At 64.3% G+C, this 56,908-nt stretch carries 50 protein-coding genes and 1 tRNA gene (1 of these 51 only partly in view); 26 read left to right on the top strand and 25 right to left on the bottom strand.

Features of this window, described 5'->3' with window-relative positions; genetic code table 11:
- A protein-coding gene (locus CTR55_RS16955) for a histidine triad nucleotide-binding protein (protein ID WP_081520754.1) crosses the window boundary here: on the top strand, positions 1–308 show its 3' portion. The gene continues 31 nt to the left of window position 1, outside the view; the window shows 308 of its 339 coding nt (coding positions 32–339); its start codon lies beyond the left edge, outside the window; the stop codon is at positions 306–308.
- 101 nt (positions 309–409) lie between these two features.
- Entirely contained in the window at positions 410–1,057 is a 648-nt protein-coding gene (gene coq7 / locus CTR55_RS16950; RefSeq protein ID WP_296287972.1) for a 2-polyprenyl-3-methyl-6-methoxy-1,4-benzoquinone monooxygenase, read from the top strand.
- Positions 1,058–1,115: 58 nt separating this feature from the next.
- On the opposite strand, the gene speD is transcribed toward coq7, so the two are convergent.
- Together speD and CTR55_RS16940 are read right to left on the bottom strand one after the other, a co-directional pair.
- Complete coding sequence (speD, locus tag CTR55_RS16945; RefSeq protein WP_296287971.1) at positions 1,116–1,910, bottom strand: adenosylmethionine decarboxylase; 795 nt, start codon at positions 1,908–1,910, stop codon at positions 1,116–1,118.
- Positions 1,911–2,136: 226 nt separating this feature from the next.
- Entirely contained in the window at positions 2,137–2,559 is a 423-nt protein-coding gene (locus tag CTR55_RS16940; RefSeq protein WP_015475289.1) for an OsmC family protein, read from the bottom strand.
- A 373-nt stretch (positions 2,560–2,932) separates the two neighbouring features.
- Here CTR55_RS16940 and crp point away from each other — a divergent pair, with 373 nt between their 5' ends.
- Positions 2,933–3,580 (top strand): cAMP-activated global transcriptional regulator CRP, encoded by a 648-nt coding sequence (gene crp, locus CTR55_RS16935; protein WP_017517340.1) that lies wholly within the window; start codon positions 2,933–2,935, stop codon positions 3,578–3,580.
- Positions 3,581–3,639: 59 nt separating this feature from the next.
- Here crp and trpC read toward each other — a convergent pair whose 3' ends face one another.
- The 13 genes from trpC to CTR55_RS16870 all read right to left on the bottom strand — a co-directional run bounded on the left by trpC (position 3,640) and on the right by CTR55_RS16870 (position 18,754).
- Positions 3,640–4,476 carry an indole-3-glycerol phosphate synthase TrpC gene (trpC, locus tag CTR55_RS16930; RefSeq protein ID WP_296287970.1) on the bottom strand — a complete coding sequence of 279 codons (837 nt, stop codon included), beginning with the start codon at positions 4,474–4,476 and terminating at the stop codon, positions 3,640–3,642.
- Positions 4,473–5,522 (bottom strand): anthranilate phosphoribosyltransferase, encoded by a 1,050-nt coding sequence (gene trpD / locus CTR55_RS16925; RefSeq protein ID WP_296287969.1) that lies wholly within the window; start codon positions 5,520–5,522, stop codon positions 4,473–4,475. The genes trpC and trpD overlap by 4 nt, the downstream gene beginning before the upstream one ends.
- On the bottom strand, positions 5,519–6,115 hold the full coding sequence (locus tag CTR55_RS16920) for an aminodeoxychorismate/anthranilate synthase component II (protein ID WP_296287968.1): 597 nt from the start codon (positions 6,113–6,115) through the stop codon (positions 5,519–5,521). Before CTR55_RS16920 ends, trpD begins: the two co-directional genes overlap by 4 nt.
- A gap of 468 nt (positions 6,116–6,583) precedes the next feature.
- Positions 6,584–8,077, bottom strand: a complete 1,494-nt coding sequence (trpE, locus tag CTR55_RS16915) for an anthranilate synthase component I (protein ID WP_296287967.1) — start codon at positions 8,075–8,077, stop codon at positions 6,584–6,586.
- Positions 8,078–8,149: 72 nt separating this feature from the next.
- The gene (locus CTR55_RS16910) at positions 8,150–8,968 is read right to left on the bottom strand and encodes a phosphoglycolate phosphatase (RefSeq protein WP_296287966.1); all 819 of its coding nucleotides are present in this window, start codon (positions 8,966–8,968) and stop codon (positions 8,150–8,152) included.
- Positions 8,968–9,642: a ribulose-phosphate 3-epimerase gene (gene rpe, locus CTR55_RS16905; protein WP_045212681.1), complete on the bottom strand. Its 675-nt coding sequence runs from the start codon at positions 9,640–9,642 to the stop codon at positions 8,968–8,970. Before rpe ends, CTR55_RS16910 begins: the two co-directional genes overlap by 1 nt.
- Before the next feature lie 188 nt (positions 9,643–9,830).
- On the bottom strand, positions 9,831–10,658 hold the full coding sequence (locus CTR55_RS16900; RefSeq protein WP_296287965.1) for an ABC transporter permease: 828 nt from the start codon (positions 10,656–10,658) through the stop codon (positions 9,831–9,833).
- Between the two features lie 16 nt (positions 10,659–10,674).
- A complete protein-coding gene (locus tag CTR55_RS16895; protein ID WP_296287964.1) occupies positions 10,675–11,922 on the bottom strand; it encodes an ABC transporter permease in 1,248 nt (415 codons plus the stop codon).
- Between the two features lie 129 nt (positions 11,923–12,051).
- Complete coding sequence (locus tag CTR55_RS16890) at positions 12,052–13,101, bottom strand: ABC transporter substrate-binding protein (protein ID WP_296287963.1); 1,050 nt, start codon at positions 13,099–13,101, stop codon at positions 12,052–12,054.
- A gap of 68 nt (positions 13,102–13,169) precedes the next feature.
- Positions 13,170–14,279 (bottom strand): ABC transporter ATP-binding protein, encoded by a 1,110-nt coding sequence (locus CTR55_RS16885; RefSeq protein ID WP_296287962.1) that lies wholly within the window; start codon positions 14,277–14,279, stop codon positions 13,170–13,172.
- A gap of 180 nt (positions 14,280–14,459) precedes the next feature.
- Positions 14,460–15,497: an ABC transporter substrate-binding protein gene (locus CTR55_RS16880; RefSeq protein ID WP_296287961.1), complete on the bottom strand. Its 1,038-nt coding sequence runs from the start codon at positions 15,495–15,497 to the stop codon at positions 14,460–14,462.
- Between the two features lie 164 nt (positions 15,498–15,661).
- Positions 15,662–16,297 (bottom strand): response regulator transcription factor, encoded by a 636-nt coding sequence (locus CTR55_RS16875; RefSeq protein ID WP_296287960.1) that lies wholly within the window; start codon positions 16,295–16,297, stop codon positions 15,662–15,664.
- A 45-nt stretch (positions 16,298–16,342) separates the two neighbouring features.
- Complete coding sequence (locus CTR55_RS16870) at positions 16,343–18,754, bottom strand: sensor histidine kinase (RefSeq protein WP_296287958.1); 2,412 nt, start codon at positions 18,752–18,754, stop codon at positions 16,343–16,345.
- A 154-nt stretch (positions 18,755–18,908) separates the two neighbouring features.
- On the opposite strand from CTR55_RS16870, the gene CTR55_RS16865 reads away from it, so the two are divergent.
- Positions 18,909–19,961 (top strand): alpha/beta hydrolase family protein, encoded by a 1,053-nt coding sequence (locus CTR55_RS16865; RefSeq protein WP_296287956.1) that lies wholly within the window; start codon positions 18,909–18,911, stop codon positions 19,959–19,961.
- 12 nt (positions 19,962–19,973) lie between these two features.
- Here the strand turns inward: CTR55_RS16865 and CTR55_RS16860 are convergent, their stop codons facing one another.
- From CTR55_RS16860 to CTR55_RS16850, 3 genes are read right to left on the bottom strand one after another with little or no spacing between them, the layout of a single operon-like run.
- Positions 19,974–20,738, bottom strand: a complete 765-nt coding sequence (locus CTR55_RS16860) for a DnaJ domain-containing protein (RefSeq protein ID WP_296287954.1) — start codon at positions 20,736–20,738, stop codon at positions 19,974–19,976.
- 1 nt (position 20,739) lies between these two features.
- On the bottom strand, positions 20,740–21,414 hold the full coding sequence (gene murU, locus CTR55_RS16855; protein ID WP_296287952.1) for an N-acetylmuramate alpha-1-phosphate uridylyltransferase MurU: 675 nt from the start codon (positions 21,412–21,414) through the stop codon (positions 20,740–20,742).
- Entirely contained in the window at positions 21,411–22,433 is a 1,023-nt protein-coding gene (locus CTR55_RS16850) for a phosphotransferase (protein ID WP_296287950.1), read from the bottom strand. Before CTR55_RS16850 ends, murU begins: the two co-directional genes overlap by 4 nt.
- Before the next feature lie 129 nt (positions 22,434–22,562).
- Here CTR55_RS16850 and CTR55_RS16845 point away from each other — a divergent pair, with 129 nt between their 5' ends.
- From CTR55_RS16845 to CTR55_RS16790, 12 genes are all read left to right on the top strand, one after another.
- The gene (locus CTR55_RS16845; RefSeq protein WP_296287948.1) at positions 22,563–25,331 is read left to right on the top strand and encodes an LPS-assembly protein LptD; all 2,769 of its coding nucleotides are present in this window, start codon (positions 22,563–22,565) and stop codon (positions 25,329–25,331) included.
- Positions 25,312–26,604, top strand: coding sequence for a peptidylprolyl isomerase (locus tag CTR55_RS16840; protein WP_296287947.1), 1,293 nt, complete (start codon positions 25,312–25,314; stop codon positions 26,602–26,604). The genes CTR55_RS16845 and CTR55_RS16840 overlap by 20 nt, the downstream gene beginning before the upstream one ends.
- Before the next feature lie 130 nt (positions 26,605–26,734).
- Positions 26,735–27,736, top strand: coding sequence for a 4-hydroxythreonine-4-phosphate dehydrogenase PdxA (gene pdxA, locus CTR55_RS16835; protein WP_296287946.1), 1,002 nt, complete (start codon positions 26,735–26,737; stop codon positions 27,734–27,736).
- A gap of 116 nt (positions 27,737–27,852) precedes the next feature.
- On the top strand, positions 27,853–28,680 hold the full coding sequence (gene rsmA, locus CTR55_RS16830; RefSeq protein ID WP_296287944.1) for a 16S rRNA (adenine(1518)-N(6)/adenine(1519)-N(6))-dimethyltransferase RsmA: 828 nt from the start codon (positions 27,853–27,855) through the stop codon (positions 28,678–28,680).
- Positions 28,677–29,057, top strand: a complete 381-nt coding sequence (apaG, locus tag CTR55_RS16825) for a Co2+/Mg2+ efflux protein ApaG (RefSeq protein WP_296287942.1) — start codon at positions 28,677–28,679, stop codon at positions 29,055–29,057. The genes rsmA and apaG overlap by 4 nt, the downstream gene beginning before the upstream one ends.
- Positions 29,057–29,881: a symmetrical bis(5'-nucleosyl)-tetraphosphatase gene (locus CTR55_RS16820; RefSeq protein ID WP_296287940.1), complete on the top strand. Its 825-nt coding sequence runs from the start codon at positions 29,057–29,059 to the stop codon at positions 29,879–29,881. The genes apaG and CTR55_RS16820 overlap by 1 nt, the downstream gene beginning before the upstream one ends.
- Before the next feature lie 43 nt (positions 29,882–29,924).
- The gene (gene glpE / locus CTR55_RS16815; RefSeq protein ID WP_296287938.1) at positions 29,925–30,254 is read left to right on the top strand and encodes a thiosulfate sulfurtransferase GlpE; all 330 of its coding nucleotides are present in this window, start codon (positions 29,925–29,927) and stop codon (positions 30,252–30,254) included.
- A gap of 287 nt (positions 30,255–30,541) precedes the next feature.
- Positions 30,542–32,464 carry a PrkA family serine protein kinase gene (locus CTR55_RS16810; protein ID WP_296287937.1) on the top strand — a complete coding sequence of 641 codons (1,923 nt, stop codon included), beginning with the start codon at positions 30,542–30,544 and terminating at the stop codon, positions 32,462–32,464.
- Positions 32,465–32,569: 105 nt separating this feature from the next.
- Positions 32,570–33,841, top strand: coding sequence for a YeaH/YhbH family protein (locus tag CTR55_RS16805; protein WP_296287934.1), 1,272 nt, complete (start codon positions 32,570–32,572; stop codon positions 33,839–33,841).
- Complete coding sequence (locus tag CTR55_RS16800; RefSeq protein ID WP_296287933.1) at positions 33,838–35,391, top strand: SpoVR family protein; 1,554 nt, start codon at positions 33,838–33,840, stop codon at positions 35,389–35,391. Before CTR55_RS16805 ends, CTR55_RS16800 begins: the two co-directional genes overlap by 4 nt.
- A gap of 58 nt (positions 35,392–35,449) precedes the next feature.
- The gene (locus CTR55_RS16795) at positions 35,450–35,959 is read left to right on the top strand and encodes a DUF4136 domain-containing protein (protein WP_296288003.1); all 510 of its coding nucleotides are present in this window, start codon (positions 35,450–35,452) and stop codon (positions 35,957–35,959) included.
- Between the two features lie 198 nt (positions 35,960–36,157).
- Positions 36,158–37,390, top strand: coding sequence for a multifunctional CCA addition/repair protein (locus CTR55_RS16790; protein ID WP_296287932.1), 1,233 nt, complete (start codon positions 36,158–36,160; stop codon positions 37,388–37,390).
- A 181-nt stretch (positions 37,391–37,571) separates the two neighbouring features.
- Here the strand turns inward: CTR55_RS16790 and folK are convergent, their stop codons facing one another.
- Together folK and folB are read right to left on the bottom strand one after the other, a co-directional pair.
- Entirely contained in the window at positions 37,572–38,111 is a 540-nt protein-coding gene (gene folK, locus CTR55_RS16785) for a 2-amino-4-hydroxy-6-hydroxymethyldihydropteridine diphosphokinase (RefSeq protein WP_296287930.1), read from the bottom strand.
- Positions 38,102–38,455 (bottom strand): dihydroneopterin aldolase, encoded by a 354-nt coding sequence (gene folB, locus CTR55_RS16780; RefSeq protein ID WP_015475255.1) that lies wholly within the window; start codon positions 38,453–38,455, stop codon positions 38,102–38,104. Before folB ends, folK begins: the two co-directional genes overlap by 10 nt.
- A gap of 80 nt (positions 38,456–38,535) precedes the next feature.
- Between folB and plsY the strand changes: the two genes are divergently transcribed.
- A complete protein-coding gene (plsY, locus tag CTR55_RS16775; protein ID WP_296287928.1) occupies positions 38,536–39,105 on the top strand; it encodes a glycerol-3-phosphate 1-O-acyltransferase PlsY in 570 nt (189 codons plus the stop codon).
- 94 nt (positions 39,106–39,199) lie between these two features.
- Here the strand turns inward: plsY and tsaD are convergent, their stop codons facing one another.
- Positions 39,200–40,225: a tRNA (adenosine(37)-N6)-threonylcarbamoyltransferase complex transferase subunit TsaD gene (gene tsaD, locus CTR55_RS16770; protein WP_296287926.1), complete on the bottom strand. Its 1,026-nt coding sequence runs from the start codon at positions 40,223–40,225 to the stop codon at positions 39,200–39,202.
- A 200-nt stretch (positions 40,226–40,425) separates the two neighbouring features.
- On the opposite strand from tsaD, the gene rpsU reads away from it, so the two are divergent.
- From rpsU to CTR55_RS16745, 5 genes are all read left to right on the top strand, one after another.
- Complete coding sequence (gene rpsU / locus CTR55_RS16765) at positions 40,426–40,641, top strand: 30S ribosomal protein S21 (RefSeq protein ID WP_003085057.1); 216 nt, start codon at positions 40,426–40,428, stop codon at positions 40,639–40,641.
- Between the two features lie 202 nt (positions 40,642–40,843).
- Positions 40,844–42,865 (top strand): DNA primase, encoded by a 2,022-nt coding sequence (gene dnaG, locus CTR55_RS16760; protein WP_296287829.1) that lies wholly within the window; start codon positions 40,844–40,846, stop codon positions 42,863–42,865.
- A 78-nt stretch (positions 42,866–42,943) separates the two neighbouring features.
- Positions 42,944–44,797, top strand: a complete 1,854-nt coding sequence (gene rpoD, locus CTR55_RS16755) for an RNA polymerase sigma factor RpoD (RefSeq protein WP_296287827.1) — start codon at positions 42,944–42,946, stop codon at positions 44,795–44,797.
- 104 nt (positions 44,798–44,901) lie between these two features.
- The gene (locus tag CTR55_RS16750; protein WP_296287825.1) at positions 44,902–48,636 is read left to right on the top strand and encodes an EAL domain-containing protein; all 3,735 of its coding nucleotides are present in this window, start codon (positions 44,902–44,904) and stop codon (positions 48,634–48,636) included.
- 16 nt (positions 48,637–48,652) lie between these two features.
- Positions 48,653–48,729 (top strand) — tRNA-Ile (locus tag CTR55_RS16745).
- Positions 48,730–48,788: 59 nt separating this feature from the next.
- On the opposite strand, the gene nadS is transcribed toward CTR55_RS16745, so the two are convergent.
- Both nadS and CTR55_RS16735 read right to left on the bottom strand, forming a co-directional pair.
- Positions 48,789–49,079, bottom strand: coding sequence for a NadS family protein (gene nadS, locus CTR55_RS16740; protein WP_138213020.1), 291 nt, complete (start codon positions 49,077–49,079; stop codon positions 48,789–48,791).
- Complete coding sequence (locus CTR55_RS16735; RefSeq protein WP_296287823.1) at positions 49,079–49,393, bottom strand: type II toxin-antitoxin system RelE/ParE family toxin; 315 nt, start codon at positions 49,391–49,393, stop codon at positions 49,079–49,081. The genes nadS and CTR55_RS16735 overlap by 1 nt, the downstream gene beginning before the upstream one ends.
- A gap of 471 nt (positions 49,394–49,864) precedes the next feature.
- Between CTR55_RS16735 and CTR55_RS16730 the strand changes: the two genes are divergently transcribed.
- The 4 genes from CTR55_RS16730 (at position 49,865) to CTR55_RS16715 (ending at position 55,030) form a co-directional block, all read left to right on the top strand.
- On the top strand, positions 49,865–50,350 hold the full coding sequence (locus tag CTR55_RS16730) for a Bro-N domain-containing protein (protein ID WP_296287822.1): 486 nt from the start codon (positions 49,865–49,867) through the stop codon (positions 50,348–50,350).
- A gap of 446 nt (positions 50,351–50,796) precedes the next feature.
- A complete protein-coding gene (locus tag CTR55_RS16725) occupies positions 50,797–51,120 on the top strand; it encodes a hypothetical protein (protein WP_296287820.1) in 324 nt (107 codons plus the stop codon).
- Positions 51,121–51,284: 164 nt separating this feature from the next.
- The gene (locus CTR55_RS16720) at positions 51,285–53,465 is read left to right on the top strand and encodes an EAL domain-containing protein (protein ID WP_296287818.1); all 2,181 of its coding nucleotides are present in this window, start codon (positions 51,285–51,287) and stop codon (positions 53,463–53,465) included.
- The gene (locus CTR55_RS16715) at positions 53,462–55,030 is read left to right on the top strand and encodes a PAS domain-containing methyl-accepting chemotaxis protein (protein WP_296287816.1); all 1,569 of its coding nucleotides are present in this window, start codon (positions 53,462–53,464) and stop codon (positions 55,028–55,030) included. Before CTR55_RS16720 ends, CTR55_RS16715 begins: the two co-directional genes overlap by 4 nt.
- Here CTR55_RS16715 and CTR55_RS16710 read toward each other — a convergent pair.
- The gene (locus CTR55_RS16710; RefSeq protein WP_003084988.1) at positions 55,027–55,185 is read right to left on the bottom strand and encodes a YqaE/Pmp3 family membrane protein; all 159 of its coding nucleotides are present in this window, start codon (positions 55,183–55,185) and stop codon (positions 55,027–55,029) included. The two genes, CTR55_RS16715 and CTR55_RS16710, sit on opposite strands and share 4 nt — an antisense overlap.
- A 360-nt stretch (positions 55,186–55,545) precedes the next feature.
- Complete coding sequence (locus tag CTR55_RS16705) at positions 55,546–56,895, bottom strand: glutamine synthetase family protein (RefSeq protein WP_296287814.1); 1,350 nt, start codon at positions 56,893–56,895, stop codon at positions 55,546–55,548.
- Between the last annotated feature and the right edge of the window lie 13 nt (positions 56,896–56,908).

Below are 56,908 nucleotides of genomic sequence, written 5' to 3'. Positions count from 1 at the left end.
GGGACATTCCCGCGCGCAAGCTCTATGAAGATGATCAGGTGATCGCCTTCCACGATATTGGCCCACAGGCGCCGGTGCATTTCCTGGTGATCCCGAAGAAGCACGTATCCACTCTCAACGACCTGACCGAAGCGGACAAGCCGCTGGCCGGGCACATCCTCTTCACCGCCCAGCGCCTGGCGAAGGAACAGGGCTGCGACGAGGGCTTCCGCGTGGTGATGAACTGCAACGACCTGGGCGGCCAGACCGTGCACCACATCCACATGCACGTACTGGGTCAGCGTCAGATGCACTGGCCGCCGGGCTGATCGCCGGACACTCAACAAGAGCGAGCTGCGCGCACCTCGGCAAGACCTGTCATCCGCCATCCGGTAAACTGCCGGGCGAATGTTCCTACCGGAGGTGCGCCATGTCCGCCGACCGTCACTACTCTCCCGCCGACCGCTTCCTGCTGCAGGCCGATGCCGCGCTGCGCACCCTGCTGCCCTTCAGTGGCCATCCAGGGCGCCCATCCCCCGCCATCGTCCAGCCCGACGCCGAGCTCAGCGAAACGGACGCCCGCCATGTGGCCGGGCTGATGCGCATCAACCACACCGGCGAGGTCTGCGCCCAGGCGCTGTACCAGGGCCAGGCACTGACCGCCAAGCTGCCCAAAGTGCGCAAGGCCATGGAAGAAGCTGCCGACGAGGAGGTCGATCACCTCGCCTGGTGCGAACAGCGCATCCGTCAGCTTGGCAGCCGCCCGAGCGTGCTCAACCCGATTTTCTACGGCCTGTCCTTCGGCGTCGGCGCGGCTGCCGGGCTGATCAGCGACCGCGTCAGCCTGGGCTTCGTCGCCGCTACCGAAGACCAGGTGTGCAAGCACCTGGACGAACACCTGGCGGAAATCCCCGCCGAGGACCAGAAGTCCCGCGCCATTCTCGAGCAGATGCGCGAAGACGAGGAGCACCATGCCACCAGCGCCATCGAGGCCGGCGGCCTGCGCTTCCCGACGCCGGTAAAGTTCGGCATGACCTTGCTGTCCAAGGTGATGACCAAGTCCACCTACCGGATCTGATCCGGCCAGCAACGAAAAAGGGCGCCCACTGGGCGCCCTTTTTTCATCGTGCGGCAGATCAGCGCGGCATATTGCGCGCGTAGAAGATCTCCAGCATCTCGTGCCGTACACGCTCTTCCACCTGCTGGCGCTGCTCGGCCGACAGATTGCGGGTCGCGTCACCGAACAGGTAATTGTCCAGGTCGAACTCCTTGAGCAGCATCTTGGTGTGGAACAGATTCTCCTGGTACACGTTCACGTCGGTCATCTGGTAGGCCTCGTACGTGTCGTCGGAGAGATAGTTCTGGATCGAGTTGATCTCGTGGTCGATAAAGTGCTTCTTACCTTCCACATCGCGGGTGAAACCGCGCACGCGGTAATCCACGGTGACGATGTCCGAATCGAACTGGTGGATGAGGTAGTTGAGCGCTTTCAGCGGCGAGATAACGCCGCAGGTCGACACATCGATGTCCACCCGGAAGGTCGCAATGCCTTCCACCGGATGGATCTCCGGATAGGTGTGCACGGTGATATGGCTCTTGTCGAGGTGCGCCAGAATGGTTTCCGGCAGCGGCCCCGGGGATTCCTCGATCTGGCTGTCGGTCGGGGTGACCGGCTGCTCGGAGATCAGGATGGTCACGCTGGCGCCTTGCGGATCGTAATCCTGACGGGCGATGTTCAGGATGTTTGCGCCAATGATGTCGACAACATCGGTGAGGATCTGCGTGAGACGTTCGGCATCGTACTCTTCGTCGATGTACTGCACGTAGGCCTGCTGGTCTTCAGGCGTCTCGGCATAGCAGATGTCATAGATGTTGAAGCTCAAGGTCTTCGTCAGGTTGTTGAACCCGTGGAGCTTGAGTTTGCTTTTCACCGTGGGAAAACTCTCATCAAATGCGGCTCTGCCGCGTGGTTGAGCATGCCCGTCAGGCGCGTACGGCGGCACCTGCGTAGGACGGTTTACACCTCTTCGCGATGGCGATTGTGGTTGCTTGGTTTCGGGCCGGATGGCCCTGAAAAAAGGTGGCGCATTATGCAGAGGTCAGGCGACCTCTGCCAGAGTTTGCGCACCCTTGATGATGAAAGGATGGAGGGGGCTATCAGCCCAGTTCCACGATCTCGTAGTCATGGGTGATCTCGACGCCAGCGCGGCCGAGCATGATCGAGGCGGAGCAGTACTTCTCAGCCGACAGTTCGACCGCACGTTTGACTTGAGCTTCCTTCAGGCCACGGCCCTTGACCACGAAGTGCACGTGGATCTTGGTGAACACCTTCGGATCTTCGTCGGCGCGTTCGGCTTCGAGGAAGGCTTCGCAGCTTTCAACCGGCTGGCGGCCTTTCTTCAGGATGCTGACCACGTCGAAGTTGGTGCAGCCGCCCAAGCCGAGCAGGAGCATCTCCATCGGCCGCACACCCAGGTTGCGGCCACCGGCGTCCGGCGGACCGTCCATTACCACGACGTGGCCGCTGCCGGATTCGCCGAGGAACATCGCCTCGCCCGCCCACTGAATTCGCGCTTTCATTGCAAGAAACTCCGCCGAAAAAAGGGGCGACAGCTTATCACAGCCCCCTAGCACGCCCAGTGGGAGCGGTGGCTGTTACCCAGGTCTCATTTCCACACGGTCAGTATGCATTTATCACTTAAGCTGGCGCCGGTTTACTGGCACACTCTCAGAAATTGCCTACACGAACGTTCCAGTGTTCCGATTGCTGGTAACACATCGTCTGTTAAGCTCTTGCTGATTTACGTACATGCAAGAATGCTCAGCCAGGCAATTACGCCGCCCTGGGGATCGAGGGGGATCGCGCCAGGGATGCACGGCACTACAGCTGAACATAAAAATCATTAGCGCCTGTTGTGCAAAGGCCACTTTTTATACTTTCCGGGACTCGGGCATGGTAGCTATTACCCTTACACCCAAAATCAAGAACCTCGACAAGTTGCTCGCGCACTGTCATCGCCGCCGCTTCACCGCCAAGAGCACCATCATCTACGCCGGTGACCGCTGCGAGAGCCTGTTCTTCATCATCAAGGGCTCGGTCACCGTCCTGATCGAGGACGACGATGGCCGCGAGATGATCATCGGGTACCTCAATACCGGCGACTTCTTCGGGGAGATGGGGCTCTTCGAAAAGGAAGGCAGCACCGGCCAGGAGCGTAGCGCCTGGATCCGCGCCAAGACTGAATGCGAAGTCGCCGAGATCAGCTACGCGAAGTTCCGCGAACTGAGCCAGCAGGACCCGGAGATTCTCCTCACCCTGGGCAGCCAGATGGCGGACCGCCTGCGCAAGACCACGCGCAAGGTCGGTGACCTGGCTTTCCTCGACGTCACCGGGCGCGTCGCGCGCACCCTGCTGGACCTGTGCCAGCAGCCGGATGCCATGACCCACCCGGACGGCATGCAGATCAAGATCACCCGCCAGGAAATCGGCCGCATCGTCGGCTGCTCCCGCGAGATGGTTGGCCGCGTGCTCAAGAGTCTGGAGGAACAGGGCCTGGTGCATGTGAAAGGCAAGACCATGGTGGTCTTCGGCACTCGCTGAAGAAACGCTGAAAGCAAAAAAGCCGGCAATCGCCGGCTTTTTTGTGTCCGCAGGAAACGTCAGTCCGGATCGGCGCCCAGCTTGACCTTGCTGCGTTCGGGGAAGAACAGACGCTTGAGCTCAGTACCCGGCTCTTCGGCGCGCATGAAGGCTTCGCCGACCAGGAAGCCAAACACGTCGCTGACTTCCATCAGCTCGACATCGGCGCGATTGAGGATACCGCTCTCAGTGATCACCATGCGCTCGCGCGGGATTTCCGGCAGCAAGTCCAGGGTAGTCTCCAGGCTCACTTCGAAAGTGTGCAGGTTGCGGTTGTTGATGCCGACCAACGGAGTGTCCAGAGTCTTCAGCGCACGCTCCAGCTCCGGCGCGTCGTGCACTTCCACCAGCACGTCGAGGCCGACGTCCTTGGCCACCGAGGCCAGCTCGGCCATGCGCACGTCATCCAGCGCCGAGACGATCAGCAGGATGCAGTCGGCGCCAATGGCACGGGCTTCCACCACCTGGTACGGATCGATGAGGAAGTCCTTGCGAATCACCGGCAGCTTGCAGGCAGCGCGGGCTTCCTTGAGGTAGGCATCGCTGCCCAGGAAGAAGTCGACATCGGTCAGCACCGAGAGGCAGGCAGCGCCGCCTTCTTCGTAGCTACGGGCGATATCGGCCGGGTCGAAGTTCTCGCGCAGGATGCCCTTGCTCGGCGAGGCCTTCTTCACCTCGGCGATCACTGCCGGCTCGCGGGATTTGGCGCGTTCCAGCATGGCATTGGCGAAACCGCGCGGCGCGTCTGCGCCACGGGCCAATTGCTCCACCTCGGCAAAGCTGACGCGGGCGCGGCGTTCGGCGACTTCTTCGGCCTTGCGGGCCAGGATCTTCTGCAGAACCGTCGGCACACTCACTGTGCGTTCTCCTCTCGGTAAACGGCGGTGAAGGCCGCCAACTCTTCCATTTTCTCCCGCGCCAGCCCTGTGTGCAGAGCGTCGTGGGCCAGTTGCATGCCTTCGTGCAGGCTGGTGGCCAGGTCCGCGGCGTAGAGTGCGGCGCCGGCATTGAGCACGATCAGCTCAGCGGCCTTCTGCCCGGCTTCGGTCTTGCGCCGGCCAAGGGCGTCGCGGATCAGCTCCAGCGATTCTTGCGGGCTGTCGACGGTCAGGCCGATCAGGCTTTGGCTCTTGATGCCAAAGTCCTCGGGCTGCACTTCGTATTCGGTGACCACGCCATCTTTCAGCTCGGCAACGTGGGTTGCCGCAGCGAGGCTGAACTCATCCAGGCCATCGCGGGAATGGACGACCAGGATATGCTCGCTACCCAGGCGCTTGAGCACCTCGGCCAGCGGGCGGCACAGCGCCTGGCTGAACACGCCGACCACCTGGTGCTTCACGCCAGCCGGGTTGGTCAGCGGGCCGAGCATGTTGAACAGGGTACGCAGGCCTAGCTCACGGCGCGGGCCGGCGGCGTGCTTCATGGCCTTGTGGTGGACCTGGGCGAACATGAAGCCGACGCCGACAGTCTCGATGCAACGCTTCACCTGGACCGGCTTGAGGTCCAGGTAGATACCGGCGGCTTCCAGCAGGTCGGCGCTGCCGCTCTTGCCGGAGACCGCGCGATTCCCATGTTTGGCGACCTTGCCACCCGCTGCGGCAACCACGAAGGCTGCCGCCGAGGACACGTTGAAGATGTTCGCACCGTCGCCACCGGTGCCGACCACGTCGACCACGTGCTTCAGGCTGTCCAGCTCGACCTGGTCAGCCAGCTCGCGCATCACCGCCACGGCGCCGACGATTTCGTCGATGGTCTCGCTCTTCATGCGCATGCCCATGAGGAAGGCGCCGATCTGCGCGTCGGTGCACTGCCCGGTCATGATCTCGCGCATGACGTCCTGCATTTCCTCGGTGGAGAGATCCAGCTGGTTGACCACGCGCCCGAGGGCTTCCTTGATATTCATGCGCGCACCCCGCCCGTCTGCTTGAGGAAGTTGGCCAGCATCTCGTGGCCCTGTTCGGAAAGGATCGACTCGGGGTGGAACTGCACGCCCTCGACGTTCAGCGTCTTGTGGCGCAGGCCCATGATCTCGTCGACCGAGCCGTCTTCCAGCGCCGTCCAGGCGGTGATTTCCAGGCACTCGGGCAGCGTCTCGCGCTTCACCACCAGGGAGTGGTAACGGGTCTGCGTCAGCGGATTGTTCAGGCCGGCGAACACGCCCTGGTCCTTGTGGAACACCGGGCTGACCTTGCCGTGCATGACCTGGCGCGCCCGCACCACGTCGCCGCCGAAGGCCTGACCGATGGACTGGTGACCCAGGCACACCCCCAGCAACGGCAGCTTGCCGGCGAAGCGCTCGATGACTTCCAGGGACACACCCGCCTCGTTCGGCGTGCACGGGCCGGGGGACAGGACGATACGTTCGGGATTGAGCGCGGCGATCTGGTCGACGCTCAGTTCGTCATTGCGAATGACGTGGATGTCGGCCTTCAACTCGGCAAAATACTGCACCAGGTTGTAGGTGAAGGAATCGTAGTTATCGATCATCAGCAGCATGTCTGCTCGAACCTCATGATTGCACTGCTTTCGGATCGCGCCATCGTCGACACCCGTTGCGGCCTCGCAGGCTGCGCGAATCTGGCGATTATGCCAGCGGATGGGAGAAATGGACGCGTAAGTAGAGACCGGCGCTATGCCGGGAAAGAAGGAATCAGGCGCGCCAGCGCCAACGGGCGAATGCCTTGAGGAGGGAAGTGATGATGCGGGTGCGGTGGATCACGATTGCGGTCTCGCCTAGCGATGGCCGAACAGTAGCCCAAGGCCGGGCGCCAGCGCAATACGCACGGCATGCCTGCCGACGATTCGGTGCCATAGACGGTCTCTGCGCGGGGTGAGGGGCTCTTGATTTTGTAGGAGCGGACTCCGTCCGCGATGAGCCACGCGCACGACCAGATCGCGGACGGAGTCCGCTCCTACGGAAAAGAAAAAGCCCCGCCGAAGCGGGGCTTTCATCGAGCCGGCGACTCAGTCGCGGCCATGCACCTTGGCGGTGTGCTCGGCCAGCGCCACCGCGCGGAACATCGCGCGGCGCTTGTTGATGGTTTCTTCCCACTCCGCTGCCGGTACCGAGTCGGCAACGATGCCGCCGCCGGCCTGGACGTGGAGTTCGCCGTTCTTGATCACCGCGGTGCGGATGGCGATGGCAGTGTCCATGTTGCCGTTCCACGCCAGGTAACCCACGGCGCCGCCGTAGACGCCGCGCTTGACCGGCTCCAGCTCGTCGATGATTTCCATCGCGCGAATCTTCGGCGCACCGGACAGGGTGCCTGCCGGCAGGATGGCGCGCAGGGCGTCCATCGCGCTGAGCTTCTCGTTCAGTTGGCCGTTCACGTTGGAGACGATGTGCATGACGTTGGAGTAGCGCTCGATCACCATGCGTTCGGTGACCTTCACACTGCCGGTCTGCGACACGCGCCCGACGTCGTTGCGGCCCAGGTCGATGAGCATCAGGTGCTCGGCGATTTCCTTGGCGTCGGAGAGCAGGTCTTCTTCCAGCGCACGGTCGGCCTCTTCGGTGGCACCACGCGGGCGGGTGCCGGCGATGGGACGCACGGTGACTTCACCATCCTCGACGCGCACCAGCACTTCCGGCGAGCTGCCGACGACGTGGAAGTCGCCGAAGTTGAAGAAGTACATGTAGGGCGTCGGGTTGAAGCAGCGCAGCGCGCGGTACAGGTCGATAGGCGCTGCGGTGAAGTCGATGGACATGCGCTGCGACGGCACGACCTGCATGCAGTCACCGGCCAGGATGTATTCCTTGATGGTGCCGACGGCGCGCTCGTAGTCCTCGCGGGTGAAACTGGCGCGGAACTGCGGTTCCGGGGCGTTCACGGCGCTGAAATCCAGGCCGCGGCGCGGGGTGATCGGCTGGCGCAAGCGCTCCAGCAGTTCTTCCAGCTGGGCCAGGCCGTTGTCGTAGGCGTCGGCCTGCGCCGGGTCGGCAAGCACGATCGCGTGCATCTTGCCGGCGAGGTTGTCGAACACGACGACCGCGTCGGAGACCATCAGCAGGATGTCGGGGTTGTTCAGCGGATCGGGGTTCGGGCACTGCGCCAGGCGCTGCTCGACGTAGCGCACGCAGTCATAGCCGAAGTAACCGACCAGGCCACCGTTGAAGCGCGGCAGGCCGGCGATGGTCGGCACGCGGTAGCGCTCCTTGAACTCCTCGACGAAGGCCAGCGGGTCGGCGCACTCGAAGCTCTCGGTCTCGACGCCGTCGACCTTGATGCTCGCCTGGTGGCCATACACCCGCAGCACGGTGCGGCTGGGCAGGCCGATGATGGAGTAGCGCCCCCACTTCTCACCGCCCTGGACGGATTCGAGCAGGTAGGTGTTGGGGCCGTCGGCCAGCTTCAGGTAAATCGACAGCGGAGTGTCGAAGTCGGCAAGGGTTTCACAGGTCAGCGGAATGCGGTTGTAGCCTTCGGCGGCCAGGCGCTGGAATTCTTCGCGGGTCATGATCAGCCTCGTGGAGTGAGGAGGAAACGGTCTTGGGTGCACACACGCGCCGGGCGTACCGGCCAAAGGATGTCAGGCGCGCCAGCGCCAGCGGGCCAGTGCCTTGATGACTTTCATCCAGAGTGTGTGGGGGGCCGTATCCACGGTGCTGTCTCGCTGAGCGGGGTTTGAGGCGGAGTCGGGCAACACTATCGCTTTGCCCGAATCGAAGCAAGGCAGTAGATGGCGCAGGTCGTCGAGCACCAGCGTCGGGGTTTCCTCGGCGATGGGCCGGCCGTGGTTGTAGCCATAGCTCAGGCCCACGCTACGCACGCCGGCGGCCTTGGCGGCGAGGATGTCGTTACGCGAGTCGCCGACGAACAAGGCCTCCTCGGCTGACACGCCAGCCATCTTCATCACGAACAGCAGCGCGGCCGGGTCGGGCTTCTGCTGCGGTAGGGTGTCGCCGCCGATGATCCAGCGGAAGAACTTGCCCAGTTTCATCTCATCCAGCAGCGGGGCGACGAAGCGCTCGGGCTTGTTGGTGATCAGCGCCAGCTCCACGCCGCGCTTCTTCAGCCACTTCAGGGTTTCGATCACGCCGGGGTAGACCACGGTCAGCGCGTGGTTGTCGGCGTAGGCGTCCATGAACAGTTCGAGGGCACGCTCGGTGTCCTCTTCGCTGACCTCATCATGCTCGATGTCATTGGCCAGGGCGCGGCGCACCAGCACCCGCGCGCCATTGCCGACCCAATGACGCACGGCGCCGAGGCCGACTGGCTGGCGCCCGAGCGCCAGCAGCATCTTGTCGACCGCAGCGGCAAGATCGGGAACCGAATCCACCAGGGTGCCGTCCAGGTCGAACATCACCAGACGCGGTAGCCCGGCGAACGGCAGTTGCGCAGCGCTCATCACTTGCGCGCCTGCGCCAGCTCAGCATGCATGGCGCGGATGACCTCGGCGTAGTCCGGTGCGTTGAAGATCGCGGAGCCGGCGACGAAGGTGTCGGCGCCCGCGGCAGCGATCTCGCGGATGTTCTTCACGTTCACCCCACCGTCGATTTCCAGGCGGATATCGCGACCGGAGGCGTCGATCAGCGCGCGCGCTTCGCGCAGCTTGTCGAGGGTGCCGGGGATGAATTTCTGCCCGCCGAAGCCGGGGTTCACGCTCATCAGCAGGACCATGTCGATCTTGTCCATCACGTACTTCAGCGCGTCCAGCGAGGTGGCCGGGTTGAATACCAGGCCGGCCTTGCAGCCACCGTCCTTGATCAGTTGCAGGGAGCGGTCGATGTGCTGGGTGGCTTCGGGGTGAAAGGTGATGTAGGTGGCGCCGGCCTCGATGAAGTCGCCGATGATGCGGTCCACCGGGGAAACCATCAGGTGCACGTCGATGGGCGCGGTGACGCCGTACTTGCGCAGGGCCGTGCAAACCATCGGGCCGATGGTCAGGTTCGGCACATAGTGGTTGTCCATCACATCGAAGTGAACGATGTCGGCGCCGGCGGCGAGCACCTTGTCCACATCCTCGCCCAGGCGGGCGAAGTCGGCGGAAAGGATCGACGGAGCGATGGCGTAGGGTTGCATGGCGCACCTCTGTGGGCGGAAATCACGGATGGCGCGCATTGTAGCCGCTCGCGCGGCGCGAAGGGGATTCGACCGATAGTCGATACGGAAAGTGCGGGATCAGGCTGGGGAGCGGGCAAAAAAATCGCGGATCGATCCCGCCCCTGTGGGTGAGCACAGGGACGCAACCGTCCGCGAAACACTGTGAATCAGGAAGTCGGTGCGGTACGCAGTTTCTCGCTGCGGCCGCGCAGCCACTCGAGGGTCAGCAGGAGCAGGACGGAGAAGCCGATCAGCAGGGTCGCCGCAGCAGCGATGGTCGGGCTGAGGTTCTCGCGGATGCCGCTGAACATCTGGCGCGGCAGGGTGGCCTGCTCGGGGCCGGCAAGGAACAGGGTCACCACCACTTCATCGAAGGAGGTGGCGAAGGCGAACAGCGCGCCGGAAATCACGCCGGGAGCGATCAGCGGCAGGGTGACCTTGAAGAAGGTCAGCACCGGCGGCGCGCCCAGGCTGGCGGCGGCGCGCACCAGGTTGTAGTTGAAGCCCTGCAAGGTTGCCGACACGGTAATGATGACGAAGGGCACACCCAGCACCGCGTGCACGATGATCAGCGAGATGTAGCTGTTGCCCAGACCCAGCGGCGCGAAGAACAGGTAGCTGGCGACACCGATGATCACCACCGGGACGACCATCGGCGAGATCACCAGGCTCATGACCAGCGCCTTGCCGCGGAAATCGCCGCGGGTCAGGCCGATCGACGCCAGGGTGCCGAAGACCATCGCCAGCACGGTGGCCGCCGGGGCGACGATGATGCTGTTGGTCAGCGCGCGCATCCACTCGGCCGAGTTGAAGAAGTCGGCGTACCAGCGCAGCGAGAAGCCCTGCAGCGGGTAGACCAGGAAGGTGCCGGAGTTGAACGACAGCGGCACGATGACCAGCACCGGCAGCACCAGGAACAGCAGGATCAGGCCACAGAGGATGCGCAGGGTGTAGAACCACACGCGCTCGACCGGGGACATGTACGGGCTCAGCATTTTCTTGTTCTCCTCATCAGCCCAGGCGCAGGCGGCTCGCGCCCACCAGCCAGCCATAGATCACGTAGAGCACCAGGGTGGCGAACAGCAGCAGGCCGCCCAGGGCCGTGGCCATGCCCCAGTTGATGGTGGTGTTGGTGTAGAAGGCGACGAAGTAGCTGACCATCTGGTCGTTCGGGCTGCCCAGCAGCGCCGGGGTGATGTAGTAGCCGATCGACAGGATGAACACCAGCAGGCAACCGGCGCCGACGCCGGCCACGGTCTGCGGGAAGTAGACCTTCCAGAAGCTGGAGAACGGATGGCAGCCCAGGGAGATGGCGGCCCGCATGTAGCTGGGGGAAATGCCCTTCATCACGCTGTAGATCGGCAGGATCATGAACGGCAGCATGATGTGGACCATGGAGATGTACACGCCGGTGCGGTTGAACACCAACTGCAGCGGTTCGTCGATCAGGCCCATCTTCAGCAGCGCGCCGTTGATCAGGCCGCCCGACTGCAACAGCACGATCCATGCGGCGACCCGCACCAGGATCGAAGTCCAGAACGGCAGCAGCACCATGATCATCAGCAGGTTGGACTTGCGCGTCGGCAGAATGGCCAGCAGGTAGGCCAGCGGGTAGGCCAGCGCCAGGCAGATCAGGGTGATCACTGCGCCCATCCAGAAGGTGCGGGCGAAGATGTCCAGATAGATCGACTGGTCGGGCGTCGCGCGGGCGATTTCGCCCAGGTCGTCGATGCGGTGATCGAGCGCGGCCAGCAGGTAATAAGGAGTGACGGAGCTGGCGTTGCGACGGATCGCCTGCCAGTAGGCCGGGTCGCCCCAACGCTCGTCGAGACCTTCCATGGCGTCCTTGTACGACGCCGGCTGCTCCTTGAACGGCAGCGCGCGGGCGGTCTTGGACAGCAGGCTGCGGTAGCCGGCCAGTTCCATGTTCAGGCGCTTGGAAAGATCGCCCAGGGTCTGGTTCTTGCGCGCGGCGACCAGGTCGTCGCTCAGCGCCTTGTACACCGCGTCGGAGGGCAGCGACTTGCCGTCCCAGTCAGCGATGGCGTTGACCGTCAGCGGCATCGCGCCAACGACCTCGGGGTTGTTCACGCTCTTGTAGAGCAATGCCGCGATGGGCACGAGGAAGGTCAGCAGGAGGAAGACCAGCAGGGGCAGGACCAGGGCCTGGGACTTCAGACGGTTCATCCGCTCCGCACGCGCCAGGCGCTGCTTGAGGGTGGGGCCGGCGACCTCGTTCATCGACACAGCGGTGGCCATAGCGAACTCCGGTAAAACGGGCCGCCCGGGAGCGGCCAAGGTGTGGTGTCAGGAGGAGCCGCCGCGAGGGGGCGGCGGCTCCGGTCCGGTGCGGCTCGGGCGGCCGCATCGGTCAGGCGCTATAGCTGCTTACTTGGCAGCCCAGGCGTTGAAGCGCTGCTCCAGCTGCTCGCCGTAGTCAGCCCAGAAGGTCACGTCCATACCGACCTGGCCCTGCATGTTTTCCGGGGTGGTCGGCATGTCCTTCAGCAACTCCTTGCTCAGCAGCGGTACGGCGTTCTTGTTGACCGGGCCGTAGGCGATGTTTTCGGAGTAGGTCTTCTGCTGCTCGGGCTGAACCGAGAAGGCGATGAACTTCAGGCTCTCGTCCTTCTTCTTGGCGCCCTTGGGGATGGCCCAGGCGTCGAAGTCGTAGATGCCACCGTTCCAGACGATCTTCAGGTTGCTCTCTTTCTGCACGGCGGCGATGCGGCCGTTGTAGGCGGAGCTCATGACCACGTCACCGGAGGCGAGGTACTGCGGCGGCTGCGCGCCAGCTTCCCACCACTGAATGCTCGGCTTGATCTGGTCGAGTTTCTTGAAGGCGCGGTCCTGGCCCTCTTTGGTCGCCAGCACCTTGTAGACATCCTTGGGCGCAACGCCGTCGGCCATCAGGGCGAATTCCAGGGTGTACTTGGCGCCTTTGCGCAGGCCGCGCTTGCCCGGGAACTGCTTGGTGTCCCAGAAATCGGCCCAGCTGGTCGGTGCGGTCTTCAGCTTGTCGGCGTTGTAGGCCAGCACGGTGGACCAGACGAAGAAGCCGACACCGCAGTTGCTCACGGCGCCCGGTACGTAGTCTTCGGCCTTGCCGAGGATGGCCGGGTCGATTTCCTCGAACAGGCCTTCGTCGCAACCACGGGCCAGTTCCGGCGACTCGACTTCCACCAGGTCCCAGGAGACGCTGTTGGTGTCGACCATGGCCTTCACCTTGGCCATCTCGCCGTTGTACTCGCCAGCGACGATCTTGTTGCCGGTGCTCTTCTCGTAGGGGCCGTAGAACGCCTTCACCTGGGCATTCTTGTTGGCGCCGCCGAAGGACACCACGGTCAGGTCGGTAGCGGCCATGGACTGGGCCGCGAAGGCCACGCCCAGGGTCAGCGCTGCGAGTTTGAGCCCCGATGCTTTCAAGGACTTCGTCATTATTGTTGTCTCCACAGTGTGCAGGTTTGTTTTTCTTGGATGCGTCCGGGAGTGGCCGGGCCGCGCTGTTACGCCGCGGACAGTGGGTCGAGCGCGCGGACGTGCTCGACTTCCCAGCCCAGCGGAACCACGTCGCCAACACTGAGCGCAGGATCGAGCTCGGCGATCGGCTGTTTGACGAAGAAATCGGTACGGCCGCAGACCTCCAGGCGAATGCGTACGTGGTCACCCAGGTAGATGAACTCGGCGACGCGGCCGGAGAAGCGGTTCACGCAGTTTTCACTGTGGCCATTGAGGCGCACGCGCTCGGGGCGGATCGACAGGCTGACGGTGTCACCGACGTTGCCGACGTTGACTGCCAGCGCCTCGACCTTCTCGCCACGGGCCAGGCCCACGGTGCAGCGGTCGCCATCGCGGGCCTGGAGCTGGCCGGCGATACGGTTGTTCTCGCCGATGAAGTTGGCGACGAAGGAGTTGCGCGGGTGCTCGTAGAGCTCGGCCGGCGGGGCAATCTGCTGGATCTCGCCCTGGTGGAACACGGCCACGCGGTCGGACATGGTCAGGGCTTCGCCCTGGTCGTGGGTCACGTAGACCACGGTCACGCCCAGGCGCTGGTGGATGTGCTTGATCTCCATCTGCATGTGCTCGCGCAGTTGCTTGTCGAGCGCACCCAGGGGTTCGTCCATCAGCACCAGTTGCGGCTCGAAGACCAGCGCGCGGGCCAGGGCCACGCGCTGCTGCTGGCCACCGGAGAGCTGGGCGGGATAACGACCGGCGAAGGAGTCGAGCTGGACCATGGACAGCGCGCGCTTTACGCGCTCGCTCACATCGGTCTTGCTCATGCCGCGCACGGAGAGCGGGAAGGCCAGGTTCTCGGCCACCGTCATGTGCGGGAACAGGGCATAGTTCTGGAACACCATGCCGATGTCGCGCTTGTGCGGGGGGACGTTGTTGATGGAGCGGCCGGCCAGCTGGATTTCACCGGCGGTGGGCGTTTCGAAACCGGCCAGCATCATCAGGCTGGTGGTCTTGCCGGAACCGGACGGCCCCAGCAGTGTCAGGAATTCGCCTTTGCGAATGTCCAGATTGAGGTCCTTCACGATGAGGGATTCGCCGTCGTAGCTCTTCTGCACGCCACGGAAACTCACCAGCACATCGCTTGCCTGATTCTCGGCCATCACCGCACCTTTGTTTTTTTGTAAATGCCGTTGATCTCAAGACTAGAGAAGCAGAACCGGCGCGCAAATCGGGCGGTATGAGAGATTGCTATAAGGCTTAGAGAGGATGCTTTGTAGGGCTCGCCCTACAAAAAATGGCGAAACAGACTGCCGACCACCTCGTGGTCGGCAGTCTGTCGATCAGCGCTTGGCCCAGGCCTGGAAGCGCTGCTCCAGCGCGTCACCGTGCTCGGCCCAGAACGCCACGTTCATGCCCACGGCATTGGCGATGTTCTGCGGCGCGGTGGGCAGGTTGGCGGCGACGTCCGGCGCCAGCAGTTCCACCGCCTTGCGGTTGGTCGGACCGTAGGAGATGTTCTCGGCAAAAGCCTTCTGCTGCTGCGGCTGGCCGGCGAAGTTGACGAACTGTTCGGCCAGTTCCTTCTTGAACACGCCCGAAGGCAGCGCCCAGAAGTCGAAGTCGTAGATGCCGCCGGCCCAGACCATGCGGAAACCCTTCTGCTCGGCCTGCGCCGCGGCGATCCGGCCGTTGTAGGCGGAGCTCATCACCACGCTGCCATCGGCGAGGTCACGCACCGGGTCCTGGCCGGACTTCCACCAGTTGATGTTCGGCTTGAGCTCATCGAGCTTGCGGAACGCGCGATCAACGCCTTCGTTGGTGGCGAGTACCTTGTAGACGTCCTTGGGCGCGACGCCGTCGGCCATCAGGGCGAATTCCAGGCTGTACTTGGCGCCCCAGCGCAGGCCGCGCTTGCCGGGGAATTTCTTGGTGTCCCAGAAATCCGCCCAACTGCTCGGCGTGCCCTGCAGCTTGTTCTGGTTGTAAGCCAGCAGCGTGGTCCAGACGAAGATGCCGACGCCGCACGGCTGCACCGCGCCGGGCACGAAATCGGCGGTGTTGCCCAGGGTCTTGGGATCGAGCTTCATGAACAGCCCTTCCTCGCAACCGCGCGCGAGCTCGGGGGCCTCGACTTCCACCACGTCCCAGGACACATGGCTGATTTCCACCATGCGCTTGAGCTTGGCCAGATCGCCGTTGTAGGAGCCGTGGACGACGGCGTTGCCGGTCACTTCCTTGAACGGTTTGTAGAAGGCCGCTTCCTGCGCTTCCTTGTTGGCGCCACCGAAGGAAATCACCGTGACGTAGTCCGCCAGCGCCGGCATCGCGGCACTCCCCAGCAGGCCGAACAGCAGCCCTCCCCTTACCGCTCGCAACATCTTCTTCTCCTTGTTATCACGACGTACTGCATGAAGCGGGCAATCATTCCCTGCCTCACGTCCGCTAGATAGACGGTTTGTTACAGAAATCGGACACGTCGCACAGAGTGGAGGGAAAATTCAGCGGGCCTTCTGCCGCAGGTCAAACCGGCAGCGAGGGAGCGTCAGATGAGCTTGTGTTCCATGGCGTAACGCACCAGATCGGCCACCGAGTTGGCATTGAGTTTCTGCATCAGCCGCGCCTTGTGAGTACTGATGGTCTTGCTGCTGACCGCCAGTTGCTGGGCGATCTCGTTGACGCCTTCACCTTGCACCAGGCGCTCGAACACCGAGAACTCACGCTCGGAGAGCAGCGCATGGGGCGGCCGCGAATCGGTCAGGCCAACCTCGAAGACCATGCGGTCGGCGAGATCGGGGTCGATGTAGCGACCGCCGCTGGCGACCTTGCGGATCGCCGTGAGCAGCAAGGCCGGGTCGCTGTCCTTGGTGGCGTAGCCGGCGGCGCCGACCTTCAGGGCGCGGGCGACCATCTGCACCTCGTCGTGCATCGACAGCATCAGGATCGCCGGCGGATTGTTCAGCGCGCGGATTCGCGGAATGGATTCCAGGCCGTTGACGCCGGGCATGGAGATATCCAGCAGAACCACTTCACAGGGTGTCTGGCGCAGGGTTTCGAGCAACTGCTCGCCGTTGGTAGCCTCGCCCACCACTTGCAGGTCCTTGGCCATGCCGATCAGTTGCTTGATGCCCTCGCGCACGATCGTATGGTCTTCCGCCACCAGCACTCGAATCACCGCCATTCCTCCCGCTTCACACTTGTCATTGTCGTTATGGTTGTCGCTTGGTTACGCGCCTTGGGGGCGCAGGGGCACCCGGATCCACAGCGTGGTGCCTTCCCCAGGCTGGCTGTCGATCTGCAGAGTGCCGCCGAACATCAGCACCCGCTCGCGCATGCCCACCAGCCCGAAGGACACACCCTGGCGCGTGGCCTGCGGATCGAAACCCACGCCGTCGTCGGCGATGCGCAGGCACAGCTCGCGCCCCTCGACGCTCAACTGCAGCTCCACAGTATGCGCCTGGGCATGGCGCATGACATTGGTCAGCGCCTCCTGGAGGATGCGGAACAGCCCGATGGCCTTGGCGTCCGACAGCTCCGGCGGGTTCTCCGGCACCTGCACCAGGCAGGGAATCTGCGTGCGCGACTCGAAGCGGCGCGCCTGCCATTCCACCGCCGAACCGATACCGGCATCGAGGATTGGCGGGCGCAAGGCGGTGGCCACATCACGCACCAGCTGGAACAGCTGGGCGATCAGGCGCTTCATGCTGTCCAGGCGCTCGCGCAGTCCAGCGTCCGTTTCGCCATAGGCCAGCTCGCACATGGAGGTTTCCAGCTTGAGCACGGTGAGCACCTGGCCCAGTTCATCGTGCACTTCGCGGGCGATACGCGCCTTCTCCTCCTCCCGCACGCTTTCCAGGTGCGCCGACAGCTCGCGTAATTGCGCGCGGGAATCCTGCAGTTCCCGCTCGATCTGCTTGTGCTCGGTAATATCCCAGACCACGCCGTCCCAGGCCGGGCGACCATCGTCCAGGGTGCGCACCGTAGCCTTGATGTCGACCCAGCGCGGCTCGTGGCTGCGGGTGAGGATGCGGCCCTGCCACAGCCAGTTGCGATGGCCTTCCACCGCATCCAGCTGGCTGGCCAGATAGCTCTCGCGCTCGGACGGATGCACCAGGCCCATGATGCCCAGGCCACTCTCGCGCAGGTAACCGGGCGAGTAGCCCAGCGCGGTTTCGCTGCCGCCGGTGATAAAGCTGATGTAGGCGAAATCGGAGTCGTCGTCCGGCGCGCTGGGTTCCAGGCGGAACACCAGGCCCGGCACGTTGGCGGCGATGCCTTGCAGGCGCGCCTCGCTTTCCTCCAGCGCTGCGCGCGCGCGGCGGCGCTCGGTGACGTCGTTGAGGAACACCAGCAGGTATTCCGAATCGCCGAAGCGCAGGAAGCTCAGGGATACGTCCGCCGGCAACCACTGGCCATCGGCGCGCAGGCAGCGGGTCTCGAAACTCAGCGGCGCCTCATCGGCGTTGCGCGCGCGGCGCCAGAGATTGAGCCAGCGATCCATGTTCAGCGTCGGCTCGAGGTCCGACAGCGGGCGGTCCACCACGGCGCCGGGCCGGTAGCCAAGCATCTCCTCGGCGGCCCGGTTGGCGTAGCGGATGTGGCTGTCCCAGTTGACCCAGAGAATGCCCACGGTGCTGCTGTCGATGGCGAACTGGGTCAGCCGTAGCGCCTGCTCGGCAGCCTGGCGCAGCTCAATGTCCCGGCGCGCGGCAAGCAGGCGCGACTCCAGCGCTCGATGCTGGCGGCGCAGCAGCAACAACGCGGCGACCGCGAACAGCAGCAGCAAGCCGAGCAGGATGCAGAGGTTCTGCCAGAAGCCTGGCGAGGAGCCCAGGCGCGGATAAGTCGGTTGCAGCCAGCGCTCGTGGAGTTGGTCGAGGTCTTTGGCGGGTACCGCGCGCAGGGCGGCGTCGATGATCCCGGCCAGCTCCGGCAAGCCACGCCGCGTCGCCACGCGCAACAGTTGCGGGTAGCCGATATCCGCCACCACCGAGAGGCCGGTGAACTCGGTTTCGCGGGTCAGGCGCGCCAGTTGCGCCTCGTCGATCACCGCGTAGTTGGCTTCGCGGCCGAGCACCTTGCGCAGCACTTCGCGATCACTGTCGACGACCTGAAGCGTCAGCGCCGAGTAGGTGCCGCGCAGGTAGTCCACCACCGGGCCGGGGCCACGCACGGAGACCGATTCGCCTTCGCCGAGGTTATCCAGTTCCACCGACGTGCCGCCGCGACGGTCGCCCACGACCAGGCGCGGCACGCGCAGATAGGGGTCGGAAAACAGCCAGTCGCGCAGGGTCGAAGGGGTCTGACTGATGCCCGGCGCGAGGTCGATTTCGCCGGCGCGCGCGGCCTTTTCCAGCGCTGCCTGGTCCGGATATGTGCGCCATTCCAGGCTGACGTTCAGGGCCTTGGCCAGCCATTCCAGCAATTCGACATTGGCCCCGGAGAGCTGCTGCAGGCGGCGGTCCTGCTGCACATAGGGAGCTTCGAGCACGGCGCCCACGCGCAGTTGCGTGTGTTCGGCAAGCCAGGCGAGCTGCGTCTCGTCCAGCTTCAGGGGCGGCGCGGCGGTTTCGGCCAGGGCCAGCAACGGCAAACAGCAGAGCCAGGCCAGGCAGGCTTTCCAGAACAGACGACTCATGCCGACAGCACCATGGTTTCACTCGGGTCAAAGCAAATGGCCGGCATACCTTACAGCAACCCCGGTTGAACCCGGCAGGCCGCGCGCCTGACAAAGCTAATACAAGCCGCTAGGCTGGCCGCACTCGCGCCCCGCCAGGACAGGGATATCACTGATGCCGCACACGCCTCGCCCGACGCTTCTCACCCTCTGCCTGTGCCTCGGCCTGTCGCCGCTGGGTAGCAGTTGGGCCGAAGACGCCAAGCCCGCCGCCGACGAAAAACCGGCCGCCGCACCCATGGTGCGCCCGGCGGTGAGCGAGCGCAGCCAGGACGAAGCTAGCGGCCTGGCGCGCCAGTTGCCGGAGAGCGAGCGCCAGGAGCTCAAGGCTGGCGACGAAACCTTCCTCGCCCTCTGGCTGCCGGCCAATACCGCCGCTGCCGAGGGCGCGGTGATCCTGATCCCCGGTGATGGCGAAAGCGCCGACTGGCCGGTGGCGATCGGCCCGCTACGCCGCAAGTTGCCCGACGCCGGTTGGCAGACTCTGGCCGTCACCCTGCCCGACCCGCAGAGCACCGCACCTATCCCGCGACCGAAGGAGTCAGCAGACAAGGCCAGCGCCGATACGGATGCCAGCGCCGCCGACAGCGCCAGCAAACCCGAAGTGACAGGCAGCGATGGCAGCGCCACTCCGACGCCGGAAAGCACCGCTGAAACCGGTAGCGCCGAGCCAGCCCAGGCCAGCCCCGAGGCCCCACCGCCGCCCTCCGACCCAGTGGAGCGACGCAAGGCCCACGCCGAACGCGTGCTGGCGCGCATCCAGGCGGCCGTGGAACTGGCCCAGCAACACAATCCCAAAACCATCGTCCTGCTTGGCCACGGCACCGGCGCCTACTGGGCAACCCGTTATCTGGGCGAGCGCGCACCCGCCGAGATCAAGAACCTGCTGCTGGTGGCGCCGAAGATGCCGCGCGATTTCAAGCCGTCGCTGGACGAAACCGTGCCGCTGCTGAACCTCGCCACCGGCGACTTCTATTACAAGGACAAGACGCCTGACGTGGCCGCAGCGAAGCTGCGCCTGCAAGCCAGCAAGCGGCAGAAGGCACCGAACTACGTGCAGATCGGCATGAACGCCCTGCCCGCCGACCTGGGCACCGAGCAGGATCAGCTCTACCGCCGCATTCGCGGCTGGCTGTCGATGCACCTGGAGCCGATCGAGCAGCCCTGACAGCTGCCCGCCTCAGCGAAAACCGCGACGCTGGCGTACCAGCAGGTAGGCCGCCTGGATCTCGCGGGTCCTGGCGGTGGCCGCGGCAATCCGCTCGGGGCTCGCGCCCATGCCTTCGAGCTTATCCGGGTGGTTCTGGCTGATCAGTTTGCGGTACGCACGTTTGATCTCCTCCGGCTCGCTCTCCGCTGTCACACCCAACAGGCGTAGCGCGCCGGTATAGGACTCGCGCGGCGTGGCCGGTGGCTTGGGTGGCTCGGCACCCGCCGACAGCGCCAGCACTCTGGAACGAGAAAGCCCCAGCGAATCGCCCCACTGCAATAGCAGGCTCTTCTGTGCGGCGTTCGGCGTACCGCCGGCCCAGGCCATGCGCCAGGACGCCTGGATCAGCCCCTCGGCAGTCGCCACCCGGCCATGGCGCTGGCGCAGACTGTTGTCCAGCCATTCCCCGCCAGCCTTGCCACGACCGAAGGCATCGATGGCCTGGCGACGGGCCTTGTCGTCCAGCTGCAGCCGCTGCATCTCGGCGCGGGCCTGCTGGATATGCGCATCGAGAACGCGACCGTGACTCTTGGCCAGCCGACCGAGCAGGAGGAACAGCAACTCCTGATCACTCACCCGAGGCCCGCCGCGCAGTTGATCGAGCAGGCCTCGCCAGGTGCGTTTCTTCAGCCGCCGGTCGAGCACCTGGCCTAGCAGCGCACCGAGCATGGCGCCCGGAATGCTCGCCAATGCCCAGCCGGCGACCACACCCAACAAGGTGCCTGGCCAGAACAACTCAGGCCTCCGCCAGCTGGCGTTCGACTTCCGCCAGGCGCTCGTGGGTACCGACATCGATCCAGCGCCCTCGGTGGTGAACGCCACTGACACGACCGGCTTCCATCGCCTGGCGCAACAGTGGCGCCAACTTGAAGGCGCCAGGCACGCAGCCCTCGAACAGCTCGGGACGGAGGATGGCGATGCCGCTGTAGGTCAGGCTCGGCTGGCCTTCGCGGTAATCGCTGACACGACCTTCACTCAGGCAGAAATCGCCGCGAGTGTGGTGACCGGGATTATCCACCAGCACCAGGTGTACCAGGTCGCCCTCACCCAGCGCGCCGCGCAGGCTCGCGTAGTCGAAGTCGGTCCAGATATCGCCGTTGGCGATGACGAAAGCGTCATCACCCAGCAGCGGCAGCGCCTTGAAGATGCCACCGCCGGTTTCCAGCGGCTCGCCCTCGGGCGAGTAGTGGATGCTCACGCCAAAGGCCGAACCGTCGCCCAGGTGATCCTCGATCTGCTGGCCGAGCCAGGCATGATTGATCACCAATTGATCGAAACCGGCCCGGCGCAGTGCCTGCAGCTGATATTCGATCAGCGGCACGCCACCGGCGCGTACCAATGGCTTGGGTGTGTGCAGGGTCAGCGGGCGCAGGCGTTCGCCCTTGCCCGCAGCGAGGATCATCGCCTTCATGCGGGGTGCGTCTCGTCTTTGGGCAGGCTGGCAAACAAAGCGGCAAGGTCGGCCAGTTCCGGTCGGCGCGCGATGACACTTTCCAGGTAGCGGAAGAATCGCGGCACGTCGCTCAGGTAGCGCGGCTTGCCGTCTCGGTGGCAGATACGGGCGAAGATGCCGATCACCTTCAGGTGGCGCTGGGCCCCCATCAGGTCGCTGGCGCGGAAGAAGGTCTCGAAACTGTCCGGCAGCGGAATGCCGGCGGCCTGGGCCTTGCGCCAGTAGCGCGACAGGCCGTCGTGCACGCGCGGCTCCGGCCAGCTGAGGAAGGCATCCTTATAGAGGCAGGTCACGTCATAGGTGACCGGGCCGTAGACCGCGTCCTGGAAGTCCAGGATGCCGGGGTTCGGCTCGCTGAGCATCAGGTTGCGCGGCATGTAGTCGCGGTGCACGAACACGCGCGGCTGATCCAGGGCGCTTTGCACCAGCAGGTCGCAGGTGCGCTGCCAGCGAGCCAGTTGCTCGCCTTCCAGGGTCACACCCAGCTGGCGCTGCAGGTACCAGTCGGGGAACAGCTGCAGTTCGCGACGCAGCAGGGCTTCATCGTAGGGCGGCAGGCGTTCGGCGACATCGACCTGCTGGAAGGCCACCAGGGCATCGAGGGCATCCTCGAACAGCTCCTCGGCATTCTGCGCGGTGAGCACGTCCAGGTAGGTCTGGCGACCCAGATCGTCGAGCAGCAGGAAGCCCTGCTCGACATCCTCGGCCAGAATCTTCGGAACGTGCACGCCGGCCTCGGCCAGCAGGCCGGCGACCTTGATGAAGGGCCGGACGTTCTCCTGCGGGGGCGGCGCGTCCATCACGATCAGGCTGCGGCCATCACCCTGCCAGCGGAAATACCGGCGGAAACTGGCGTCGCTGCTGGCCGCGGTAAAGCTGGCCTCGGGCACCGGGCCCCAGCCCTGCGCGTTGAACACTGCGGGTAAACTCAAGTCCAACCAGCCGATCATCTGCTGGTAACGGGGATCCTGTGACATTTTTATGGGTTCTCCACGGCCCTAGCCGTTGCGCGGGTCATGCTTTATTATCCAGCATCTTTTTGAGCCCATCGAGAGGCGCGCGGTCCGCTTTGGGCCGTTGGCTCGCAGGAAGCCCGGATTAACAAGATGGCAGTGAATTTCCCCGTGTTCCGTAGAAAATTCCCCTTACTGGTGACCGGTGGCCTGCTGGCTATCCAGCCGTTCGCCATTGTGACCGCGGCACCCGGTGAGCAGTTCGCCTGCCAGCCTTCCGCGTCCGGCGCCTGGGACTGCTCCTCGCAGAGCGGCGCCAGCAGCGTGCCACGCCCGCAGCATGGTGCCACCTCGGTCAGCGCCGGCGGCGCCGCCGCCAGCGTCTCGAAATCGTCCGGCAGCTCGAGCACAGCTGCCGGCGAAGAGCCGAAACAGCTGGTCACCGAGTCCGGCGGCCGTGGCCTGAAGTCGCGCAGCAGCGACTATAGCCACCTCGACTGGATCCCGCGCGATAAGCTCACCGCCGCGCAACAGGCGGAGATGGGGCCGTATTGCAGCGGCGCCTACGTCGAGCCGGTACGCCCAGGCATGAACGACAAGACGCCGAACGACGAGGCCCCGACCTACGTCTCGGCGAAAGTGTCCCGTTACGAGCAGGAAAAGCAGATCGCCACCCTCGCGGGTAACGTGGTCTTGCGCCAGGGCAGCATGCAGGTGGAAGCCGACGAGGCCAACCTGCACCAGGCCGAGAACCGTGGCGAACTGGTCGGCAACGTCAAGCTGCGCGACAACGGCGCACTGATCGTCGGCGACCACGCCGAACTGCAACTGGACAATGGCGCGGCGAAGATCGACAACGCCGAGTACGTCATGCACCAGGGGCAGATCCGCGGCAGCGCGCTGTACGCCAAGCGCCAGGATGACGCAATCATCCGGCTCAAGGACGGTACCTACACCCGCTGCGAACCCAGCAGCAACGCCTGGGTCCTGAAGGGCAACAACATCAAGCTGAACCCGGCAACCGGCTTCGGCACCGCGACCAACGCGACCCTGCGGGTGAAGGACATTCCGGTCTTCTACACCCCGTATATCTATTTCCCGATCGACAGCCGTCGTCAGTCCGGCTTCCTGGCACCCTCCTTCGCCAGCTCGACCGATACCGGCTTCACGCTGACCACGCCGTACTACTTCAACCTGGCGCCCAACTACGACGCCACGTTGTACCCGCGCTACATGGTCAAGCGTGGCCTGCTGATGGAAGGCGAGTTCCGCTACCTGACCCACAGCAGCGAAGGCCAGGTCACAGCGGCTTACCTGAACGACAAGAACGACGACCGCAAGGACTTCCCGCAGTACACCGACACCCGTTGGCTGTACGGCTGGAAAAACGTCAGCGGCCTCGACTCGCGCGTACTGGCGCAGGTGGACTACACCCGCATCAGCGACCCGTACTACTTCCAGGACCTGGACACCTCGCTGGGCATTGGCTCGCCGACCTATGTCAACCAGCAGGGTTCGCTGACCTATCGCGGCGACAGCTACACCGCCCGTCTGAACGCACAGTCCTATCAATTGGCGACCGTGACCGACGTCACCCCGTACGATCGCCTGCCGCAGCTCACCCTGGACGGCCGACTGCCGTTCAACCCGGGTGGCCTGAACTTCACCTACAGCACCGAGGCGGTACGCTTCGATCGTGATCTGGATGAAGGCTTCTACCGTCTCGACGATAACGATCCGACCCTCTATCCGCGTCCGGACACGTCATTGACTGGCCTTTCCCGCGCCACCGGCGATCGCTTCCATGCCGAGCCGGGCGTCAGCCTGCCGATGAACCGCAGTTGGGGCTTCATGACTCCGACGGTGAAGGCGCTGTACACCAAGTACGACCTGGACCTGGACGGCAAGGGCAAAGCCACTCTGCCCTCCTATATCGATTACGACAGCAGCCCGGACCGCTCCCTGGGCCTGGCCAAGCTCGACTCCGGCCTGTACTTCGATCGCGACACCACCTTCGGTGGCACCAAGTTCCGCCAGACCTTGGAACCGCGCGCGATGTACCTGTACGTGCCGTACAAGAACCAGGACAACCTGCCGACCTTCGATACCGGCGAGTTCACCTTCAGCTACGACTCGCTGTGGCGTGAGAACCGCTTCACCGGCCGTGACCGCATTGGCGATGCCAACCAGCTGTCTCTTGGCCTAGGCTCGCGCTTCATCGAGGACGACGGCTTCGAGCGCGCCTACATTGCCGCCGGCCAGACCTACTACTTCAGCGACCGTCGCGTACAGTTGCCTGGCCTGACCGAAGATGACCTGCGCGCCAGTGGTGCGAAGAACCCGGACGCCGATACCTGGCGCTCGCCCTACGCACTTACCGGCATCTACCGCTTCGATCATGACTGGTATGCCAGCTCGGACTTCAACTGGAACCCGAACACCAATCACACCGATAACGGCAACCTGATGTTCCACTATCAGCCGGAGGCCGATCCTCGGAAGGTGCTCAACGTTGGCTACCGCTACCGCGCAGACAGCAAGCGTTTCGACCCGAACACCGGACGGTTCGAATACGGCAGCGACGAGTACAAGATCGAACAGCACGACTTCTCGTTCATGTGGCCGGTTCTGCCGCAATGGGCCGCCATCGGCCGCTGGCAGTTCGACTACAACCAGAGCCGTACGCTGGAAGCCTTCGGTGGCTTCGAGTACGACAGCTGCTGCTGGAAGCTGCGCCTGATCAATCGCTACTGGGTCGACTACGACGACGAGGAATTCGTGACCTCCACGTCCAAGGCCGACCGCGGTGTATTCCTTCAAATCATCTTGAAAGGCCTTGGCGGCGTGGTTGGCAACCAGGTGGAAGGCTTCCTCGACCAAGGTATCCAGGGTTATCGTCAACGTGAAGACCATTCTATGTAAGGCCCTGCGCCCGCTGATGCTGGGCGCGTTGTTGGCAAGTTCCGTCGTGCACGCCGAAGTGGTTCCGCTGGACCGTGTGGTCGCCATCGTCGACAACGACGTGGTGATGCAGAGCCAGCTGGACCAGCGCCTGCGCGAAGTCCGTGCAACCATCCAGAAGCGCGGCGCGCCGCTGCCGCCCGAGCATGTGCTGACCCAGCAGGTGCTCGAGCGTCTGATCATCGAGAACATCCAGCTGCAGATCGGCGACCGCTCCGGCGTGCGCATCACCGACGAAGAGCTGAACCAGGCCATGGGCACCATTGCCCAGCGCAACAACATGAGCCTGGATCAGTTCCGCGCCGCCCTCTCTCACGACGGCCTGTCCTACGACGAGGCCCGCGAGCAGGTGCGCCGCGAGATGATCATCAGTCGTGTGCGCCAGCGTCGTGTAGCGGAGCGCATTCAGGTCAGCGAGCAGGAAGTGCAGAACTTCCTGGCTTCCGACCTGGGCAAGATCCAGCTCTCAGAAGAGTACCGCCTGGCCAACATCCTGATCCCGGTGCCCGACAGCGCTTCGCCGGAAACCGTGCAGGCCGCGGCCCGCCAGGCCCAGGAGATGTACCAGCAGCTCAAGCAGGGCGCCGACTTCGGCCAACTGGCGGTATCCCGCTCGGCCGGCGACAACGCTCTGGAAGGCGGCGAGATCGGCTGGCGCAAGGCCGCTCAACTGCCCTCCCCGTTCGACAGCATGGTCGGCAGCCTGGCGGTGGGCGACGTGACCGAACCGGTCCGCACCCCTGGCGGCTTCATCATCATCAAGCTGGAGGAGAAGCGCGGTGGCAGCAAGATGCTGCGTGACGAAGTCCACGTCCGCCACATCCTGCTCAAGCCCAGCGAAATCCGCAGCGAAGAAGAGACCCAGCGCCTGGCCGAGAAGCTCTACGAGCGCATCCAGGCCGGTGAAAGCTTCAGCGAGCTGGCGAAGAAGTTCTCCGAAGATCCGGGCTCCAAGCTCAACGGTGGCGACCTCAACTGGGTCGACCCGGAATCCCTGGTACCGGAATTCCGCGAGGTGATGAACAACGCGCCGCAAGGCCAGGTCACCAAGCCGTTCCGCTCGCCATTCGGCTGGCACGTGCTGGAAGTTCTCGGCCGTCGAGCCACCGACAGCAGCGACAAGTTCCGCGAGCAACAAGCCGCCCAGACCCTCCGCGCACGCAAGTACGACGAGGAACTGCAGGCCTGGCTGCGCCAGATCCGCGACGAAGCCTACGTCGAGATCAAGCAGTAAGCAGCGCGAGTCGCTCACTAAGAAACCCGGCCAAGGCCGGGTTTCTTTTTGCCTGCCGGAAGCTTCGTCATGCAGTAGCTTCGTCGTAGAGTAGAAGCATCCGCTGCACAGCCTGATTCGAGAACTCCTGATGAGCACCCCCCACCTTTTTGCCCTCACTCCCGGCGAGCCCGCTGGCATCGGCCCCGATCTCTGCCTGCTGCTCGCCCGCGAAGCGCAGCCGCACCCGTTGGTCGCCGTCGCCAGCCGCGAGTTACTAGCCGAACGCGCCGCGCTGCTGGGGCTGAACATCGACCTGCAGGAAGTCGGCCCCGGCTGCTGGCCCACCGCTGCCGCCCCGGCAGGCACCCTGTATGTCTGGGATACGCCGCTAGCCGCTCCGGTCGAGCCGGGCAAGTTGAACCCCGCCAACGCCGCCTATGTACTGGAGACGCTGACCCGCGCAGGCAAAGGCTGCCTGGACGGGCATTTCGCCGGGATGATCACCGCGCCGGTGCACAAGGCCGTGATCAACGAGGCGGGCATCGCCTTCTCCGGCCATACCGAATTCCTCGCCGACCTCACCCGCACCGCCCAGGTGGTGATGATGCTCGCCACCCGCGGCCTTCGCGTTGCACTGGTGACCACCCACCTGCCGCTACGGCAGATCGCCGACGCCATCACCCCCGATCGCCTTGAGCGCGTCACCCGCATCCTGCATGCCGACCTGCGCAACAAATTCGGCATTGCCAACCCACGCATCCTGGTCTGCGGGCTGAACCCCCACGCCGGCGAAGGTGGCCACCTCGGCCACGAAGAGATCGACGTGATCGAACCGACCCTGGAGCGCCTGCGTACCGAGGGCATGCAACTGATCGGCCCCCTACCGGCCGACACCCTGTTCACCCCCAAGCACCTGGAGCATTGCGACGCCGTGCTGGCCATGTACCACGACCAGGGCCTGCCGGTGCTCAAGTACAAGGGTTTCGGCGCGGCGGTGAACGTGACGCTGGGCTTGCCGATCATCCGCACCTCAGTGGACCACGGCACCGCGCTGGACCTCGCCGGCACCGGTCAGATCGACAGCGGCAGCCTGCAGGTAGCCCTGGAAACCGCCTACCAGATGGCCGAAGCCGGCGCCGGCGCGCGCTGATCCCCGGCATTCCGTTCGGCCAGCGTTTCGTGCTGGCCGCGCCGGGCTGGTAAACTGATGGTTTTTCCGCCTCCAGCCGGCCGCCGCAAGCGCCCGGCTGCTCTCCGGAGCCTTCGATGTCCGAACTCTTCCAGCACCGCGCCCGTAAACGCTTCGGGCAGAACTTCCTGCACGACGCCGGGGTGATCCACAAGATCCTGCGCGCCATTGCCGCCAAGGAAGGCCAGCACCTGCTGGAAATCGGCCCCGGCCAGGGTGCCCTTACCGAAGGCCTGGTGGACAGCAACGCGAAGCTCGACGTGATCGAGCTCGACCTGGACCTGATCCCGCAACTGAAGTATCGCTTCGGCTCGAAGCCCAACTTCAGCCTGCACCAGGGCGACGCGATGAAGTTCGACTTCTCCAGCCTGGTCCAGTCCCCCGAAGACAAGCTGCGCGTGGTCGGCAACCTGCCCTACAACATCTCCACCCCACTGATTTTCCACCTCCTGGAGCACGCCTCGCTCATCCAGGACATGCACTTCATGCTGCAGAAGGAAGTCGTCGAGCGCCTAGCCGCCGAGCCAGGCAATGGTGACTGGGGCCGCCTGTCGATCATGGTGCAGTACTTCTGCCGCGTGGATTACCTGTTCACCGTTGGCCCCGGCGCGTTCAACCCGCCGCCGAAGGTCGAGTCGGCCATCGTGCGCCTGGTGCCCTACGCTGAACCGCCCCACCCGGCCAAGGACCACCGCGTGCTCGAACAGATCGTCCGCGAAGCCTTCAACCAGCGCCGCAAGACCCTGCGCAACACCCTGCGTACGCTGATGAGCGTCGAGGACATCGAGGCCGCAGGCGTTGATCCGACCTTGCGCCCCGAACAGCTCAGCGTCGCCGACTTCGTCAGTCTGGCCAACCGCTACAGCGATACCCGCCCGGAAGCCGAGCAAGGACCGTCCGCATGAGCGATCCGCGCTACCAGGTCAGCGTCAGCGTCACCACGCGCCACCTGCCCGAGCAATCCCAACCCGAGCAGCAGCGCTATGTGTTCGCCTACACCGTGACCCTTCACAACCACGGCGAACTGGCCGCCAAGCTGCTGACCCGCCATTGGATCATCACCGATGGTGACGGCCACGTGCAGGAAGTGCGCGGCGCCGGCGTGGTCGGCGAGAAGCCGCTGATCGAACCGGGCGCCAGCCACACCTACACCAGCGGCACCGTGATGGCTACCAAGGTCGGCAGCATGCATGGCAGCTACCAGATGGTTGCCACCGACGGCCATCACTTCGAAGCCGAAATCCCGGCCTTCCGCCTCGCGGTACCGGGGGCGCTGCACTGATGGCGACGTACGCCGTCGGCGACCTGCAAGGCTGCCTGGAGCCGCTCAAGTGCCTGCTCGAGCAGGTGAAGTTCGACCCGGCCCAGGACAAGCTCTGGCTGGTGGGCGACCTGGTCAACCGCGGTCCGGCGTCGCTGGAAACCCTGCGTTATCTCTACCAGATGCGCGACGCCGTGATCTGCGTGCTGGGCAACCACGACCTGCACCTGATCGCCGTGGCCTATAACGCCGAGCGCCTGAAGAAGCACGACACCCTGCGCGAAATCGTCGAGGCGCCGGATTGCCCACAGCTGATCGAATGGCTGCGGCAGATGCCGCTGATCCATCACGATGCGCAGCGCGACATCACCCTGGTGCACGCCGGCATCCCGCCACAATGGTCCATCGACAAAGCCCTGCTGCGCGCCGCCGAGGTCGAGAAGGCCCTGCGCGACGACACCCAGCTGCCGATGTTCCTCGACGGCATGTACGGCAACGAGCCGGCCAAGTGGGACAAGAAGCTGCATGGCATCGAACGCCTGCGGGTGATCACCAACTACTTCACGCGCATGCGTTTCTGCACCCCCGACGGCAAGCTCGACCTGAAGTCCAAGGAAGGCGTGGACACCGCGCCGCCCGGCTACGCCCCCTGGTTCAGCTATGCCGAACGCAAAGCCGCCGGGCGCAAGATCATCTTTGGCCACTGGGCTGCACTGGAAGGCCAGTGCGAGGTCCCCGGCCTTTTCGCCCTCGACACCGGCTGTGTGTGGGGCGGCAGCATGACGCTGATGAACGTCGACACCCTCGAGCGCATCCACTGCAGCTGCGCCAATAAACCAGAATGATTATCGCGGGGCCGCAGGCCCCGCGCCTTGCGAGGTAACCCCCATGAGCGACTTCAAGCGCATCGCCCCCGATCAGGCCCAGCAACTTCGCGATAGCGGCGCCCGAGTCGTCGACATCCGTGATCCGCAGAGCTACGCGATGGGCCACATCAGCGGCTCCCAGCACATCGACAACCACTCGGTCGCAGATTTCATCCGCGGCGCAGACATGGACGCCCCGCTGGTCGTCGTCTGCTACCACGGCAACTCCAGCCAGAGCGCCGCCGCCTACTTCGTCCAGCAAGGCTTCTCCGAGGTCTACAGCCTCGACGGTGGCTTCGAACTGTGGCGCAGCGTCTACCCCGCGGAAACCAGCGCAGGCGAGGCTGACTGAAAGCCCTTACAAAAGGGGCGGAATCACCACTTAAAAAATCTGTAACTTCTCGCGCTTTCGTCCTTTACACATCAAAGAACGAACTATCCTTTCCCTCAGGCCATCCAAAAAAGGGAGAGCCGGCACACCGGCTTCCGGTTAATCGGCAGTGACCATTGGGGCGGTTCAGGGCAGTGGCCAGGTTCCGTTGGAGTTCTGGGGGATTCTCGCCGGCAGCGCTGGCAGCCCGACCGCACCCGCACTAGACCGATCCGGCGCCGGCTCCATGCATCGAGCGAGGAGACGTCATGAGCATTTTCAGTCACTTCCAGGAACGCTTCGAAGCGACCCGTCAAGAGGAATACTCCCTGCAGGAGTACCTGGATCTCTGCAAGCAGGACAAGATCGCCTACGCCACCGCCGCCGAACGAATACTGATGGCCATCGGTGAACCGGAACTGGCGGACACGTCCGTCGATTCCCGCCTGTCGCGAATCTTCTCCAACAAGGTGATCCGCCGCTATCCGGCCTTTGCCGACTTCCATGGCATGGAAGAGTGCATCGACCAGATCGTCTCGTTCTTCCGCCACGCCGCCCAAGGCCTGGAAGAGAAGAAACAGATCCTTTACCTGCTGGGCCCAGTCGGCGGTGGCAAATCCTCCCTCGCCGAAAAACTCAAGCAACTCATGGAACACGTGCCCTTCTACGCCATCAAGGGCTCGCCGGTGTTCGAGTCGCCCCTGGGGCTGTTCAACCCGGACGAAGACGGCGCCATCCTCGAGGAAGACTACGGCATCCCGCGCCGCTACCTGCGCTCGGTGATGTCGCCCTGGGCAACCAAGCGCCTCAACGAGTTCGGCGGCGATATCAGCCAGTTCCGCGTGGTCAAGCTGTACCCCTCGATCCTCAACCAGATAGCCATCGCCAAGACCGAACCAGGCGATGAGAACAACCAGGACATCTCCGCGCTGGTCGGCAAGGTGGATATCCGCAAGCTGGAAGAATTCCCGCAGAACGACGCCGACGCCTACAGTTACTCGGGCGCGCTGTGCCGGGCCAACCAGGGCCTGATGGAATTCGTCGAGATGTTCAAGGCGCCGATCAAGGTCCTGCACCCCTTGCTCACCGCGACCCAGGAAGGCAACTACAACAGCACCGAAGGCCTCGGATCGCTGCCTTATAGCGGCATCATCCTCGCCCACTCCAACGAATCGGAGTGGCACAGCTTCCGCAACAACAAGAACAACGAGGCGTTCATCGACCGGATCTACATCGTCAAGGTGCCGTACTGCCTGCGCGTCTCCGACGAGATCAAGATTTACGACAAGCTGCTGATCAACAGCTCCCTGGCGCACGCCCACTGCGCGCCGGACACCCTGAAGATGCTCTCGCAGTTCTCCGTGCTGTCGCGCCTGAAAGAGCCGGAAAACTCCAACATCTACTCGAAGATGCGCGTCTACGACGGCGAGAACCTCAAGGACACCGACCCCAAGGCCAAGTCCATCCAGGAATACCGCGATACCGCCGGCGTGGATGAAGGCATGTCCGGGCTTTCCACCCGCTTTGCCTTCAAGATCCTCTCCAAGGTATTCAACTTCGACCCGCATGAAATCGCGGCCAACCCGGTACACCTGCTCTACGTGCTGGAACAGCAGATCGAACAGGAACAGTTCCCGCCGGAAACCCGCGAGCGCTACCTGCGCTTCCTGAAGGAATACCTGGCGCCGCGCTACGTCGAGTTCATCGGCAAGGAAATCCAGACCGCCTACCTGGAGTCCTACAGCGAATACGGCCAGAACATCTTCGACCGCTATGTGCTGTACGCCGACTTCTGGATCCAGGACCAGGAGTACCGCGACCCGGAAACCGGCGAAATCCTCAACCGCGGCGCCCTCAACGAGGAACTGGAGAAGATCGAGAAACCCGCCGGCATCAGCAACCCGAAGGACTTCCGCAACGAGATCGTCAACTTCGTACTGCGCGCCCGTGCCGGCAACAACGGCAAGAACCCCAGCTGGCTGTCGTACGAGAAGCTGCGTGTGGTGATCGAGAAAAAGATGTTCTCCAACACCGAGGACCTGCTGCCGGTCATCAGTTTCAACGCCAAGGCGAGCAAGGAGGATCAGCAGAAGCACAACGACTTCGTCAAACGCATGGTCGAGCGCGGCTACACCGAGAAGCAGGTACGCCTGCTGTCGGAATGGTATCTGCGGGTTCGCAAGTCGCAGTAGTCTGCCATCGGCGCGGCGGCATTCCCCGCCGCGCCGGTCGCCGTCGCATTCGGACCTGTCCGTGGCGGCTCCACGCCGCTGCGCAGCAGGCCCTGAGGAGCATTCATGAGCTACGTCATCGACCGGCGTCTGAACGGCAAGAACAAGAGCACGGTGAACCGCCAGCGCTTCTTGCGGCGCTACCGTGAGCACATCAAGAAGGCCGTGGAAGAGGCCGTCAGCCGCCGTTCCATCACCGACATGGAGCATGGCGAGCAGATCAGTATTCCTGGCCGCGATATCGACGAGCCGGTCCTGCACCATGGCCGTGGCGGCAAGCAGACCGTGGTCCACCCCGGCAACAAGGAATTCACCACCGGCGAACACATTCCGCGCCCGCAGGGCGGCGGCGGTGGCCGTGGCGCCGGCAAGGCGAGCAACCAGGGCGACGGGATGGACGACTTCGTCTTCCAGATCACCCAGGAGGAATTCCTCGACTTCATGTTCGAGGACCTGGAGCTGCCCAACCTGGTCAAGCGTCACCTCACCGGCAGCGACACCTTCAAGACCGTGCGCGCCGGCATCAGCAACGAGGGCAACCCCTCGCGCATCAATATCGTCCGTACCCTGCGCTCGGCCCACGCACGGCGCATTGCCCTGTCCGGTTCGACCCGCGGCAAGCTGCGCGCGGCGCTCGCCGAACTGGATCGGCTCAAGCGCGAGGAACCGGACAACCTCGGCGACATCCAGGCACTGGAACAGAAGATCGCCGGCATGCGCGCGCGCATCGACAGGGTGCCGTTCCTCGACACCTTCGACCTCAAGTACAACCTGCTGGTCAAGCAACCCAACCCGACCTCCAAGGCCGTGATGTTCTGCCTGATGGACGTCTCCGGATCGATGACCCAGGCCACCAAGGACATCGCCAAGCGCTTCTTCATCCTGCTCTACCTGTTCCTCAAGCGGAACTACGAGAAGATCGAAGTCGTGTTCATCCGCCACCACACCAGCGCCCGCGAGGTCGACGAGGAAGAGTTCTTCTATTCCCGCGAGACCGGCGGGACCATCGTCTCCAGCGCCCTGAAGCTGATGCAGGAAGTGATGTCCGAGCGCTATCCCACCAACGAATGGAACATCTACGCAGCGCAAGCCTCGGACGGCGACAACTGGAACGACGACTCGCCGGTCTGCCGCGACATCCTGATGAAGCAGATCATGCCGTTCGTCCAGTACTACACCTACGTCGAGATCACCCCGCGCGAGCACCAGGCGCTGTGGTTCGAGTACGACAAGATCCGCGAAACCTTCGAGGACAGCTTTTCCCAGCAGCAGATCGTCTCCGCCTCGGACATCTACCCGGTGTTCCGCGAGCTGTTCCAGAGGAGGCTCGTCGCATGAGCAAGCGCCAGCCGATCGCCACCGGCTCGGAGTGGACCTTCGAGCTGATCCAGCAGTACGACCGCGAGATCAGCCGGCTTGCGGAACGCTACGCGCTGGACACCTACCCGAACCAGATCGAGGTGATCACCGCCGAGCAGATGATGGATGCCTACGCCTCCGTCGGGATGCCCATCGGTTACAGCCACTGGTCCTATGGCAAGCACTTCCTCAGCACGGAAAAGAACTACAAGCGCGGCCAGATGGGCCTGGCCTACGAGATCGTGATCAACTCCGATCCGTGCATCGCCTACCTGATGGAAGAAAACACCCAGTGCATGCAGGCCCTGGTGATCGCCCACGCCTGCTATGGGCACAACAGCTTCTTCAAGGGCAATTACCTGTTCCGCACCTGGACCGACGCCACCTCGATCATCGACTACCTGGTGTTCGCCAAGTCCTACATCAGCAAGTGCGAGGAGCGCTACGGCATCGACGCCGTAGAGGACCTGCTGGACTCCTGCCACGCCCTGATGAACTACGGCGTGGACCGCTACAAGCGGCCCTACCCGATTTCCGCCGAGGAAGAGAAGCAACGCCAGAAGGAGCGCGAAGAGCAGATCCAGCGCCAGGTCAACGACCTCTGGCGGACCATTCCCAAGGCCACCGGCAAGGACAAGGAACAGGGCCTGGCCCGCTACCCCAGCGAGCCGCAGGAAAACATCCTCTACTTCATCGAGAAGAACGCCCCGCTGCTGGAACCCTGGCAGCGCGAAGTGGTGCGCATCGTGCGCAAGGTGGCGCAGTACTTCTATCCACAGCGCCAGACCCAGGTCATGAACGAGGGCTGGGCGACCTTCTGGCACTACACCCTGATCAACGACCTCTACGACGAGGGCCTGGTCAGCGACGGCTTCATGATGGAGTTCCTCCAGTACCACACCAGCGTGGTCTACCAACCCGGCTTCGACAGCCCCTACTACAGCGGCATCAACCCCTATGCGCTGGGCTTCGCCATGTACCGCGACATCCGCCGCATCTGCGAGAACCCCACCGAGGAAGACAAGCGCTGGTTCCCCGATATCGCCGGCAGCGACTGGTTGGCGACGATGAAATTCGCCATGAAGAGCTTCAAGGACGAGAGCTTCGTCCTGCAATTCCTCTCGCCCAAGGTGATCCGCGAATTCAAGCTGTTCAGCATCCTCGACGACGACCAGAAGGACGACATGCTGGTCGACGCGATCCACGACGATGACGGCTACCGCAAGATCCGCGAAACCCTGGCGGCGCAGTACAACCTCGGCAACCGCGAGCCGAACATCCAGATCTGGGACGTCGACCGCCGTGGCGACCGCTCGCTGACCCTGCGCCATCAGCAGCACGACCGCAAACCCCTGGGCGAATCCACCGACGACGTGCTCAAGCACCTGCACCGCCTGTGGGGCTTCGATATCCACCTGGAAACCCTGCAGGGCGAAAACATCGTCAACACCTTCCACATGCCCCCAAAGGGTGAGCGCGACAGCGAGGAGGGCTACCCGCGTCTCGACCTGATCATCCCACCCATTTGATCGGTTGACCGGAGCAGCAGGCGTGACAAGCATGGCGGCATCCCCGCTGGAGACCGCCATGCGTCTGTTCGCCATTCTCCTGCTCTGCCTTGCTGTCGCGACCTGCAGCAACCCCGTGCCCCATGCCCAGATCGCGCATCCCGCCGAAGCGCGCCTGGATGGGCTACACGACTTCCAGCTGATGCCGCCGGAAAACGCCGTGGACACCCTGCCCTACCGCAGCCGCTACCCGCTGATCAACGCCCAGGTGCGCCAGGGCCTGATCGAGCGCGGCTACCGCGAAAGCGCCGCGCCGCAGATCCGTGTCTATTACTGGCTGGCGGTGCAGGATGCGCCACTGGAATTCAAGGTCGACGTCCCGCCACCCCAGCCGCTCGGGCCCTATCTCGCGATCCACCGCCTGCGCGATGAAACCGGCACCCTGCGCCTGCGCCTGACCGATGCGCAGGAGCAGACGCTCTGGGAAGGCACCGTCAGCACCGGCCTGAGCCCGGCGCACGCCAGCGCTGCTCTACTGCAGGACGCCATTGCCGCCCTCATCCAGCAAATCCCCAGCGCAGCGCCGTAGCCTCGCAACCCGTAGGAGCGGACTCTGTCCGCGATGGCATCCGGCGCGAGGCGGACCTATCGCGGGCGAAGTCCGCTCCTACGCAAATCCAGACCACATCTGTAGGAGCGAGCTTGCTCGCGAACCGCCCCAAGCACCCTCAGCTTGAAGCGAGCGCACAGAACCCCGAAGCTATCCCCCAGAACAGGAGACAGCTTCATGCAGATCTACAAGGTGGGCGGCGCCGTGCGCGACCGCCTGCTCGGCATTCCCTTCAGCGACACCGACTGGGTGGTCGTCGGCGCCAGCGCCGACGAGATGCTCGCCCGGGGCTACCGCCCGGTGGGCGCCGACTTCCCGGTATTCCTCCACCCGAAAACCGGCGAGGAATACGCCCTCGCCCGTACCGAGCGCAAAAGCGGGCGTGGCTATGGCGGGTTCACCTTCTACGCCAGCCCCGACGTCACCCTGGAAGAAGACCTGATCCGCCGCGACCTGACCATTAACGCCATGGCCGAGGACGATGACGGCCAGGTCGTCGACCCCTACCACGGCCGGAAAGACCTCGAAGCCCGCCTGCTGCGCCACGTCTCCCCGGCCTTCGCCGAAGACCCGCTGCGCGTACTACGCGTCGCCCGCTTTGCCGCGCGCTATGCCCCGATGGGCTTCACCGTAGCGCCGGAAACCCTGGCGCTGATGCGCGAACTGTCCGAATCCGGCGAGCTGGAAGCGCTGACCGCTGAACGCAGCTGGAAGGAAATCTCCCGCGCCCTGATGGAAACGCACCCGGACGTGTTCATCCAGGTCCTGCGCGACTGTGGCGCCCTGGCCGTGCTGATGCCGGAAGTCGACGCGCTGTTCGGCGTGCCACAGCCGCCGCAGCATCACCCAGAGGTGGATACCGGTGAGCACGTGCTGGCAGTCCTGCGCGAATGCGCCAGGCACGATCAGCCGCTCAGCGTGCGCTGGGCCTGCCTGGTGCATGACGTGGGCAAGGGCAAGACCCGCGAAAAAGAGTGGCCCAAACACCACGCCCACGAACACCTGGGCTTGCCACTGATCGACGCGATCAACACGCGCTTCAAAGTCCCGCGGGACTGCCAGGAGCTGGCGCGACTGGTCGGCGAGTACCACACCCACTGCCACCGCGCGCTGGAGCTGCGGCCGAACACCATTCTTGAGCTGCTGCAATCCTTCGACGTCTATCGCCGGCCGCAGCGTTTCGAGGAGTTCCTCGCTGCCAGCGAAATGGACGCCCGTGGCCGTCATGGGCTGGAGGATCGCGAATACCCGCAGGCGGCATACCTGCGCGGCGCGGCGCAGGCCGCCCGTGCGGTTGCGGTGCAGCCACTGCTGGAGAGGGGGTACAAGGGCGCCGAACTGGGCGAAGCGCTCAAGCGCGAGCGCCTGACGACCCTGAAGGCCTACAAGGAAAGCCACGCCGCGGGGTAGGCCTGTAGACCGTAGGGCGCATAACGCACCAGCGTTATCCGCCGCCGTGGAGTCGGCGCACTACACGAGCTGGAGGCGATTCCGGCGTTTGATTGAAGGGTGTCGCCTTTCACGCAAGCGTCAGGAGAAACACGCCATCCTACGTTGGTGGCCCGTCGGCAAGACCGGCGCAGGGGTAGTCCTACAAGGCCGCCGGATGCGCCTCGATCAAGGCAGCCGGCGTCAGCTCCACGCCGCGCCACTGGAAAGGCACCGGCCAGAGCTTCTGCCCGATCCGCGCGTCCGCCCACAGCTCCGCGAAAGTGCGTTGCACGCCTGGGTGCTGTACCTCGGGCGCCAGCAGTGAAAGCGGCCACAGCACGAAGGCGTTCTTCAACACCTCGGCGCGCGGCAACGTCAAGCCGTCGAACTCGCCGTGCAGATCGCCATACAGCAACACATCGATATCCAGCGGCAGACCCTTGCGCTCCGGTGCATAACGGCCGTTGTCCGCCTCGATGTGCTTGAGCCGCAGGCTCAGATCCGCCAGCGGCAGGTCGGTGCGCGCGACGATCACGAAGTTATAGAAGGGGCCACTGCGAATGCCCACCGGCTCGCTCTCGAAGACCGGCGAGCAGTGGATGTCCTCGAGGAAACCGTCCAGCGCTTCGAGGCCGGCGAGCAAATGGCGCTCGCGCTCGAAGTTGCTACCCAAGCCGAGGTAGACCGTGGTCAGCGGCATCCGCGTTCGATCTCCACACCCACGCCGATGGCGGCCGCTACGGCGCCGGGCTTGGTGACTTTCAGGCGCAGCCACTGGATGCCGAACTCCGCCATCAGCAGCTCGGCCAGGCGTTCGGCGAAGGTTTCCACCAGCTGGAAGTGCGCGTCACGGGCAAACGCCATGACGCGCTCGGAGAGCACGGCGTAGTCCAGCGCCTTGGCGATATCGTCGTCGGCCGCCGCCGGGCGGTTGTCCCAGCCCAGCGTCAGGTCCAGGCGCAGGCACTGCCGGATACCCCGTTCCCAGTCATAGACGCCGATCACGGTGTCCACTTCCAGCCCTTCGATGAAAACTCTGTCCACTGACTGCATGCTCCAAGGCGACACGACAAGCGGCCGGCACCCCGTTAGAATCGGAAACGACCTCGTCTCCGGTGGAAACCATGTTCTGGTTCTTGGCGATCCTCGCCTACCTGCTCGGATCACTGTCCTTCGCGGTACTTCTCAGTCGCCTGTTCGGCACCGCCGACCCGCGCGCCAGCGGCTCGGGCAATCCCGGCGCGACCAACATGCTGCGCCTGGCCGGCAAGAAGATCGCCATCCTCACCCTGCTCGGCGATCTCGCCAAGGGGCTGCTGCCGGTTCTTGTCGCCCGAATGATCGGCCTTTCCGACGTGGAGCAGGCCTGGGTCGGGCTGGCAGCGGTGATCGGTCACCTCTACCCGCTGTACTTCAACTTCCGCGGCGGCAAGGGCGTCGCCACCGCCGCCGGCATGTTGCTGGCACTGTACCCGCCGGCCGCACTGCTCGCGGCCATTGCCTGGCTGGTGACCTTCAAGCTGTCGCGTACCAGCTCGCTCGCCTCCCTGGTGGCCACACCTCTGACCCTGCCGCTGCTGGCCTGGCAGGAACCTTCGGCGCTGCTGCCGATGACCGTGCTTACCGGCCTGATCGTCTGGCGCCACCGCAACAACCTGCGCGACCTGATCGCCGGACGCGAGCGTCACTTCTAGAGCCACGAGCTTCCCGGCCCCTGCACCGCGCTGCAAGCGAAAAAACGGCCCATGCCGCTCAGAGCATGTGCCGCGTCGTTTGCAGCTTCATTATTCAGATCGCCGGCAGCGACTCCATTGGCCAACGCGCCTGCACGCCGATCGACGGGCCGTCCTGCTGCCCGGCCACCAATCGTTGGCAGCCTGCATAGGCGATCATCGCGCCGTTATCCGTGCAGAAGCGCGGGCGGGCGTAGAACACCTGGCCCTTCATTTCCCCCAGCATCTTTTCCAGATGCTGCCGCAATGCCTGGTTGGCACTGACGCCACCGGCGATCACCAGGCTCTTCAGGTGAGTCTGCTTGAGTGCGCGCTTGCACTTGATGGTCAGGGTCTCGACCACCGCGGTCTGGAACGCCAGGGCGATGTCGCAGCGGGTCTGCTCGCTGTCGTCACCTTCAGCGACGCAGCGCTGCCACGTATTCAGGGCAAAGGTCTTGAGACCGCTGAAGCTGAAATCCAGGCCGGGACGGTCAGTCATCGGGCGAGGGAAGACGAAGCGACCAACGCTACCGCGCTCGGCCAGGCGAGCGATCTCCGGACCACCAGGGTAGGCCAGGCCGAGCAGCTTGGCGGTCTTGTCGAAGGCTTCTCCGGCAGCGTCGTCCAGCGACTCACCGAGCACCTGGTAACGGCCGATGCCGTCCACTCGAACCAGCTGAGTGTGGCCACCGGAGACCAACAAGGCGACGAACGGAAACTGCGGCGGCTGCTCTTCCAGCATCGGCGCCAGCAGGTGGCCTTCCATATGGTGCACGCCGACAGCCGGTATGCCCCAGGCGAACGCCATCGCTTGGGCGCAGGACGCGCCCACCAGCAGCGCGCCCACCAGGCCTGGGCCGGCGGTGTAAGCGATGGCGTCGATGTCCTCGGCCGTGCAGCCGGACTCGTCCAGCACCTGGCGAATCAGCGGCAGCATGCGCTTGACGTGATCACGGGAGGCCAGCTCGGGAACCACGCCGCCGTATACGCGGTGCAGGTCGATCTGACTGAACAGCGCGTCGGCCAGCAGGCCCTTTTCACTGTCGTACAGGGCGACGCCGGTCTCGTCGCAGGAGGTTTCCAACCCCAGCACTAGCATGGGTTTGAGCCTTTTCTCTGGGCAAAATTGAAGCCGCGCATCATAATCGCCGGCTGGGCTTCGGACCAGTGCTTTTCGATCGGAGGCTTTGCATTCCTCCTTCCGAACGTTTAATATCCGCAACCCTTGAAAACCGCCGACTCCGAACAACCGTCAGGAGCGCGATAAATCCTCCGGTAATCATTGAAGGTACGACCTGGATGCCCGCCGTCAAAGTTAAAGAGAACGAACCCTTCGACGTAGCTCTGCGTCGTTTCAAGCGCTCCTGCGAAAAAGCAGGCGTACTGGCCGAAGTCCGTAGCCGCGAATTCTACGAAAAGCCGACCGCCGAGCGTAAGCGCAAGGCCGCTGCCGCTGTTAAGCGTCACGCCAAGAAAGTGCAGCGCGAACAGCGCCGCCGCGAGCGCCTGTACTGAGTTACAGCGCTTCGTCGCACGCTTTCTGCATCGCCCGGCCCAGTCGCCGGGCGAGTGCCTGAATCAAGGCACAATCACTCCGATTCGCATTCGCGGACTTCGGAGTTTTTTGCTTTTCCAGCCCCATGCTTAGATTCAAGCTCCGCTCGCGACTTTACCGCCGGGCGTTATGCTTGGGTCCACCCTGCGTCCCGATGAGTCTATGGCCGGCCTGATTCCACAATCCTTCATCGATGACCTGCTCAACCGCACCGACATTCTCGATGTGGTGAGCTCGCGCATCCAGCTGAAGAAGACCGGCAAGAACTACAGCGCCTGCTGCCCGTTCCACAAGGAGAAGAGCCCCTCCTTCACCGTCAGTCCGGACAAGCAGTTCTATTACTGCTTCGGCTGCGGCGCCGGCGGCAACGCACTCGGCTTCATCATGGACCACGACCAGCTGGACTTCGTCCAGGCGGTCGAGGACCTGGCCAAGCGCGCCGGCATGGACGTGCCCCGCGAGGAGGGCCGGCGCGGCGCCAAGCCCCGCCAACCGGTCGACTCGCCGCTTTACCCGCTGCTCACCGCTGCCGCCGATTTCTACCGCCAGTCGCTCAAGAGCCACCCGGCACGCAAGGCCGCCGTGGAATACCTCAAGGGCCGCGGCCTGACCGGCGAAATCGCCCGCGACTTCGGCCTGGGCTTCGCCCCGCCGGGCTGGGACAACCTGCTGAAGAACCTGGGCGGCGACAACCTGCAGCTCAAGGCCATGCTCGACGCCGGCCTGCTGGTGGAAAACCCCGACAGCGGCAAGCGCTACGACCGCTTCCGCGACCGGGTGATATTCCCCATCCACGACAGCCGCGGCCGGGTCATCGCCTTTGGCGGCCGGGTGCTGGGGGACGACAAGCCGAAGTACCTGAACTCGCCGGAAACCCCGGTCTTCCATAAAGGACAGGAGCTCTACGGCCTGTACGAAGCACGGAAGAACAACCGGAATCTCGACGAGATCATGGTGGTCGAAGGCTACATGGACGTCATCGCACTGGCGCAACAGGGCATCCGCAATGCGGTCGCCACCCTGGGCACGGCCACCAGCGAAGAACACATCAAGCGGCTGTTTCGCATCGTGCCGAACATCCTCTTCTGCTTCGACGGCGACCAGGCCGGCCGCAACGCCGCCTGGCGCGCGCTGGAGTCGGCACTGAGCAACCTGCAGGACGGGCGCAAGGTGCGCTTCCTGTTCCTGCCCGAAGGTGAAGACCCGGACAGCCTGGTACGCGCCGAAGGCCCGGACGCGTTCCGCGCCCGTCTCGCCCACCAGGCCCAGCCGCTGGCGGACTACTTCTTCCAGCAACTGACCGAGGAGGCCGACCCCAGTACGCTGGAAGGCAAGGCGCACCTGGCGACCCTGGCCGGCCCGCTGCTGGAGAAGATTCCCGGCAACACCCTGCGCCTGCTGATGCGCCAGCGCCTGGGCGAGATCACCGGCCTGTCCGCCGATGCGCTCAGCCAGATCAGCGCACCGCGCGCCGGCCTCACCGGCCACGGGCAGCCCAGCCACACACCCAGCCCTGCGCAGGCGCAAAGCGCGGACCACGCGCATGAGTACGCCGATTACGACATGGGCCAGTTCGCCGATCAGGGCGACAGCCATTACCAGGATGCTTCGAACTACTTCGAGGCGCCGAAGGACTTTTCCGCCGGCAACGGTGGCGGCAAGCAGGGCAAGAAGTCCTGGAAGGGCGATCGCAAATGGGACGGAAAAGGCAAGAAAGGTGATTTCGTTCCGCGTCAGCCGCGTACCGAAATCAAGGTTGAATCACCGACCCTGACCGCCCTGCGCACCCTGCTGCACCATCCTCGACTGGCGCAGAGCGTCGAGGATGCGAGCCATTTCGCCAACGAAGGACAGACCTATTCGCAACTGCTCGCCGCACTGGTCGAAGCGTTGCAGAAAAATCCGAAACAGAGCTCGATGCACCTCATCGCGCGCTGGCACGGAACCCCTCAAGGGCGCCTATTGCAGGTGCTGGCGGGGAAAGAATGGCTGATCGAGCCGGACAATCTTGAAAAGCAGTTCATCGACACCATTACTACACTTGCACACAACCAGTTGCACAGCAGCCGTGAAGCCCGCCTGCGTAGCGTGCTGCAAAAGAGTCCCAGTGAAATGACCGACGAAGAGAAAGCGTTACTGCGGGAGCACATCAGCACCCCCTCTTCAACAGGCAGCCAGAGCTGAACTGGCGCCTGAAGCCTCGAATCTGGTATAATCCTCGGCTTATTTCAGCCCGCCAAGACCTTCAGTGGATAGGGTGTTATGTCCGGAAAAGCGCAACAGCAATCTCGTCTCAAAGAGTTGATCAGCCGTGGTCGTGAGCAGGGTTACCTGACTTACGCGGAGGTCAACGACCACCTGCCGGAGGATATCTCTGATCCGGAACAGGTAGAAGACATCATCCGCATGATCAACGACATGGGGATCAACGTATTCGAGACAGCCCCGGATGCGGATGCCCTGTTGCTGGCGGAAACCGATACCGATGAAGCTGCCGCCGAAGAAGCCGCTGCCGCCCTTGCCGCGGTAGAGAGCGACGTTGGCCGTACGACCGACCCGGTGCGCATGTACATGCGTGAAATGGGTACCGTGGAACTGCTGACCCGCGAAGGCGAGATCGAAATCGCCAAACGCATCGAGGAAGGCATCCGCGAAGTCATGAGCGCCATCGCCCAGTTCCCTGGCGCGGTGGACGGCATCCTCGACGAATACAAACGCATCGTCACCGAAGGCGGCCGCCTGTCGGATGTCCTCAGCGGCTACATCGACCCCGATGACGGCAGCCTGCCGGCCGAAGAAGTCGAGCCGGTCGGTCTGAAAGACGACGCCGAAGCCAAGGACAAGGAAAAGGACGAAGAGGACGAAGAGTCCGACGGCGATAGCGAGGAAGAAGAAGGCGACGGCGGCCCGGATCCGGAAGAAGCCGCTCGTCGTTTCGGCGCCGTTTCCGAGCAGCTCGAGAAAGCCAAGAAGGCTCTGAAGAAGCACGGTCGCGGCAGCAAGCAGGCGACCGAGGAGCTGGTTGCCCTGGCCGAACTGTTCATGCCGATCAAGCTGGTGCCCAAGCAGTTCGATGTGCTGGTCGCCAAGGTCCGCGATTCGCTGGACAGCGTCCGCCGCGGGGAACGCGCCATCATGCAACTGTGCGTGCGGGATGCCCGCATGCCGCGTGCCGACTTCCTGCGCCAGTTCCCCGGCCACGAAACCGACACCGCCTGGGTCGACGCCGTACTCAAGGGCAAGCCCAAGTACGCCGAGGCCATCGAGCGCCTGCGTGACGACATCCTGCGCAACCAGCAGAAGCTGGTCGACCTGGAAGCCAGCTCGCAGCTGACCGTTGCCGAGATCAAGGACGTCAACCGCGCCATGTCCATCGGCGAGGCGAAAGCCCGTCGTGCGAAGAAGGAGATGGTGGAGGCGAACCTGCGTCTGGTGATCTCCATCGCCAAGAAGTACACCAACCGCGGCCTGCAGTTCCTCGACCTGATCCAGGAAGGCAACATCGGCCTGATGAAGGCGGTGGACAAGTTCGAATACCGTCGCGGCTACAAGTTCTCGACCTATGCCACCTGGTGGATTCGCCAGGCGATCACCCGTTCGATCGCCGACCAGGCCCGCACTATCCGTATTCCGGTGCACATGATCGAGACGATCAACAAGCTCAACCGTATCTCCCGCCAGATGCTGCAGGAGATGGGTCGTGAACCGACCCCGGAAGAGCTGGGCGAACGCATGGACATGCCGGAAGACAAGATCCGCAAGGTCCTGAAGATCGCCAAGGAACCGATCTCCATGGAAACGCCGATCGGTGACGACGAAGACTCGCACCTGGGCGACTTCATCGAGGACTCCACCATGCAGTCGCCGATCGAAGTGGCGACCAGCGAGAGCCTCAAGGAAGCCACCCGCGAAGTCCTCGCCGGCCTCACCGCTCGCGAAGCCAAGGTCCTGCGCATGCGCTTCGGCATCGACATGAATACCGACCACACCCTCGAGGAAGTCGGCAAGCAGTTCGATGTCACCCGTGAGCGTATCCGCCAGATCGAAGCCAAGGCGCTGCGCAAGCTGCGCCACCCGTCGCGAAGCGAGCACCTGCGCTCCTTCCTCGACGAGTGACGAAGAACCCCCGGCCAAAAACCGGGGGTTTTTCTTTGGGCCTTCCATCGGGCAAAGTGCCACGTCTACACTTCGGCATAGTCCCCCCTGGAATGAGGCCCCTCATGCCGCGTCTGCTGGCAGTTCTACTGTGGTGCCTCGCATTCTGGGCAGGACAGGCATGCGCCCTGAGTCTCACGCCCGAGGAGCAGCAATGGCTGCAGGAGCATCCCAGCCTGCGCCTGGGCATCGACACCTCCTGGCCACCCTTTGAATTCCGCGATACCGACGGCCGCTACCAGGGGCTCGCCGCCAGCTACGTGCAGCTCATCAGCCAGCAACTCAAGGTGCAGTTGCAGCCGGTCGAACCGGCCAGCTGGAGCGAAGTGCTGCAACAGGCACGCGACAACCGCATCGACCTGCTGCCCGGCGTCATGGCCACGCCCAAGCGTCTCGACTACCTGACCTTCACCCGCCCCTACCTCGACTTTCCGATTATCATCCTCGCCCGCAAGGACGGCCCGGCTCCCGGCAGCCTCAAGGAGCTCTACGGCCTCAAGGTCGGTGTCGTGGCCAATTACGCGGCCCACGAACTGTTGATCGCCAAGCACCCCGACCTGAATCTGCAACCCTTGCCCAGCGTCGCTGCGGGGCTGCAGGCCCTGGCCACCGGGCAGGTGGATGCGTTCGTCGGCGATCTTGCCTCTGCGGTCTGGAATCTGCGCCAGCTCAAACTCGACGGCTTGCAGATCAGCGGCGAAACGCCCTACCGCTATCAACTGGCAATGGCCGTGCCGAAGGACCAGGCGATATTTGCCGGCGTCATCGACAAAGTCCTGGCCGACCTGACAGTCGAGCAGATCGATACCCTCCAGGCGCCCTGGGTTGGCGGCCTGCTGGATCGCCGCTCGGTGTGGCGCGAAGTCCTGGAAATTGCCGTCCCCATCGCCCTGCTGACCGCCATAACCCTGCTGGTACTGTTCACCATGAACCGTCGCCTGCGCGGCGAGATGCAGCGCCGGGAGAAGCTCGAACAGGCTCTGCGAGACAGCGAACAGCACTACCGCGGCCTGGTGGAAAGCCTCACCGCCATCGCCTGGGAAATGCGCCTGACAGAAAACCGCTTCACCTATGTTTCCCCCCACGCCCAGCGGCTGCTCGGCTACCCGATCAAGGACTGGCTGGAACCTGGCTTCTGGCAACGCACGCTGCACCCGGAAGACGCCGAGCAAGCCATTCACTTCTGCGTGAGCGAAAGCCAGGCCGGGCGCAATCACAGCTTCGACTACCGCATGCTGGCGGCCGATGGCCGCGTGGTGTGGATCCGCGACATCGTCACGCTGATCCAGCACGGCGACGACCTGATCCTGCGCGGCCTGATGATCGACATCACTGAGGCCAAGCACACCGAACAAGCGTTGCGCCTGTCGGAACAGAAGTTCGCCTCGGTGTTCCACCACTGCCCGGACATCATCGTCCTCGCCCGCCGAGTCGACGGGCAACTGCTGGCGGTGAACAGCACCTTCGAACAACAGATCGGCATCCCTGCCAGCGAAGCCCTGGGCAAGACCTCCACCGAGCTGGGTATCTGGGGCGAGCCGGGCATGGGCCCGGCGATGCTTGCGCGCCTGCAGGGCAAACCGCTGAACAACGTCGAGATCCCGCTCAACCGTCGCGACGGCACGCGCTTCACCGCCCTGCTCTCGGCCCAGCACATCGTCCTCGACGACACCCCAGCGCTGGTCGTGGTGGTGCGCAACATCTCCCAGGTCAAGGAGACGCAGGAACAGCTTCGCGTCTCCGAAGAAAAATTCGCCAAGGCCTTCCACGCATCCCCCGACGGCATGCTCATCTCGCGCATCAGCGACGGCCGGCTGGTGGAAGTGAACCGCGGATTCACCCGCATCACCGGCTACAGCCGCGAAGAAGCCGCCGACCGTTCCACCCTCGACCTGAAACTGTGGGCCGACCCGGAAGACCGCCGCAAACTGCTTGGCATCCTCGATAGCACCTCCAGCACCCCGGACTTCACCGCGCAGATCCGCACCCACGACGGAAGCCCGCGCCTCTGCGAGTTGTCCGCCCACCGCATCACCATCGGCAACGACGACTGCATGCTGACCATCGCCCGCGACATCACCGAACGCCAGCAGATGCAGGAGAAGCTCCAGCTCGCCGCCACCGTGTTCGAGAGCACCGCCGAAGGCGTGATGATCACCGACGCACGCCAGCGGATAGTCGCGGTCAACCGCGCGTTCAGCGAAATCACCGGCTACAGCGAACAGGAAGCGCTCGGCAGCTCACCGCGCCTGCTCGCCTCCGGCCAGCACGACAGCAGCTTCTACGTTGCCCTCTGGCACCAGCTCAATGCCGAAGGCCACTGGCAGGGCGAAATCTGGAACCGGCGGAAGAATCAGGAGCTCTATCCGGAGTGGCTGACCGTCAGCGCCGTGCGCAACCCCGACGGCGAGGTCTCGCACTACGTCGGCGTGTTCGCCGACATCTCCACCCTCAAGTACGCCCAGGCTCGTCTCGACTACCAGGCTCACCACGACCCGCTTACCGGCCTGCCCAACCGCCTGCTGTTCGAAAGCCGGCTGAACGCCTCACTCAAGGAAGCCCAGGAAGACAATCACCAGGGCGCCGTGCTGTTCCTCGACCTCGACCGCTTCAAGCACATCAACGACAGCCTCGGCCACCCGGTCGGCGACCTGCTGCTGAAATCCATCTCCACCCGGCTGCGCGAGCAGTTGCGCGACGTCGACACCGTGGCCCGCCAGGGCGGCGACGAATTCATCATCCTGCTGCCTGGCCTGCACCACGCCCTGGACGCCGAGCACGTGGCGAACAAACTGCTGCTCTGCTTCGATAAACCGTTCATCGCCGGCGAACAGGAATTCTTCGTCAGCGCCAGTATCGGCATCTGCCTCTACCCTGCCGACGGCGGCGACGTCGCCACCCTGGTCAAGAATGCCGACGCCGCCATGTACCGGGCCAAGGCCCAGGGCCGCAACCGCGTCGAGTTCTACACCCGCGAACTGACCTTCCAGGCCACCGAACGCATGGCCCTGGAACACGAACTGCGCCGCGCCCTGGAGAGCGACCAGCTGCAGCTCTACTACCAGCCCAAGTTGTCTCTCAGTTCCGGTCAGCTCGTCGGCGCCGAAGCGCTGATCCGCTGGAAACATCCGCAATTTGGTGCGATATCTCCGGACCGCTTCATTCCATTGGCCGAGGAAAACGGCCTGATCCTGCCGTTGGGCGACTGGGTACTGCGCGAAGCCTGCCGGCAGATGAGCCACTGGCAGGACAGCCACGCCGCATTCGGCCCGCTCTCGGTCAACTTGGCCGGCGCGCAACTGCGCCAGACCAACCTGGTGGAGCGCATCCGCGAACTGCTCGCGCACTACAACCTGCAGTCCTCGCGCCTGCAGCTGGAAATCACCGAAAGCTTCCTCATGCACCAGACCGAGGAAGCCCTCTCCATCCTGCACAGCCTCAAGCACCTGGGCGTACAGCTGGCCATCGACGACTTCGGCACCGGCTATTCCTCGCTCAGCTACCTGAAGCAACTGCCGCTGGACACCCTGAAGATCGACCAGTCCTTCGTCCACGGCCTGCCAGACGACCCCCACGACGCCGCAATCACCCGCGCCATCATTGCCCTGGGCCGCAGCATGAACCTCACGGTGATCGCCGAAGGCGTGGAGCACGAAGCCCAGGAGCGCTTCCTCGAAGCCGAAGGCTGCGACCAGATCCAGGGCTACGCCTTGAGCGCCCCACTACCGGCCGACGCCTTTGCCAACCGCTTCCTGGTCCCGCTGCATCCGGTTGGCGCAACCCAGAACGCCCCGGTATAATCCGCCCGCCTTCTGGGGGCCTATAGCTCAGTTGGTTAGAGCAGAGGACTCATAATCCTTTGGTCCACGGTTCAAGTCCGTGTGGGCCCACCACCCTTTCAGCAAAAAGCCGCGCAAATGCGCGGCTTTTTCGTTTCTGGCGTCGCGAGTGTCTATTCGCGCAACGCTGCGAGCACATGCTCCGGATCATTATGGATCGCGCGCAGGAGCGCCCTTGCAGGACCGTCCGGCTCCCGGCGCCCCTGCTCCCAATTGCGCAATGTGCCCACCGCCACGTCGATTGTCCGGGCGAACGCTACCTGGGAAAGGCCCGTCGCCTTGCGGATGCTACGCACCTGAAATGCATCGACGTGGAAAACCCGAGAGGGCTCGCGGGCACCACTCTCGATCTCGTTCATTTGCTCCATGCTTTCGACGAGCCGGTCGAAGAGACGCTTTTCCATCATTGCCACCCTTGGTTCAGTTTGCGAAGCAAGCCTTTCTCCAGCTCCGTAAGATTGTCCTTGGCACCCTTGCGGTAGATCAGCAGCAGGCGAATCTGGCTGGCCAGACAGAGGTAGTAGTAAATCACCCGCACACCTCCACGCTTACCCTTTCCTCCGCAGGTCCACCGCACCTTGCGTAGCCCGCCCGTTCCCACAATGACGTCACCCGCCTCCGGATTCGCCGCGAGATGCTGCTGAAATTGCTGATACTCCTCGTCGCTCAGATGGTCATGCAGGTCTTCGGTGAAAACCGTCGTCTCGATGAAGATCATGACATCCCTGCCAGGCGAACTACGCCAATGGCGTAGCCTCACTATAGGAATTCAAACCTGCAGCCTCAAGATCGAATCGGACCGGTGGAGCATCCGTTGGTCCTTGCGCCGCCCCAGGCTGCGTATTTCGCCATGGCAAATGGTGCATTCGAGCAAAGGCCGGAAAATCAAGAATCGCCCTACGCCGCAACTGCGTTGCTGTCCTACAAGGGCTCTGAGTAGCGTTTCGTCTGCCACGGTTCGCCGTGGCCAGGAGTGGAATCCTGAAGACATACGAGTTGCATACACACGCCATGGCGGCAGACGCAGGCTGTAAGAGGTCGACGTCTTCCGGCAGTCCATGGCGGACCGTGTAAGGCGGGCTTCGGCTCGGCCGAGCTTCTCGTGTGTCTCGGTATTCCACCCTTGCACGGTCCGCCTCCCTCTGTGGTTGTTCGGGCGGCGGCTTCTGGACGTACATGGAGAGACAGCATGAAGTTTTCCGATTCGCTATCGGCCGACGAAGGCCTGATTCCCACGGTGTTCCAACGCTACAACCGTCGTCTGCGCGGGCTGCTCATCGAGCGCCAGGCGTGGTTCGTCCTGCGTGATCTGGCCAAGCTGACCAACAGTCATCTCGGCGAGCGGGTGACCAGCAAGCTCGATCCGGATCAGCTTCGTCATGAGCGCCTCGCAGGCTGCGAAGATAAGCTCTACCTGGTCAGTGAAAGCGGCCTCTACGCGCTGCTGCTGGTGCACTTCTACCATCCGGAGAATCGCAGCCTGCGGCAATGGATCAGCACTGAGGTGTTGCCGGCCCTGCGCGATGCGCAGCAGAACAACCCGCACCTGCCGCGCCGGCGTATGGAGCAGATCGAAGGCCAGCCGACTAGCGTGATGGATTGGCAGGGCAAGGTCTGGGTGCGTTGGACTGATGCGGTGCGCATCATGGAAAACCAGGTGCGCTCGCTGCACTGATCCAGAGGAATGCACCTCGTAGGATGGCGTGGAGCGAAGCGATACCCATCGCTTCACGCCCCAACCCAATGAGCTTCGCGGACAAGGTCCGCTGCTACAGGATCAAAGGCCCCTCACCCTAGCCCTCTCCCGCAAGCGGGAGAGGGGACCGGTCGGAGCAGGATGAAATCCCGGCGTCAGCTGGCACGATTTGCCTGCTCTCCCAGCCTGTAGGGCGCATAACGCGCCAGCGTTATCCGCCGCCAAGGGTATGGCGGATAACCTGTTCCAGGTTATGCGCCCTACGTTTACCGCGCGTTCCTGGCAATTTACCGGCACCGCAATGAGAGCCACTTCACACCAACCGTCGACCATCTGACGTGGGCGCCGCGCGGAGATGACAGGGGTCAATATCAGATAGCCACTAGCCATTAGATTGGCATATCCCTGATATGAGTGAGCCCCTCATGACTCTCCACCGGTATCCAGTCCAGTTGCTGGTCACTTCCCAGGACCCGGCGTTAGCGCGCCAGGTTCGCGCGCTGCTGGCGGCCTATGAGCTGCCCTGCGCGGTGATGGAAGGACCCTGCAGTTGCGAGCAGGCGCCGCTGTGCCGATGGTTCAAGGACGCGCCTTTGAGCGACTCAGCGCGTTTGCTGGCACTGCTGGCCGACACCATCGGCGTGCTGGAACGAACCCGCCATGCCTTCCGCTCCCGCGAACTGGGCGAGTTACGCCAGCGGCTGAGTGGCGCGTTGCAGGAGTTGTCGGGCCCGCGCTCCCTGGTGTAAAAGACTTCCAGCCGCGTTCCGCGTTGCGGAGGCTGGCTTTGCCGGGCAGGACTTGTGGGCCTGCAAGACAAAGCGCCGAGTTTGTCGCCGTCGATTTCGACTGGCCGACGAGCCGGCGCTTTTTTCATGCCCGACAAAAACAGCAGACCCGCAAGGAGCCGAACATGGGCCTGGGACCGAAGCTCGAGAGCGTGCTCGAGCGCATCGGCCTGTCGACGATGGAAGTCGATCAGCGCCTGAGTTACCTGCAGTGGCGCGAGGAGGATGGCTGCCATCTCCACGGCCGCGCCGCCGAACTGGAGCGCTGCCACCAGCGCTTCATCGAGCAGCTCTACGATCACCTGCGCGACTACCCGCCGCTGGGAGCGATCCTCGCCGAGCCGGCGACGCTGGCGCGGTTGAAATGCAGCCAGTTCGAATACTACCGCCAGCTGTGGGATGCCCCGCAGGACGCCGCTTACGTACGCGACCGCCTGCGCATCGGGCTGGTGCACCAGCAGGTCGGCGTCGAGCTGAAGTGGTACATGGGCGCCTACCGCCTGTACCTGGACCAGATGCTCGCCGACCTGATGGGCGACGCCCCGGAAGCCAAGACCTACGCCAGCCTGCTCAAGCGGGTGTTCTTCGACATGTCGCTGGCCATCGACACCTACGGCGCCGCCCAACGCCAGGCGCTGGAGGACAGCGAAGCCCGCTATGCCCGCGCCCTGCGTGGTGCCAACGACGGTATCTGGGACTGGGACCTGGGTAACGATCGCCTCTACGTCTCCGAACGCTGGGCGCGCATGCTCGGCCTGAGCCGCGACAACCTCGGCGAAGGCAGCACCAGTTGGTTCGCCCGCGTGCACCCGGACGACCTGCCCGGCCTGCGCAAGGCCATCGACGCGCACCTGCGCGGCAGCAGCGCGCTGCTCAGCCACGAGTACCGTATCCGCCAGCGCGACGGCAATTACCTCTGGGTGCTGGCGCGCGGCGTGGTCACCGATGGGCGCATGGCCGGCTCGCAGACCGACATCAGCCAGCACAAGGCCAGCGAGCACCAACTCAGCCATGCAGCGCGACACGACCCGCTCACCGGCCTGGGCAACCGCCTGCGCCTGGACGAGCTGCTGCAACAAGCCCTGATGCGTCAGCGCCGCCCCGGCGCGCGCGAGGCGGGCCTGCTGTTCATCGACCTGGACCGCTTCAAACTGATCAACGACAGCCTCGGTCACGCCGTCGGCGACCGCGTGCTGGTGGAAGTTTCCCAGCGCCTGCTGCGCTGCCTGCGGCCTGGCGATCACCTGGCGCGCTTTGGCGGCGACGAGTTCGTCGTGCTGCTGGACGACCTCGCCAGCCTGGTCGACGCCGAGCAGGTCGCGCAGCGCATGCTCGATTGCCTGCGCCAACCGCTGCACGTGGACGGCCGCACGCTGGTGGTCAGCGCCAGCATCGGCATCACCGGGCTGATGACCGACGGCCAGGCCATCGACACCCTGCAGGCCGCCGACCTCGCGCTGTACCGCGCCAAGGAGGCCGGCAAGGCGCAGTACGCGCGTTTCAGCCTGGAGTTGCAGGCCGAGGCACAACGCCGGCTCGACCTGGAAAGCGCACTGGCACAAGCCTTGCGCCGCGACGAGTTCAGCCTGCACTACCAGCCCATCGTCCGCCTGGACCGCGACTCGCCGCACTGGGAGGCGGTGGAAGTGCTGCTGCGCTGGAAGCACAACGGCGAATCGGTGTCGCCGCTGGACTTCATTCCGGCGCTGGAGGAGTCCGGCGAGATCGTCCCGGTCGGCGACTGGGTGCTACGCCAGGCCTGCCGGCAGACGGCGCTGTGGCAGAGCCAGGGGCATCGCAACCTGTACTGCTCGGTCAACCTGTCGAGCCGGCAGTTGCAGCAGCCGGGCTTCGCCGCGCGGGTGCAGCAGATTCTCGCCGAGAGCGGCCTGTCGCCACGCAGCCTGGTGTTGGAGATCACCGAAAGCCTGCTGATGCAGGACGGCGCGGAAACCCTCGCCTGCCTGCGCGAGCTGGCCGCCGAGGGCGTGCGCCTGGCGCTGGATGATTTCGGCACCGGCTATTCCTCGCTGGGCTATCTCAAGCGCTACCCGCTGCACATCCTCAAGGTCGACCGCAGCTTCATCACCCGCGTGCCGGACGACCCGGAGCTCAGCGCCATCTGCCGGGCCATTATCGGCCTGGGGCACAGCCTTGGCCTGGAAGTGGTGGCCGAGGGTGTCGAGCGCCAGGAACACCTCGACTTCCTGCGCGCCGAAGGCTGTCGTCACGCCCAGGGCTTCCTGTTCAGCAAGCCGCTGGCGCCGGAGCAACTTTTCCAGACGCGCCTGGAGCACCAGCGATGAAGCAGAACCTGCCGATCACCGGGCGCCAGGTGGATGTGCCACTCAACGCCAACATCCTCTCCACCACGAACCTCAAGGGCGCGGTCACCCATGTGAACCCGGACTTCCTCAGGATCAGCGGCTTCGAGGCCGAAGAACTGGTGGGCTTCAACCACAACCGCGTACGCCATCCGGACATGCCGCCCGCCGCCTTCGCCCATCTCTGGCAGACCCTGCAGGCCGGGCGCAGCTGGATGGGCCTGGTGAAGAACCGCTGCAAGAACGGTGACCACTACTGGGTCAGCGCCTTCGTCACGCCGATCTGCCATGGCGGCAAGGTGGCGGAGTATCAGTCGGTACGCACCCGTCCCGGCGCGGAGCAGATCGACGCGGCGGAGCGCCTGTATGCGCGTATGCGCGAAGGGGCGAAGCCGGCACGCCGGCGCCTGCCGTTGGTGCCGCAACTGCTGCTCGGTTTGCTGCTGGCGCAGGCCGGCGGTGCCCTCCTCGCGCTGCTGTTGCCCAAGCTCACGGCGTTGGCCTTCCTGCTGGCGCTGGGCGCTTCCGGCGCTTGGCTGGTGCTGCGCCTGCAACCGCTCGGGGCGCTACTTGCGCGGGCGCGGAAGATCGCCGACAACCCGCTGAGCCAGCAGCTCTACTCGGGCCGCGCGGACGAATTCGGCGAGCTGGATTTCGCCTTCCGCATGCTGGAAGCGGAGACCGCCGCCGTGGTCGGGCGCATGGCAGACGCCTCGCAGCAACTCGCCGAACACTCTGCCGCGCTGGCCGATGCCATGGCCGGCGGCAGCGCCGCTTCGCAGTTGCAGCAGCGCGAAACGGAGCAGGTCGCCAGCGCCATGCAGCAACTGGCGCAGAGTGTTCAGGAGGTTGCTCGTCACGCCCAGCACAGCGCGGTCGCCGCGCAGTGCAGCGAGCGCATCACCCAATCCGGGCATGAGGACGTGCACGGCACGCGCGGGCAACTCGCCGCGCTGGAAGCCGGCGTGCGCGCAGCGAGCACCGCGGTGGAGCAGCAGAAGGAACACAGCGAGGCTATATCGCGGATGCTCGAGGTGATCCGCGATGTCGCCGGGCAAACCAACCTGCTGGCGCTCAACGCCGCCATTGAGGCCGCGCGCGCCGGGGAAAGCGGGCGCGGTTTTGCGGTAGTCGCCGATGAGGTGCGGGCGCTGGCTTCGCGCACGGAGACTTCCGCGCGGGATATCCAGTCGCTGGTCGGCAACCTCCAGCAGGGCGCGGAAGACTCGGTGCGCGCGCTATGGCACTGCTGCGATCAGGCAGTGGCCAGCCTGGCGCAGGCCGGCCAGGCGGCAGACACGCTGGAGCGCATCAGTGAACAGGTCTCGGCGATCCAGCGCATGAGCCTGGAGATTGCCGAGGCTATCGAGGAGCAAGGCGCCGCCAGCGAGGACGTGCAGCGCAGCCTGCACGCAATAAGAGGCTCGGCCGACAGCAACGCAGAGAAGGTAGGCACCTGCCAGCGCAGCGCAGCGCGCATGGCGGAACTGGCGGCGGAGCTGCGGATGCTGGCGGAGCATTTCTGGGCGGGGAGCCGAGCGGGTTAACGTTTGGCGATGATGTACACGGCGTGGACGATGCCGGGGATGTAGCCAAGCAGCGTCAGCAGGATGTTGAGCCAGAACGCGCCGCCGAAACCGACCTGGAGGAACACGCCCAGCGGCGGCAGAAGGATGGCGATGAGGATGCGGATGAGGTCCATGCGGTGGCTCCTTGTGAGATTGCCTCTTGCATGGAGTGGACCGCCCGGCAGCGGAGCGGGTTCAGAGAATCTGGCTGGCTACGACGCTCACCTGTAGGAGCGTCCCATGGACGCGATCGCGGGCATGGCCCGCTCCTACAAGTGAAGTCCGTGCGTGAGTCGCCCTCACCCCAACGCTCTCCCAGAGGGAGAGGGAGCCGTCCGGCATGGCGTCGGGATTAGCGTTCGCCGGGGACCTCGGCTTTTCGTAGGAGCGAGCTTGCTCGCGAACCTGGCCCCGCTGCGGAGCTGTTCGCGAGCAATGACGATGGCGTCCCCCTCGCTCCTACAAAACCCAGACATCGGCTTGGCCTCGGGCCCTCAGAGGAACCAGCGGTACTCCCGCGCGCTGACTTCGTTCATGAAGTCCAGGTGGTCGTGGCGCTTGTTCTCGCAGTAGACGAAGACAAACTCACTGCCCAGGCCTTCCTTGACCACCGGGTGGTCTTCCATCTCGGCGACGGCGCCGAGCATGTCGCGGGGGAAGTCGATGCCGCTGGAGCGGTCTTCGTTCAGCGGCGGGATCGGTTCCTGGCGGGCTTCCAGGCCGTGTTCCATGCCGGTGAGGATCGCCGCGAGCACCAGGTACGGGTTGGCATCGGCGCCGGCCAGGCGGTGCTCGATACGCAGGTTCCTGCCATCGGATTCGGGAATGCGGATGCACGCATCGCGGTCCTCGAAGCCCCAACTGGCCTTGCTCGCCGCGTTCACGCGGGAGCCGTAGCGGCGGTAGGCGTTGTGGTTGGCGGCGAAGATCGGCATGCAGTGCGGCAGCAGCTCCAGGCAGCCGGCCACGGCATGGCGCAGGGCCTGTTGGTTGTCGCGCTCCAGCAGGTTGTTGCCGTCGCGGTCATAGAGGCTGACGTGGACGTGCATGCCGCTGCCCGGCGCGTGCAGGTACGGTTTGCTCATGAAACTGGCGCGGTGTCCGTGCTTGAGCGCCACGCCACGGGTGGCGCGGGTGAACAGCGCGGCCTGGTCGGCAGCGTGCAGGCCGTCGTCGCAGTGGGCGAAGTTGATCTCGAACTGGCCCGGGCCGATTTCGGCGGTGATGACGTTGGCGTCCACGCCCTGCTCGCGGGAGGCTTCGACGATTTCATGGAGCACATCGGAGAAGCGCGAGAGGCGCTCGATGTGCATGTTCGGCTGGTCATCCTCGTCGTCGCACAGCGGGTCGCGCGGGTACTGCGGCAGGCCGGCGTCGAGCTTCTTGTCGAACAGGTAGAACTCCAGCTCGAAGGCCACCACCGGGCGAATGCCCTTGGATTCCAGGCGCTGCATGACGCGGGCGAGCACTTCGCGCGGCTCGAACTCGATGGGCGCTTCGGTGCCGTCGGAGCTGATCAGCATCTGCCCCAGCGGCTGGTTCTCCCAGCGCACCGGCTTGAGCGAACCGGGGATCAGCCGGCGTGGCGCATCCGGGTCGCCGTCGTTGAAGCAGTAGTCGCCGATGGGGTGAAGGCCGCCCTGCACGCCCAGCAGCACGCAGTTCTGCGGCAGTTTCAGGGGGCTGCCAGCGGCGACTTTCTCGAGCATGTCCACGGGGTAGCGCTTGCCGTAGAAGTGGCCGGGAATGTCCAGGCAGATCAGGTCGACGTAACGGATGTCCGGGTATTGCTGGCGGAAGGTGCGGACTTCGCTGAGCAGGTCGGGGTGCATCGGGCGGTTCATTTTCTCAGGGCCT

The sequence above is a fragment of the Pseudomonas sp. genome (assembly GCF_002796985.1).
Classification (GTDB): domain Bacteria; phylum Pseudomonadota; class Gammaproteobacteria; order Pseudomonadales; family Pseudomonadaceae; genus Pseudomonas.
This window is presented reverse-complemented; position numbering and strand designations above follow the sequence as displayed.

Bases quoted from the DNA above. Each gene is read 5' to 3' on its own strand.
- coq7 (WP_296287972.1), top strand. From the start codon at position 410: ATGTCCGCCGACCGTCACTACTCTCCCGCCGACCGCTTCCTGCTGCAG.
- CTR55_RS16940 (WP_015475289.1), bottom strand. From the start codon at position 2,559: ATGAAAGCGCGAATTCAGTGGGCGGGCGAGGCGATGTTCCTCGGCGAA.
- crp (WP_017517340.1), top strand. From the start codon at position 2,933: ATGGTAGCTATTACCCTTACACCCAAAATCAAGAACCTCGACAAGTTG.
- trpD (WP_296287969.1), bottom strand. From the start codon at position 5,522: ATGAATATCAAGGAAGCCCTCGGGCGCGTGGTCAACCAGCTGGATCTC.
- CTR55_RS16920 (WP_296287968.1), bottom strand. From the start codon at position 6,115: ATGCTGCTGATGATCGATAACTACGATTCCTTCACCTACAACCTGGTG.
- trpE (WP_296287967.1), bottom strand. From the start codon at position 8,077: ATGACCCGCGAAGAATTCCAGCGCCTGGCCGCCGAAGGCTACAACCGC.
- CTR55_RS16910 (WP_296287966.1), bottom strand. From the start codon at position 8,968: ATGAGCGCTGCGCAACTGCCGTTCGCCGGGCTACCGCGTCTGGTGATG.
- rpe (WP_045212681.1), bottom strand. From the start codon at position 9,642: ATGCAACCCTACGCCATCGCTCCGTCGATCCTTTCCGCCGACTTCGCC.
- CTR55_RS16900 (WP_296287965.1), bottom strand. From the start codon at position 10,658: ATGCTGAGCCCGTACATGTCCCCGGTCGAGCGCGTGTGGTTCTACACC.
- CTR55_RS16895 (WP_296287964.1), bottom strand. From the start codon at position 11,922: ATGGCCACCGCTGTGTCGATGAACGAGGTCGCCGGCCCCACCCTCAAG.
- CTR55_RS16890 (WP_296287963.1), bottom strand. From the start codon at position 13,101: ATGACGAAGTCCTTGAAAGCATCGGGGCTCAAACTCGCAGCGCTGACC.
- CTR55_RS16885 (WP_296287962.1), bottom strand. From the start codon at position 14,279: ATGGCCGAGAATCAGGCAAGCGATGTGCTGGTGAGTTTCCGTGGCGTG.
- CTR55_RS16880 (WP_296287961.1), bottom strand. From the start codon at position 15,497: ATGTTGCGAGCGGTAAGGGGAGGGCTGCTGTTCGGCCTGCTGGGGAGT.
- CTR55_RS16875 (WP_296287960.1), bottom strand. From the start codon at position 16,297: ATGGCGGTGATTCGAGTGCTGGTGGCGGAAGACCATACGATCGTGCGC.
- CTR55_RS16870 (WP_296287958.1), bottom strand. From the start codon at position 18,754: ATGAGTCGTCTGTTCTGGAAAGCCTGCCTGGCCTGGCTCTGCTGTTTG.
- CTR55_RS16865 (WP_296287956.1), top strand. From the start codon at position 18,909: ATGCCGCACACGCCTCGCCCGACGCTTCTCACCCTCTGCCTGTGCCTC.
- murU (WP_296287952.1), bottom strand. From the start codon at position 21,414: ATGAAGGCGATGATCCTCGCTGCGGGCAAGGGCGAACGCCTGCGCCCG.
- CTR55_RS16850 (WP_296287950.1), bottom strand. From the start codon at position 22,433: ATGTCACAGGATCCCCGTTACCAGCAGATGATCGGCTGGTTGGACTTG.
- CTR55_RS16845 (WP_296287948.1), top strand. From the start codon at position 22,563: ATGGCAGTGAATTTCCCCGTGTTCCGTAGAAAATTCCCCTTACTGGTG.
- pdxA (WP_296287946.1), top strand. From the start codon at position 26,735: ATGAGCACCCCCCACCTTTTTGCCCTCACTCCCGGCGAGCCCGCTGGC.
- rsmA (WP_296287944.1), top strand. From the start codon at position 27,853: ATGTCCGAACTCTTCCAGCACCGCGCCCGTAAACGCTTCGGGCAGAAC.
- apaG (WP_296287942.1), top strand. From the start codon at position 28,677: ATGAGCGATCCGCGCTACCAGGTCAGCGTCAGCGTCACCACGCGCCAC.
- CTR55_RS16820 (WP_296287940.1), top strand. From the start codon at position 29,057: ATGGCGACGTACGCCGTCGGCGACCTGCAAGGCTGCCTGGAGCCGCTC.
- glpE (WP_296287938.1), top strand. From the start codon at position 29,925: ATGAGCGACTTCAAGCGCATCGCCCCCGATCAGGCCCAGCAACTTCGC.
- CTR55_RS16810 (WP_296287937.1), top strand. From the start codon at position 30,542: ATGAGCATTTTCAGTCACTTCCAGGAACGCTTCGAAGCGACCCGTCAA.
- CTR55_RS16805 (WP_296287934.1), top strand. From the start codon at position 32,570: ATGAGCTACGTCATCGACCGGCGTCTGAACGGCAAGAACAAGAGCACG.
- CTR55_RS16800 (WP_296287933.1), top strand. From the start codon at position 33,838: ATGAGCAAGCGCCAGCCGATCGCCACCGGCTCGGAGTGGACCTTCGAG.
- CTR55_RS16795 (WP_296288003.1), top strand. From the start codon at position 35,450: ATGCGTCTGTTCGCCATTCTCCTGCTCTGCCTTGCTGTCGCGACCTGC.
- CTR55_RS16790 (WP_296287932.1), top strand. From the start codon at position 36,158: ATGCAGATCTACAAGGTGGGCGGCGCCGTGCGCGACCGCCTGCTCGGC.
- folK (WP_296287930.1), bottom strand. From the start codon at position 38,111: ATGCCGCTGACCACGGTCTACCTCGGCTTGGGTAGCAACTTCGAGCGC.
- plsY (WP_296287928.1), top strand. From the start codon at position 38,536: ATGTTCTGGTTCTTGGCGATCCTCGCCTACCTGCTCGGATCACTGTCC.
- tsaD (WP_296287926.1), bottom strand. From the start codon at position 40,225: ATGCTAGTGCTGGGGTTGGAAACCTCCTGCGACGAGACCGGCGTCGCC.
- rpsU (WP_003085057.1), top strand. From the start codon at position 40,426: ATGCCCGCCGTCAAAGTTAAAGAGAACGAACCCTTCGACGTAGCTCTG.
- dnaG (WP_296287829.1), top strand. From the start codon at position 40,844: ATGGCCGGCCTGATTCCACAATCCTTCATCGATGACCTGCTCAACCGC.
- rpoD (WP_296287827.1), top strand. From the start codon at position 42,944: ATGTCCGGAAAAGCGCAACAGCAATCTCGTCTCAAAGAGTTGATCAGC.
- CTR55_RS16750 (WP_296287825.1), top strand. From the start codon at position 44,902: ATGCCGCGTCTGCTGGCAGTTCTACTGTGGTGCCTCGCATTCTGGGCA.
- nadS (WP_138213020.1), bottom strand. From the start codon at position 49,079: ATGGAAAAGCGTCTCTTCGACCGGCTCGTCGAAAGCATGGAGCAAATG.
- CTR55_RS16735 (WP_296287823.1), bottom strand. From the start codon at position 49,393: ATGATCTTCATCGAGACGACGGTTTTCACCGAAGACCTGCATGACCAT.
- CTR55_RS16730 (WP_296287822.1), top strand. From the start codon at position 49,865: ATGAAGTTTTCCGATTCGCTATCGGCCGACGAAGGCCTGATTCCCACG.
- CTR55_RS16725 (WP_296287820.1), top strand. From the start codon at position 50,797: ATGACTCTCCACCGGTATCCAGTCCAGTTGCTGGTCACTTCCCAGGAC.
- CTR55_RS16720 (WP_296287818.1), top strand. From the start codon at position 51,285: ATGGGCCTGGGACCGAAGCTCGAGAGCGTGCTCGAGCGCATCGGCCTG.
- CTR55_RS16715 (WP_296287816.1), top strand. From the start codon at position 53,462: ATGAAGCAGAACCTGCCGATCACCGGGCGCCAGGTGGATGTGCCACTC.
- CTR55_RS16710 (WP_003084988.1), bottom strand. From the start codon at position 55,185: ATGGACCTCATCCGCATCCTCATCGCCATCCTTCTGCCGCCGCTGGGC.
- CTR55_RS16705 (WP_296287814.1), bottom strand. From the start codon at position 56,895: ATGAACCGCCCGATGCACCCCGACCTGCTCAGCGAAGTCCGCACCTTC.